This window comes from Acidovorax sp. (genome assembly GCF_046291265.1).
Classification (GTDB): Bacteria; Pseudomonadota; Gammaproteobacteria; order Burkholderiales; family Burkholderiaceae_C; genus Acidovorax.
Window position 1 is genome coordinate 1 of sequence record NZ_JBKBTV010000046.1, and the last position, 40,533, is coordinate 40,533.

Here is a 40,533-nt window from a genome sequence, read left to right on the forward strand (position 1 = left end):
GTTCGCCAAGATGAGCGACGACGACCTGACCGCGCTGTATGCCTACCTCATGGCGCAGCCTGCGGTGCGGGCCGAGGTGCCCAAGACCGAGTTGGCCTTCCCGTTCAGCGTGCGCCCGCTGATGGCGGGCTGGAACGCGCTGTTCCACGACGCCACCCCTTTCAAGCCTGACCCGACCCGTCCGCCCGAATGGAACCGTGGCGCCTACCTGGTGCAGGGCGTCGGCCACTGCGGCGCCTGCCACACGCCACGCAACGCGCTGGGCGCCGAGTTGGGTGGCGCTGCGTTTCTGTCGGGTGCCATGGTCGATGGCTGGGAGGCCCCCGCGCTCACCGGCTTGTCCAAAACTCCTGTGCCCTGGACGGCCGATGCACTCTACGGCTACCTGCGCCATGGCCACAGCCCGCAGCATGGCAGCACCTCCGGCCCCATGGCGCCCGTGGTGCGCGAACTGGCGCATTTGCCCGACGACGACATCCGCGCCATGGCGGGCTACCTGGCCTCGTTTACGGCTACGGAAGCGGTTACCCAGCCAGCCACCCAGCCTGTGTCTGACCCGCAGCAGCGCGCCCAAACCGCCGTGGCCCAGGCCGCAGCGCTGGCCCCCCAACCCGGCCAGGCCCAGCGCCTGTTCGACGGTGCCTGCGCCGCGTGCCACCACGACGGCGACGGCCCGCGCCTGCTGGGCGTGAACGTGCCCCTGGCGCTCAACAGCAACCTGCACAGCGACCGGCCCGACAACCTGTTGCAGGTCATCGTGCACGGTATCCGCGAGCCCGCCACGCGCGACATCGGCTTTATGCCCGGATTTGGCCACGCGCTCAGCAATGCGCAGATCACCGAGCTTGCGGGCTACATGCGCCAGCGCTATGCGCCCGGCCGCCCGGCGTGGAGCGACGTGCCCGAAGCGCTGGCCCGTGTGCGGGCAGGGCCTGCACATCCTTGATCGTCAAGTTTTGAAGTGTTTTAGGCCGCCAGCGCATATCGAATAAGCGCGGGTAGCTATCAAAATAGGATCATCTGCAGACGCCGTGTTCAGTCCGACAATCGGGCCTGCAACGACTCCATACGCCATGACACAAGCCCTCGCATCGCCATCACACAGCGGCATACGTACCTCGCACCGGCGCGTGCAGCGCACGTGCTGGACGGCAGTGTCAGCCATGTGTTGTCTGGCCCTTGCCGCATGCGGGCCTGAAGTGAAGGGCTCACCCAAGCCGCCCCCGGCGTTTGGCGCTGTGCAGAGCAGCTGGTTTGGCTGCCCCTCGCTGCAAGGGGTGTATGTCTGGCCGCCGCTCGAAGCCAGTGGCGTGCATGGCCCCAGGCCGGTCAACCACCGGTGGGAGCAGGGCAGCCTGCCGTTTTATGTCAACGCGCCCGAGATGCAAGTTTGGGTGCAGCAGCTGCGCGGAGAAATCACCCTGCGCACGCGCACCATCAACCGCGCACGCAATGTGCGCTCGTCGTTGACCCGCCAATGGAGCCTCGTCACCTACAGCGGCGCGCAGGCCCGTTGCAGCTCCGGCATGCTCGACGTGGCGCCGCAGGAGGCGCCGGGCGGCAAGCACGCTGGCGGCACAGGCGTTCTCCAGGGTTTTCGCTTGGCGTTGTTGAAGGATGGCGCGCTGGCCGTGGGCACACGCACCCTCTCCACCGGCAACAAGGGCTCGTACTTCTCGTGGGGCGGCCAGTCCTACGGCAGCTACCACGCGCCCGACGTCGAGACCTGGACATGGCTCAAGCTGGCCCGCACCGCAGCGGGGGACAGCGAACCCGCCGTCATGGACGCCTACGTGCCCGGGGCCACCGCGCCGTAGACCCGCCATTTGCGCCCTTCCGTTGGTCGCCTTCATTGCAGTTTGCGCGGAGCACGGCATCGGCTTCATGCCCGGCGTCGGCTGCACGCTCAGCGAAGCGCTGATTCCCGAGCTGGCGGGCTACATGCACCAGCGCTACGCCCAAGGCCGCCCGGCGTGGCGCGATTTGCCGGGGGGCGGGCCCTGCATGTCCTTGATTTGCAGTGTTTTTGGCAGATAGCGCTTGATGGATAAGCGCTGACAGCTATCAAAACAGGAATTGCCAAGTTCAAAGGCAGCGCTGTGGCACCAAGCCCGCTCACTGTTGCCAGCCGCGGGCGCTGCCCGAATAGCGCTGCCATTTCCCCTCACATCGCCGCATTGCCCCTGCGCCGCGTTGGCACAGTGGCAGCGGGCCTGGTCCATGGGGAACAGGCCCGGGCGTTGCGGGGCCATCGGTTTTGTCCGCACGCCTTGGCCCGCCACCACCGCGTGGCTGCTTATGTTCTGTCATCCTGCAAGGAGAACACCATGACCCAGAGTGAAACGGAAATCCATCGGATCGTGCTGCGCATGCTGCGCGAGGGCTACTCCGCGCTGAACGCCGCCCAGCGCAAGGTGGTGGACTCGCTGATGGCGGTGTGTTGAGTGGAGGGTACCGGGCACGGGTGAGGCGTGTTGTTTCGGTATTGTTTGTGTGTTTTTGGCCTCTGGCGCTTGATGGATAAGCGCTGATAGCTATTACAAACATAGCATCAGGGCATTGTGCCTGAGCGCGCGGACTTTGCCAGGGCGGTGTTCAATACACGCGCCAATACGCGCGCCTGGCAACCGCCCTTGCCGCGCACCCACCATGCACAACACCGCACACGCCCCACATCCCGCCCCTGCCCAGCCCACCGCGCTCACGGACGAAGACATCTCCCGCATCATCGAAATGGCGTGGGAAGACCGCACACCGTTTGAGTCCATCGCGCTGCAGTTCGGGCTGAACGAAGGTGCCGTCATCACGCTCATGCGCCGCCAGCTCAAGCCTGGGTCGTTTCGCCTGTGGCGCCAGCGCGTCACGGGGCGCGCCACCAAACATGCGGCCTTGCGCTCGCCCGCGGTCGACCGGGCCTATAGCCCCACGCAGTACAAACACCGCTGAGCCAGCCACGTGCTGATAGCAGCGCAGCAGCAGCCCGGCTACACCCAACCCTGGTGCCAGCGAGCGGCATCTTGCAAGTCGGCCCAGGGCAGCACCATGCTGCGGCCAGAGATCACCGCCTCCAGCTCCACCGCGTCAATGGGCAGGTCGGGGCTGGCGGGTGGCACCACGCGGGTGACCAGAAAGTGTTTTTCCTTGTTCAACGCCACCACGGCGGTCCACTTGCTCAGTGCCAACTTGTGGGGGTTGAGCGGCCGGGTGCGGCGGGACGTGGGGTAGTGCGGCATGGGGTGATTGTGTCGATTGCGTTGCAACCCTGGGGTGACCGGGGATGCGCGGCATGGCGAGCCTCACCAGCCGCGCAGTTCCCCAGAGGCCCCCCGCGCTATCAACCGGACATCAGAAGGTGACCTTGACCGAAGGCGCGCTGCGCTTCGCCTCGCCGTGGAACACGGCCTCGATGTTGTTGCCGTCCGGGTCCAGCACAAACGCGGCGTAGTAGCCAGGGTGGTAGGGGCGTTCGCCCGGCGCGCCGTTGTCGGTGCCGCCGTGGGCCAGCGCGGCTTGGTAGAACGCGTCCACCATGGCCCGGTCCTGCGCCTGAAAGGCTAGGTGCGTGCGCCCCGTCAGGTGGCCTTGCGCGGCCAGGCTGTCGGCGGACGAAACAAACAGCTCGTCCGCCCAGAAGTAGCCCTCGTCCGCACCACCCATCGGCACCTGCAAGGCGCCGAGTGCAGCTGTGTAGAAGGCCTGGCTGGCCGCCAGATCGCGCACGACAAGCTGGATGTGGTCAATCAATCGGCCTCGGTGCAGTTCCTGTGTTTCCATGGTGATGTTCCTTTCAAGATCAAGAGATGCGTGCAAACCCACGCGGTTGCCATTCAGGGCAATGAATGTGCGCCAAAACCCCTTGATGGTGTGTCGGTGCTGCTGACAGCGGAGTGTCAGTAGGGGGCCACCGGGCGTAAGTGGCCGAATGCCTCGTCACCGGGGCCTCCATCGAAAAGTCCATCGCCCCGCTGCGGTCCTTTGTGACCGAGCCCATGCGCTACGGCAACCTGTTCCTGGCGGGTGACGCCGCGCACATCGTGCCTGGCAAGGCTTTTTCATGCGCCGGATCGGCGTTGCCTGCAGTCCCTGAGCAATTCTTGAACTTGGTGAGCCATGAGACTCCTCGAACAGGGTTGCACGAGTCCATGGTGTCGGTTGTGTATCGCAATTGATGCAACCCGGGTGGCAGCCTGAGGCTGGAGGCCGCCCTTGCGCCAGAACCTGTGAGCGGATCGCTGCGATCAACAGCAGTCGATCAACTCATGAACTGGACGCCACTTAATAGTGTCTTAACCAGAGAACGCGTCTTACTGCAGACCAATCCACCAGCTGAGCCCGGATTCAACGAAGGCCTCTTATCAGCTTCTGGATCGTCGGGTTCTCCCGCTCCACACCATCGCCATTGCAATCAACAGCGTTGCAAGGGCCACGCCCGCGGGGGACAGTCCTGGAACACCAGTCACACCCACTCCGGGAGGGGCCAAGGCAGCGCCTAGTGGGTCCAGCACGACACCGTTTGTGCTGTCACTGTCGCCCACGCCGTTGTCGGTGATTGAATACGTCACGGTTCTGCGGTCTGGACTCAGTGTGGTGCCCGGATACGCAAACCATGTGGGTGCTGACGCAGGAACTGCCGGTCCGTATTTCCAGAACTGGACGTTCGCGGGAAGCGGATTCGGGTAGGTGATGTCGATTTGCAAGGTGCTGCCGGGCACGCATCCGGTAGCACGGAATTGGAACACTCCGTAAGGAAACACCAGCTGTGCAGGGGCCCCTGCTGGTGGCGTGGTGGCAGAGGTATCGGCGCCAACCAATGTGCAAGTGGGACCTCCGCCCGTGACTACGACGCTGATGGTGCCAGCGCCGCCTGGGGAGGGGCCAGTGTATTGGTTAGCGACCGGTGTGATGGCTGTAGAGGCGAGTGACAACGGCCCCGGACCGTTGGGGTGCTGAGCCCGCACGGTGAAGGTGTAGGCCGTTCCGTTAGCCAGCCCAGCCACTGTGCAACTGGTCGCGGGTGGGGTGGCCGTGCACCCCGCACTCGCTGGGCTGGAAGTGACCGTGTATCCCACTGGCGGGTTTCCCCCGTCGTTGGCAGGCGGCGCCCAACTCACAGCGACCTGCGCGTTACCCGCGGTTCCGCTGGGTGTACCGGCTGAGTCGGTAAAACGGACCAAGCGCGCAACCGACGGCACGCCATCCACCACCACACGTGCCATGTAAAGACCTGCGGGCAAAGTACCTGGCGCCCCCGAGGCAAAGAGGGTGTCCGTATGGCTGGCTGGGGCGAAGGTGGTGATTGCTCCGTTTTCCGCACGCTGTAACTGCAACTGGGGTGTACTTGTGCCCGTTGCTCCGGTGAAACCTGTTCCTGTAAAAGTCAGTGCTGTACCGGCGCGTTGCAGCAGGGGCAGCGCGTCCACCACAGGCACAGGTCCTGCTGGAACGGCGAGGGTGTAAAACTCCACCGAAGCGTAAAAGGTGAGGCTGGGATTGCTGGTGTACCCGCCCGCCATCAGCACATCGCCATTGGGCAACAAGTTTGCTGTGCCGTTTTCCCGTCCCACGGCCATCGATCCAGCTGGCGACCAAGTGCCCAAGGCAGCGTCATAGAGTTCTGCCAATGGTTGCGCATTCCGTGCGCTATCTGAGCCACCACCTATCAACACCTGACCAGACGCCAGCACGGTGGCATGGGCAAGCGGTGAGCCCATTGCGCCATTGCGAGGAAACTGCATAGCACCTGTAGCAGTCCAAGTATTGGCTACAGGATCATAGATTTCTGCGTGCGTCGTTACACCGCCTGCCGTGAATCCTCCAGCAAGGAGCGCCCTGCCATCAGGCAGCAAGGTCAAGCTGGCGTAATGCCGCGGTACCAGCGGCGAGGCCGCCAAGGTCCATGTGCCAATGACAGGATCGTAGATTTCTGCTTCTGGCACCTCTCCCGAGCTGTTGAAGCCGGAGGCCACCAGCACACGTCCGTCACGCAAAAGCACCGCCCCGTGCGCTCGACGAACTACTGACATGCTGCCTGTAGCGGTCCAAGTCCGAGTAAGGGGGTCGTAGAGTTCTGCTGAGTTGTGGCTGCTACCACCCGCTACCAAGACTTTGCCGCTGTCCAAAAGTGTCACTGATGGCAAACTGCGCGTCACCGCCTGCGCCCCCCCGGTCGACCAAGTGTTCGCGACGGGGTCATACAGTCGAGCGTTCAGACTTCCATCAGATCGCACCAGCACATGACCGGTGCCCAGCGTCACAGCCTCAAATACGTTGCCCTGAATGCCGGAGTTCCCTAGCGAGTTCCAAGCACCGCCGAAATAGCGCTCGCTACCGACGACAAAACCATCCCTGTTAACGCCCCCGAAAACGCCCACTGAGCCATCGTCCATCAGAGCACCTGCATGCTGTGCTCTCGGAGTAGCCATCGGTGCAGTGACATTCCAGCCCACGGCTGCGGCGGCATGCATTTGCCAAAGCGCGGCAACAAGGGCGACGCTGGCTGGAAGGAAATACTGGGGGATTTGGGTTTGCAAGCGCTTGATGGCTGGCATGCGGGTTCGGGCGGCTCGTTCGATCAACTTCATAGTCCTGTCGCTGCGGTTTGTGCAATAGGGCCAGTCAATCGGCCAGATTGTTGCGAAAGGATTCTATGCACCTTGCCGGATTTACACCAACAGTCAATTGCCAGATGCGGTGAAACTGCTGGATTCCTGTACTTACGCAGTGATTCCCGGCGGGAGAAGCGATGCCCCATTTTTCGGACAACTTCCTCGTGCCAAATTTTGATTTGGCAGTCCAGGGCTGGGGGCCTGCCGCAGCTTCCCCTGCGAGCATTCCGACGGTTTCTGAGTGGGGGCTTTCTTGCGCTGTCGGCCATTCTGGGAATGTTGGGGCTGGCGGCGATGCTGCGGCGGACATGATGTGGCAGGGCAACAGCCTGTGGACTGGCGAGTTCGGATAACTCAGCCGAGTTTTTGAGCGGCTGCTTCTGGCCCCATAGCCGCGGTCTGCGACTTACCTTTGAGCGACAGCAACCGCTGCAAAGCTATCAGTGAATCAACCGGGTCAGCGTTTCACTGGTGAGCAACAGTGGCTGAAAAACGATGAACGCCTGCGGTCTCAACAAGCAGGCTTTCTAGCCAACCTACTCAAGCAAAGAAAAAGCCCTGCGCACGCCTGGCTTTGAGATTTCAATCCCCCATCACTTGCAGCTAAAACTGCTAGCGCTCTCCACATCCCCCGTCCCGTTGTACCGCGCCACCTTCGGGTACACACACAGCGGCCGGGTGCGATTGGCAGACCAGCTGGCGGGCAGCTCGGCATTCACCACCTTGGCCCCCGCACCGCGTGCGTTCGCCGTCACGCTGTCCGGCGCCTTGCCTTGTTCCACCCAGGCCACCAGCGGCGCCAGCATGTCGAACTGGTCGGCGGCGGGGCCGCCTGAGCAGTGGTTCATGCCGGGCACCAGGAACAGGCGGGCAAAGTCGTCGGCCTTGCCGCCGTGGTTGGCCTGCACGCGGTCCATCCAGTTGGCGGTGTCGATGGGTGAAAACACGCCGTCCGCCACGCCGTGGTAGACCATCATCTTGGCGCCGCGGTTCTTCAGCGTGCCCAGGTCCGCGGCGTTCGGGGGCGTCATGTATGACCACGACGGCTCGGCATATGGCCCGCTGGTGGCAAACATCTTGGGGTAGTCGGTCTCCATGCTGAAGTTCATCGCAAACTGCAGGCCGGTGGTGGCCTTGAACGCCTCCATCGTGGAGGGCGGAGTGGTGAACAAAAAGGCCACAGCCCCCGCGTCGCGCGTGGCTGGGGCGTTGAAGTGCCAGAACGCAAAGTTGCGGCCTGCCACGCCGGGGTCAAACCAGGTGCCGGGGTACAGCGCCTCGCCTTTGCTGTTCTTGGGCCCCGCAAAGATGCTGGCAAGCACCGTTTTCTGCGCGGGCGTCAGGCAGCTGCCGTCGCGGGCGCCGGTGCAGCTGGGCACATCGGTCTGCAGATTGAAGGTGGTCTGGCAGGCTTTCACATCGTTCACCTGGCCGTCGGTCGCGCCATCCAGCGCATCGCAGCGGGCGACGATTTGGTTGCCGATGAGCTTGAACTCGGCGGGCGTCACGGCGGTGGACAGATCGGGCTGGCTGTTGGCGCCGGGCGTGGAGACTTTGGCGTACTGCTGGGCCTTCCACAGTTGGGCGGTGGCGGCCTTGGGCAGGCTGAAGCCGGGGTTGCCCGCTAGCACGCCGTCGTATTGCTCCGCATAGCGCGATGCGGCCACCATGGCGTGGCGGCCGCCGTTGGAGCAGCCTGCGATGTACGAGCGGTCGGGCGCCTTGCCGTAGGCGCTCTTGATCAGGTTCTTGGCCATGGGCGTGAGCGTGCCCACGGCCTGGTAGCCGTAGTCCAGCCGGGCCTGCGGGTCGAGGCCAAAAAACGGCGTGGGCGCGGCATGGCCTGCGTCAGAGCTGAGCACCGCAAAGCCTTGCACCAGGCCCGGCGCCACTGGCGCAGCGCCGCTCACCGCACCCAGTGCGGTCACCACGCTCCCATCGAGTCCGCCGTTGGCCTGGTGCAGAAACCGGCCGTTCCAGTTCTGCGGCAGGCGCATCTCAAAACCAATGGCGTAGCTGGCGCCGTCCACGGGGCCGGTGCGCTCTTTCATCTTGCCTTTGACGAGGCAGTGCGCGGGCGCCTGGGTGGTGTTGCCCTGCACCGTGATCGGCCCTGCGGCCACCAGCTCTGAGGAGGTGATGCGTGTATCGGGCAGGGCCAGGCTGCTGGCCAGGTTGGAACACGCCTGCAGGGTGGCGGGCGTGGCGGCGGCCAGTTGCGGCAACAACAACGCGCGGGGCGCCGTGCCGCAGCCTGCCAGTAAGGCCGCCATGGCAGCTGCAAGGGTCAGGGGGCGTGTGGGCGTAGTGGTGAAGGTTTTCATGCGGAGTCTCCGGGGCGCCATGAGGGCGGTCTGGGCGCGGGTTGGGGGAGGAGTGCCGGTGGGCACCCAGCAAAAAGAAGACGACAAGAAAAGAAGGACAGAAAAAGAGCAGAAGAGTAGAAGAAGGGCCATGGCCAGCCACTGCCGCCATGGCCCCTTCGGGTGCTGCCTTACTTATTTGCAGCTGAAGCTGCTGGCGCTTTCGATGTCACCGCTGCCGTTGTAGCGCGCGACCTTGGGGTACGCGCACAGGGGGCGGCTGCGGTTGGCAGACCAGCTGGCGGGCACGTCGGCGTTCACACCGCCCGCATTGCCTGCGCCGCGCACGGTGGCAACCACGCTGTCTGGCGCCTCGCCTTTTTCGACCCAGTTCACCAGTGGGGTCAGCATGTCGAACTGGTCGGTGGCGGGGCCGCCAGAGCAGTGGTTCATGCCGGGCACGCGGTAGTAGCGGGCGAAGTTGCTGGCGTCGCCGTTGTTGGCGTTGCGCACGCCGTCATACCAGGCCGTGGTGTCGTCGCTGGAGAAGATCGGGTCGCTGGTGCCGTGGTACAGCATCATCTTGGCGCCCCGGTTCTTGATGGCCGACAGGTTGCTGGGGTTCGGGGGCGTCATCAGCGACATGCCGCTTTCGGTGTAGACCGCGTTGGTCGCGTTCACGCGGGCCACCATGGTGTCCACGTTGCCGGTCAGTGCAAACACGGGGCCGTTGAACGTGGCGGCGTCTTCTGGTGGCGCAGACCAGATCAGGGCCACACCGCCGGAGTCGAGCACCAGCGGCGCAGTGAACTCCCAAAAACCATACCCACCGCCTGCCAGCCCGGCGTCATACGGGAAGCTTGTGTAGATCTTGCTGCCCGTGGTGGTGGTGGGGCCGCTGAAGATCTTGGCGATGCCGATCTTCTGGTCCGCAGACAGGCAGCTGCCGTCGCGTGCGCCGCTGCAGGTGGGCACATCGCGGTCCAGGTTGAAGGCGGCCTGGCAGGCGCCGGTGTCTTGCACCAGTCCGTCCGTGCTGCCATCGAGCGCGTCGCACTTGGCCAGCACGGTTTTGGACACCAGCGCACGCTCGGCCGTGGTAAAGCCGGTAGACAGGTCACCCGGCGTGCTGGCGAGCGACGCGTAGATCTTGCCGCTGGCAATGCTGGCGATGGCCGCCTTGGGCAGGTTGAAGCCAGGGTTGCCCACCAGATAGCCGTCGTACTGGTCGGCAAAACGGGACGCCGCCACCATGGTGTGCCGCCCGCCGTTGGAGCAGCCGCCAAAGTACGAGCGGTCGGGCGCCTTGCCGTAGGCGGTCTGGATGGCGTTTTTGGCCATGGGCGTGAGCTTGGCCACGGCCTGGTAGCCGTAGTCCAGCCGCGCCTGCGGGTCGATACCAAAGTTGGGGCCCATGGAGCCTTCATGGCCCGCGTCCGAGCTGATGACTGCAAAACCCATGTTCAGCGCGTTGTTCAGCCCTGCGCCGCCGTTGACGCCACCCGTGGCGGGCAGCACGTTGCCGTCGATGCCGCCGTTGCCCTGGTAGAAGAACCGGCCATTCCACGCCATGGGCAGGCGCATCTCAAAGCCGATGGCGTAGCTCTTGCCGTCGACCGTGCTCACGCGCTGGAACATCTTGCCGGTGACCTGGCAGTGTTCACGCACGGGCGCGCCCGCCACGGTCAATGTGCCCGCAGCGATGGTGTTGGCTGCGGTGATGGTGGTGTTGGCAAAGTTGATGCGGCTTGCCAGCGCGCTGCACGACTGCAGCGTGCCGGGCGCGGCCGCTGCCAGCTGGGGCAGCCCGGGTTCAGACGACCCGCCGCAGCCGACCAGCAGCGCTATCGGCAGGGCCGACAGCGCGGTCAGGGCATAGGGGTTGGTGCGCGTTCTCGCTTTTCTTTTGAAGTTCACGGTGTTGTCTCCTGTTTTTTCTGAGGCGCAAGGAATCCCGCAGCATGGCCTCAACACGCTGTAGGAGGGAGATCGGCAAAAAGGTTAAGTTGCTATTGAATGCGTAGCTGCTGGCGCTTATCCATCAAGCGCTAGAGGCCAATTTGGCTTTGATTTCGAGAGCCTGTGCAATGCGCTGGCGCAGGATGGCCGCGCGCATGTCGAACTCGGGCAGCACCCACTGGGTAAGGGCGTGGGCGGGGGCGGCCCACCGGTCGCTCTTGCTCGCTGTGCTGATGAGGCCCCAGGCCCACTCCAGCAGCACCAGCGCCACGGCGCGCAGATAGTCGTCGGCCACCCAGTAGGGCAACTCGGGGTCGGTCTGCGCAGCAATCGCCAGGGTCTGCGTGATCTCGACCAGCGTGTGGCGGCGCGCGCGGGCCGCAGCGCCGGGCGCCTTGCCGGGCAGCGATGCCAGCAACGCCGACAGGCCCTGGCCGCCATCGGCCAGCACCTTGCGCACCAAGAGGTCAATCGCCTGGATCTCGTTCGTGCCCTCGTAAATCATCGCCACGCGCGCATCGCGCACGATCTGCTCAATGCCCCATTCGCGCACATAGCCGTGGCCGCCAAACACCTGCAGGCAGGCGCTGGCGCCGTGGAAACCCTGGTCCGTGAGCGCGGCCTTGAGCACGGGGGTGACCAGCGCGCACCAGCGCTGCGCTGCGGCGCGCTCGCCCGCGTCGGTGCTGTGTTTGGCGATGTCGAGTTGCAGCGCCGTGTGGTACGCCAGCACTCGCCCGCCGTCGATCCAGGCGCGCTGCGTGTGCAGGATGCGGCGGATGGCGGGGTGGTCCTGGATGAGGCTGGTGTCGGTGGCGCCCGGCGCGCGCATCTGGCGGCGCTCGGAGGCATAGGCGCTGGCCTTTTGCCACGCGGCTTCCAACAGGCCAATGCCTTGCAGTCCCACGTGCAGGCGCGCCGCGTTCATCATCACGAACATGGCGTTCAGGCCCTTGTTCGGCTCGCCCACCAGCCAGCCGGTGGCGTCGTCAAACCGCATCACACAGGTGGGGCTACCGTGCAGGCCCATCTTTTCTTCGATGCGTTCGCAGACCACCGCATTGCGCTTTCCGTTTGGCAGCACCTTCGGCACCAAAAACAGCGACAGCCCCTTGGGCCCCGCAGGTGCATCCGGCAAGCGCGCAAGCACCAGATGCACGATGTTGTCGGTCAGGTCGTGCTCGCCGCCGGAGATAAAAATCTTGCTGCCGTTCACGCGCACGCTGCCGTCGGGCTGCGGCACACCGCGTGTGCGCACTTGCCCCAGGTCGCTGCCCGCGTGGGCTTCGGTGAGGCACATGGTGGCCAGCCATTCGCCGGTGGCGATCTTGGGCAGGTACTGCGCGCTCAACGCGTCGCTGGCGTGGTGCTTGATGCACTCATACGCACCATGCAGCAGGCCCGGCGCCATCGTCCAGCCGTGGTTGGCCCCGGCCAGCCATTCAAACAGCACACATTCGAGCACCGCGGGCAGGCCTTGGCCGCCGTCTTCGGGCGCACACGACAGCGACGGCCAGCCCGCCTGCCAGAAGGCTTGGTACGCATCGCGAAACCCTGCGGGTGTGTACACCTGGCCCGCGTCAAAGCGGCAGCCCTCTTCGTCGCCGCTGCGCTGCAGCGGGGCGATGGCGCTGTCGACAAACTTGGCGGCTTCGTCGAGCACCTGCGCGGCCAGTTCGCCATCGGTATCGGCAAATGGCGCCAGCGCCTGCCAGCGGCTGGGCGCCTGCAGCACGTGCGTCAGCAAGTGCTGGATGTCGGCGAGGGACTGGCGTGCTGGCATCGTTTGCTCACTATTTCATAGCTATAAGCGCTTTATGGATAAGCGCTAGAGCCTGTTTTTTGCTCGAACTTTCGGAAAACCACCGGCAGACCGTTCGCCCTGAGCCTGTCGAAGGGCTGCACCAGCAGCGTGCCCTGGCTTCGACAAGCTCAGCCCGAACGGGTGGTGCAGCAAGTCACGGCTTCGACAGGCTCAGCCCGAACGGTTGGGGGCCCGGCCGCTGCAAGGAGGGCGCTGCGCCCTGTGTTGTGCCACCCGCCCGCAAACACTGGCGCGGCCCAGGCGAGCGCCACCGTGGATCTGGCTTTGCCAGTCCACCGGAGGCGTCCCCCCCAGGGGGAAGGCGCGCAGCGACGCAGGGGGGAGTCAAGACTCTGAGGTGAACCCAATCTGCTTGACCAGCGGCCCCCAGCGCTCGAACTCGGCCTTCTGGTCGGCCAGCATTTCCTGCGGGGTGCTGCCGTGCGCCACCAGGCCGACGATGCCCAGTGCGTCAATCACGGTCTTGTCCTTCAGTGCGCCGGTGATGGCCGCATTGGCGCTGGCCAGCGTGGCGGGCGCGATCTTGGCCGGGGCATAGAAGCCGAACCATTCTTCGGACGTCACGTCGGGGTAGCCCAGTTCGGTGAAGGTCGGCACATCTGGCAGGTAGGGCGAGCGCTTCTTGCCCGAGGTGGCCAGCACGCGCACGCGGCCGGTCTTCATGTACTGCAGGTAGTCGCCGCTGGGGTTCACGGCGGCAGAGATCTGGCCGCCCACCAGGTCGGTGATGCTGGGCACGGTGCCGCGGTAGGGCACGTGTTTCAGGTCCACCCCAGCACGAATGCCCAGCAGGGCGCCCAGCAGGTGCGGCATCGAACCCGCGCCGGGCGAGCCGTACATGGCCTTGTCCGGGTTGGCCTTGGCCCAGGCGAGGAAGTCTTTGAGCGTCTTCACTTCGGCAGGCACAGCAGGCCCCACAGCCAGACCGTGGTGCATGATCGCGCCGATCGAAACGGGCGTCACATCCTCGGGCTTGTAGCTGAGCTTGGGATAAATGTGCGGGTACACCGACAGGGCCGACACGGGTGCCAGCGTCAGCACCGAGCCATCGGCGGGCGAGTTCTTCAGCGTCTCCACGGCAATGCGGCCGCCCGCGCCGGGTTTGTTCTCCACAAAGCCCGGGTTCTTGCTGAAGGCCGTGCCACCCAGCTTCTCGGCCACGCGGCGGGCCACGCTGTCGCCCGCGCTACCGGCGGGAAAGCCGTACATGATCTTGACCTGTTCCAGCGCCTGCGCGAAACCGGTCAAGGGATAAAGCGCACCGAGCGCGGCGGCAGAGCCGAGGGCTTGTACAAAGTGGCGTCGAGTGGTCGTCATGGTTGTCTCCTGGTGGTTTTGTGGTGTCAATGACGGGGAAGGTGAAAGGAAAGGCGATCAGCGTGGCGCCATGCGCAGGGCGCCATCGAGGCGAATGACTTCGCCGTTCAGGTGCCCGTTGGTCACGATGTGGCAGGCCAGCTCGGCAAACTCTTCGGGCTTGCCCAGGCGCGGTGGAAAAGGGATGCTGGCCGCCAGCGACTGCTGCACGGCTTCGGGCAGCTCTTTCATCAGCGGCGTGGCAAACAGGCCGGGCGCCACGGTGCACACGCGGATGGCGTGCTGCGCCAGGTCGCGTGCCATGGGCAGCGTCATGCCCGCCAGGCCCGCTTTGGACGCGCTGTAGGCCTGCTGGCCCACCTGGCCGTCAAAGGCAGCGACCGAGGCGGTGAACATCATCACGCCACGCTCGCCGTTGTCCAGCACGGGCAGCTTGGCGCACGCAGCGGCAAACAAACGGCTGACGTTGTAGCTGCCGATCAGGTTGATGTTGATCACGCGCACGAAGTCTTCCAGCGGCGCAGCGCTGCCGTCGCGCTGCACCACGCGCTTGGCGCTGCCAATGCCGGCCACGTTCATCAGGATGCGCGCCGGGCCGTGCGCGGCGGCGGCCTGGTCGATGGCGGCGGTCACGCTGGCGGCGTCGGTGATGTCGCAGGCGCAGGCCACGGCACTGCCCGCGCCGAATTCGGTGTTGATGGCTGCCGCCACTTTTTCAGCCAGTTCGGCATTGCGGTCGAGCACGGCCACCTTGGCGCCCAGGCGGGCCAGTTCGCGCGCGGTGGCCTCGCCGAGGCCGGATGCGCCGCCGGTGATGAGGGCGGCTTGTCCTTGAATCTGCATGGTGGTGTGTCCTGTAGGAGGTAGGTTCAAGCGCCTGGCTGGAGGATGTCGGGCGCCGTGTTGTCGTGCAGGGCGGTGACCAGCGCATCGCGGTGCTTGAGCACGGCGCGCTGGTTGACGGAGCCCTTGTCGGTGATCTCACCCTTGTCGATGGAGGGCGGCTCGGCCATCAGCAGCGCACGGGCCACGCGGCTGGCGCTGCCGGTCGATTCGCGCGCCAGTTGGTCCAGCACGGCTTCGATGCGCTGGCGCACCGCCGGGTGGGCCACCACATCGGCCAACGGTGCGTCAGGGCCCAGGCCCGATACTTCGCGGCACGCGGGCGAGGGGAACAACAGCGCGCCCACTTCCTTCATGTTCAAGCCCGTCAGCACCACGTCCTGGATGTAGGGCGCGCCCGCCACGATGATCTTGGCGCGCATCGGGCCCACGCTGACAAAGGTGCCGGTGGACAGCTTGAAGTCTTCGGCAATGCGGCCGTCAAACGCCAGGCCGCGGTGGATGTCGTTCTCGTCGATCCACTTCACCGCATCGCCGGTGCACAGGTAGCCTTCGTCGTCAAACGCGTCGCGCGTGGCCGCGTCGGAGCGCCAGTAGCCGGGCGTCACGTTCGGGCCGCGGTAGCGCACCTCGGTCTTACCGTCCACGTCCACCAGTTTCAGCACCATGCCGGGCACGGGTGCGCCGATGTGGCCGGAGCGCACGTCGGGGCTGTTGACGAACATGGCCGACGGCGCCGATTCGGTCATGCCGAGGCCCGTGGCCATCACGATGCGCTCGCCAATGGCGGCTTCTTGCGTGGCGTGCAGGCTGTCCCAGATCGGTTGGGCCAGGCCCGCGCCGGAGTAGAAGAACATGCGCACGCGTGACAGCAGCTTGTCGCGCAGCACAGCGTCGGTCTTCATCGCTTCGGCAATCATTTCAAAGCCGGTGGGCACGTTGAAATACACCGTGGGCGCAATCTCGCGCAGGTTGCGCAGCGTCTCACCAATCAATGCTGCTGTGGGTTTGCCGTCGTCGATGTACAGCGTGCCGCCATGCTGCAAGGTCAGGCCGACGTTGTGGTTGCTGCCGAAGGTGTGGTTCCACGGCAGCCAGTCCACCAGCACCGGCGCGGCTTCGGCCAGCACCGGCAGCGACAGCGTGATCTGCTGCAGGTTGGCGCACCACATGCGCTGGGTGTTGATGACCGGCTTGGGCATCTTGGTCGAGCCGCTGGTGAACAGGAACTTCACGATGGTGCCCGGGCCGGTGGCGTGCATGGCGGCGTCCACGGCAGCAGTTGCCGTGGTGGCTTTCAGGCTGTCGAAAGTGCCGGTGGTGCGGCCTTCGATGGTGCCCCCCGCCAGCACCACTTCGACATCGGCCGCCACGGTCGCGTTGATGGCGCGGCCGTAGCGCGCGCCGTCGGCTGCAAACACCAGGCCGGGCGTCAGGGTGTCGATGACGTGGCGCAGCTTGTCGTAGTCCTGGCTCACGGTGGCGTAGGCAGGCGACACGGGGCAGTACGGCACCCCGGCGTACATGCAGCCCAGCGCCAGCAGCGCGTGCTCGATGGTGTTTTCGCACAGCACCACCACGGGGCGCTCAGCACTCAGGCCCCGGTCCAGCAAGGCTTGGCCGATGCTGCGGGCGGCATCCAGCGCCTGCGCGTAGGTCACATGCTGCCAGTCCCCTGTCTTGCCGCCACCCAACTGCTCGCGCCGCGCCACAAAGCTGTGGTCGGGCGTGGCCTCGGCCCAGTGCACCAGGTAGTCGGTCACGCGCCGGGCATACGCGCCCAGCGGCAGGTCGGCCTGCAGGTAACGCACGCCCGGTGCGCCGTCACGCAGGCTGACGCGGGTGACGCCAAAGGTCACGGGGCGGTAGCGGGGCAGGTTGGACGGCGATGGCATATGGGGCTGTGCGCTCATGGGGAATCCGGGGTGGTTGGGGCGGTGGGGTGCAGGCGGTTCAAGCGGATTTGCGTCCAACCACCCAAAGCCGTTCGGGCCGAGCTTGTCGAAGCCTGGTCCCGCGCTTCGACAAGCTCAGCGTGAACGGATTGGGGTTGCAAACGCACGGCGTCAGTCCTGCTTGCGAACCTTGGCTGCGCGGCCTTCCAGAAAGTCGGCCAGGCGGGACTTGGCTTCCGGCGCGCTCTGGGCAATGGCGGCCATCATGGCTTCGGTGAAGAAGCCCTGGTCGGCGGGCTGCTCGGCAATGCGGGGCAGCGCGTGCATCAGCGCGTAGTTGGTCAACGGCGCGTTTTCTGCCACACGCTTGGCCAGTTCGACGGCCTTCTCGAACGCCTTGCCTTCGGGCACCAGGTACTGCGCAAAGCCGACTTTTTCGCCGTCCTGCGCGTTGTAGACGCGGCCGGTCAGCATCATGTCCGTCATGCGCGCTGCGCCAATCAGCTTGGGGATGCGCACCGCACCGCCGCCGCCCACAAAAATGCCGCGCGAGCCCTCGGGCAGCGCGTAGAAGGTGGACTCGTCGGCCACGCGGATGTGGCAGGCGCTGGCCAGCTCCAGCCCGCCGCCCACCACGGCGCCATGCAGCGCGGCAATCACGGGCACGGGGCCGAACTGCACGCGCTCCAGCGCAGCGTGCCACATGCGCGAGTGGTGCAGGCCCTGGCCCGCGTCGCGTTCTTTCAGCTCCGACAGGTCCAGCCCCGCGCAGAAGTGCGGGCCTTCTCCGTCGATCACGGCGGCGCGCACGGTGCTGGGCATTTTTTCGAACAGGTCGCGCAGGGCCAGGATGAGGCCGTCGTTCAAGGCATTGCGCTTGGCGCCGCGGGTCAGGCGGATCACGGCCACTTCCTGCTGGTCGCCGGTGAGTTCGAAATGGATGTCTGGATGGGTCATAGAGGCTTTCGTATTGGTTGAATTGTGGTTATAGTTCATAACCAATTCAAGCAAGCAAAGCCCGTTTTTTATTGGTGTTTACCCTTGATCTGCGTCACGTCCCGTGGCGCATGCTGGCGGCATGGACCAACAAAACAGGGTGCCAACCCAGGAGACACGCATGGACCACGAGAACCTGATTGCGATCGACATCCACACCCACGCCGAAGTGAGCTGCTGGAACCCGTTCGACAACTACGGCGACGAATACGACCGCGCCGCCGACAAATACTTCAAGAACGGCCGCCGCCCCACCATTGCCGAGACGGTGGCGTATTACCGCGAGCAGAAGATTGGCCTGGTGATGTTCACGGTGGACGCCGAGTCCAAGATGGGCCGCCGCCGCATCCCCAACGAAGAGATCGCCGAGGCCGCCAAGGCCAACAGCGACATGATGTTTGCATTCGCCAGCATCGACCCGCACAAGGGCAAGATGGGTGCGCGCGAGGCGCGCCGGCTGATTGAAGAACACGGCATCAAGGGCTTCAAGTTCCATCCCACGGTGCAGGCCTACCACCCCTACGACAAGATGGCCTGGCCCATCTACGAGGTGATTGCCGAATACGGCATGCCCGCCATCTTCCACACAGGCCACAGCGGCATTGGCAGCGGCATGCGCTGCGGCGGCGGGCTGCGGCTGGAATACTCCAACCCCATGCACCTGGACGACGTGGCGATTGACTTCCCCGACATGCAGATCGTGATGGCGCACCCGAGCTTTCCGTGGCAGGACGAGGCGCTCAGCGTGGCCACGCACAAGCCCAACGTGTGGATCGACCTGTCGGGCTGGAGCCCCAAATACTTTCCCAAGCAGCTGGTGCAGTACGCCAACACGCTGCTGAAAGACCGCATCTTGTTCGGCAGCGACTACCCGCTCATCACGCCCGAGCGCTGGATGAAAGACTTTCAGGAAGCGGGCTTCAAGCCTGAGGTGATGCCCGGCATCCTGAAGGGCAACGCCGTACGGTTGCTGGGGCTGGACAAGCCGCAGGGCGCGGCCGCTACGGCTACTACGCCTGCGCCCATGCCGCAAACCCCCGCCTGATCAGTCGTAGACTTTTTGCAGCAGGCGAATCAGCGTCTTGCGCTCGGTGGGCGTCAGGCGTGCGGTTGCGTCTTCTTCCAGCTGCGCCGCCGTCTTCTCGGCCTGCACCGTCAGGTCGGCACCTTCAGGCGTCAGGTGCACGCCCATCGCGCGCCCGTCGCTGGGGTGCGGGCGGCGTTCGATCAGCCCACGCCGCTCCAGCGCGGCAATCAGCCCCACCATGTTGGGCGGCAGCACGTTGAGCGTGGCGCATAGCTGGCGCGAGGTAACGCCCGGGTTGTGCGCCACCAGCGACAGCACCGAAAAGTCCACCACCTTCAGGTCATACACCGCCATGCGCTCCATGAACACTTCGATGATGGACAGCGCCGCGCGGCGCGTGTTGTAGCCCACCAGCGTGCGCAAAAAGCAGGTGTCCACCGGCTCAGCGGTCACCGGCGGTGGGGTTTCAACAAGGGCCGTGGACGGCGCGGTTTTTCTGCGGGGACGTACGCTGGACATGGGGGCGATTGTGCCGGGGCCGGGTGCGGGCGCCCGGGTTTGCGGGGCGCCACGCGGCATGGCAGAGGCGGTTTTGATTAGAAATTTGAGCCAAATTGGCCTCTAGCGCTTATCCCATAAGCGCTAGTAGCTATCAATTTGATACTTCACGTCTTGCGTGTTCGATCACATCGGGCTGCGCAGCACCCGGCGGTACTGCACGGCCTCGGCCACATGGCTGACCTGTGTGGTGGGCGCGCCCGCCAGGTCGGCAATGGTGCGGGCCACCTTCAGCGCGCGGTGCGTGCTGCGCGCCGACCAGCCCAGGCGCGCGGCGGCGGTGTTGAGGAACTTGGCGGCCGTGTCGTCCAGCAGCAGGTGCGTGTCGATCTCCTGCCCCTGCAGCGCCTGGTTGGTTTTGCCTTGCCGCGCCAATGCCACGGCCCGCGCACGCACCACGCGCTCGCGGATGGCTTCGGTCGCTTCGCCAGGGGGCGCCTGCACCAGTTGGTCAGCGGGCAGGGCTGGCACCTCCACGTGCAGGTCGATGCGGTCCAGCAGCGGGCCGCTCAGTTTGGACTGGTAGCGATTGACCTGGTCGGGTGTACAGCGGCAGGCGCGTTGGGTGGAGCCCAGGTAGCCACACGGGCACGGGTTCATCGCTGCAATCATCTGGAACCGGGCGGGGAAATCCGCACGCTGCGCCGCTCTGGAGATGGTGATGTGGCCGGTCTCCAGCGGCTCGCGCAGCGCCTCCAGCGCGGCGCGCGGGAACTCGGGCATTTCGTCCAAAAACAAAATGCCGTTGTGGGCCAGCGATATTTCGCCGGGCCGTGGGGGCGATCCCCCGCCGACCAGTGCCACCGCGCTGGCGGTGTGGTGCGGCGCTGCCGTCGGCCTCTGCCCCCACCGATCGGTGCGAAACCGCCCGGCCAGACTGGCGATGGCAGCGCTCTCCAGCGCCTCGTCCACCGTCATGGCGGGCAGCAGCCCCGCAAAACGCAGCGCCAGCATCGACTTGCCCGAGCCCGGTGGCCCGGCCATCAACACGCTGTGCCCGCCCGCCGCCGCAATCTCCAGCGCGCGTTTGGCTGTGGCTTGCCCTTTCACGTCGGCCATGTCCGGCCCTGCGGTGCTGGTGGCCATGGGCGTGGCTTGCAGGCGCGTCCAGCCGTCGTTGGCCACATCGGCATCGCCTGCGGCCACGCTGCCCGGGGGCAAGAAGGCGCGCACCACATCCAGCAGGTGCCGGGCACGCACCACCTGGGCAGCGGGTACCAGGGCGGCTTCCTCCGCGCTGCCGGGGGGCAGCACCAGTTGTGCGGTGATCTGCTGTGTCTGCAGCGCCAGGCTGGTGGCCAGTGCGCCACGCACCGGGCGCAACTCGCCCGACAGCGACAGCTCGCCCGCAAACTCGTAGCCCGCCAGGCGGCTGGCATCGACCTGGCCGCTGGCGGCGAGGATGCCCAGCGCTATGGGCAGATCGAACCTGCCGGAATCCTTGGGTAAATCGGCCGGGGCCAAGTTGACGGTGATTCTTTTGTTGTGCGGAAACTCCAGCCCCGCGTTCTGCAGTGCCGAGCGCACCCGTTCACGCGCTTCTTTCACCTCCACCTCGGCCAGTCCGACCAGTGTGAAGCTGGGCAATCCGTTGGCCAGATGCACTTCGACGGTGACGGAGGGCGCCTGCAGCCCCAGAAGGGCGCGACTTTGCACCAAAGCAAGACTCATGAAGCGGTTTCTCCCCAGATGGGTGCGTTTTATGGTTTTTTAGTGCCAGGCACTGGTGTTGTGCACCAACAAGGTGCGCGGCTGCCAGCGCACACAACGCCAATGTACCGGGGATCGGTGTAACGCAACGCAACCGTCATGCAACGGTAATGCAGCGGATGCACCGACGTGTGGCACGGTCCGTGCTTAAAGCGCTCGTCCCTACTTTGTCCAACCGGAGGAAACATGACCCGCGCCATCATCAAGACCCTGGGCGTTGCCCTTGTCGCAGCCCTTCCCATGCTGGCCAGCGCCCAGCTCACCGGCAACGTCAGCCTGACTACGAACTACAAGTTCCGCGGCCAGGACCAGGACGCCTCCAAGGCCAAGGCCGTCAAGCCCGCTCTGCAAGGCGGCTTTGACTACACCTTTGGCGAATCCGGCTTCTATGTCGGCAACTGGAACTCCAGCGTGGACTGGCTGGCCAGCAACTCGCTCGAATCCGATCTGTACGGCGGCTACAAATTCAAGGCCGGTGGCCTGGATCTGGACGTTGGTGCGCTGACCTACCTCTACCCTGGCAACGCCAACGGCAACACCACCGAAGCCTACATTGGCACCAGCTTTGGCCCGATCTCTGCCAAGTACTCGCACACCATCTCCAAGGACTACTTCGGTTGGGCAGGCGCCAAGGCCGGTTCCGGCCTGAAGGGCCGCAACACCGGTTACCTGGGCTTTGCGTTTGCACAAGAAGTGGCGCCCAGCATCACCGTCAAGGCTTCGGTGGGCTTTACCCGCTTTGCCAGCGACATCAAGGACCTGGGCGTGCCTAACTACATGGACTACAGCCTGGGTGGTGCCTACGACTTCGGCGGTGGGCTGTCGCTGGGTGCCGCTGTGGTGGGCGCCAACAAGAAGGCCTTCTTCGGCCACGTCAACAAGTCGCGCGTGATCGTCACGCTCACCAAAACCCTGTAAGTCTCAATGGGCGCCGGTGGCGCCCATCCTGGAGGATCTAAAAATGAAAATGGTGACAGCCATCATCAAGCCCTTCAAGCTGGACGAGGTGCGTGAAGCACTCTCCGACATCGGCGTGCAAGGCATCACAGTGACCGAAGTCAAAGGCTTCGGACGTCAAAAGGGCCACACCGAGTTGTACCGCGGCGCTGAGTACGTGGTCGACTTTCTGCCCAAGGTGAAGATCGAAGCCGCAGTGTCCGACGACCTCGTCGACCGCGTGATCGAATCCATCGAAACCGCAGCCCGTACCGGCAAGATCGGCGACGGCAAGATTTTCGTGACCCACCTGGAGCAGGTGGTGCGCATCCGCACCGGCGAAACCGGCAAGGAAGCCCTCTAAGGGCTGGCCGCATCAGACACAAGAGAAACGCCATGAAAAAATTGCTTGCTTCCTTCATTCTCGGGCTGAGCCTGTTGTCCGTCGGCTCTGCCGCACTGGCACAGGCCCCCGCTACCCCTGAGGCCGCCGTAGCGGCCCCGGCCCCGGCTGCCGCCGAAGCGCCTGCAGCGGCACCCGTTGCTGCTGCGCCAGCCGCCGCCGAAGCCGCACCCGCTGAAGCCCCTGCTGCCGCGGCACCCAAGATCGACTCCGGCGACACCGCCTGGATGCTGACCTCCACCATGCTCGTGATCCTGATGACCATCCCCGGTCTGGCACTGTTCTACGGCGGCCTGGGCCGCAGCAAGAACATGCTGTCGGTGCTGATGCAGGTCTTCGTGGTCTTCTCGCTGGTCTCGCTGCTGTGGGCCGTGTACGGCTACAGCCTGGCGTTCTCGGGCACCGGCAAGTTCTTTGGCGGGTTCGAAAAGATCTTCCTCAAGGGCGTGAACCAGGAAACCTTTGGCGCACTGGCCACCATTCCTGAATACGTGTTCATCGCGTTCCAGGGCACGTTTGCCGCCATCACCGTGGCGCTGATCGTCGGCTCGTTTGCCGAGCGCATCAAGTTCGCGGCTGTGCTGGTGTTCTCGGTGCTGTGGTTCACCTTCAGCTACGTGCCCATGGCCCACATCGTGTGGGGTGGTGGTCTGCTGGCTGCTGATGGCGCGCTGGACTTTGCGGGCGGCACCGTGGTGCACATCAACGCCGGTATCGCCGGTCTGGTGGGTGCCTACATGGTGGGCAAGCGCATCGGCTTCGGCAAAGAAGCCCTCACGCCCCACAGCCTGACGCTGACCATGGTCGGTGCCTCGCTGCTGTGGGTGGGCTGGTTTGGTTTCAACGCGGGTTCTGCCGGTGCGGCCAACGCCAACGCTGGCCTGGCGTTCATCAACACCATCCTGGCGACGGCTGCTGCCACGCTGGCCTGGATTGCCGGTGAAGCGCTGCACAAGGGCAAGGGCTCCATGCTGGGTGCTGCCTCCGGTGCGGTGGCTGGCCTGGTCGCCGTGACGCCTGCTGCTGGCTTTGTGGGCCCCATGGGTTCCATCGTGATCGGCCTGATCTCTGGCTTCGTCTGCCTGTGGGGTGTGAGTGGCCTCAAGCGCATGCTGAACGTGGACGACGCGTTTGACGTGTTCGGCGTGCACGGCATGGGCGGTATCGTCGGTGCCATCCTGACCGGTGTGTTTGCTGCACAAAGCCTGGGCGGTACGGGTGGCCTGGCCCCCGACACCTTCGCCATGGGTGCGCAAGTGTGGATCCAGGTCAAGAGCGTGCTGTTCACCATCGTGTGGTCCGGTGTGGTGGCATTCATCGCATTCAAGATCGCTGATCTGCTGGTGGGCCTGCGTGTCTCGGAAGAAGCCGAACGCGAAGGTCTGGACATCACATCGCACGGCGAGACAGCGTACAACCGCTGATCCTCGGCCCTGCGCCCAACGCGCTGCGGTGTCTGGTGGCACCGCAGCGTTGCAAAAAGAACAAGCGAGTTACTCCTCCTGGTTATTGAGCCCGCCGTCAAAAACGGCGGGCTTTTTTTGGTTGGTGCATGCTCGTTTTCTGCTTTGGCGGATCGCTCAAGCACCTCCACCAGCCATCCACCCGCCATTCTTCGGTCATTGCCCAGTCCTGCGCCAGCCCTCCAATAGGTCATTTGCACGCGCGCTATTCAAAAAATTCACGCGCTTTGCCCGCCTGGCCGCGCACCGCTGCCGCTAGGATGCGTGGATGGATTCCTCCCTTGCCCCCATCGCGGACCGCGTGCGCGCTGCCGCCGCTGACCAGACCCCCTTGCGCATTCGGGGCGGTGGCACCAAGGATTTTTTGGGCCTGGCGCTGCACGGCGAAGTGCTGGACACCCGGGTGCTGCGCGGCATCGTGAGCTACGAGCCCAGCGAACTGGTGGTGACGGTCAAAGCGGGCACCCCGCTGGCCGAACTGGAAGCCGCCCTGGCCGAGCGGGGCCAATGCCTGCCTTTTGAGCCGCCCCATTTCGCCCAAACCCCTGCAGACGGCGCCACCGTGGGTGGCATGGTGGCGGCGGGCTTGTCGGGCCCGGCGCGTGCCAGTGTGGGCGCGGTGCGCGACTACATGCTGGGGGTGACGCTGCTGAATGGCCGGGCCGAACTGCTGACTTTTGGTGGCCAGGTCATGAAGAACGTGGCGGGGTACGACGTGTCGCGCCTGATGGCAGGCGCCTGGGGCACGCTGGGGCTGATCACCGAGGTCAGCCTCAAGGTCTTGCCCGTGGCGCCCGGCGAGGCCACGCTGCGCTTTGAATGCAACCAGGCCGACGCGCTGCGCAAGCTGCACGCCTGGGGCGGCCAGCCCCTGCCGCTCAACGCCAGCTGCTGGGTGCAAGACGGCGAGGCGGGATCTGGCACGCTGTATGTGCGCCTGCGCGGCGCCGTGGCCGCGGTGGAGGCCGCCTGCCGCAGCATGGGGGGCACCTGCCTGGACAACGCCACGGTTGCGCCGGACTGGGTGGCCTGCCGTGATCAAACCTTGCCGTGGTTTGCGGCCCGTGCCCAGCGCCCCGACCACGCCCTGTGGCGCCTGTCGGTGCCCGCCACCGCACCGGTGCTGACGCTGCCCGCCGGTGCGCAGCCCCTGGTGGAATGGCACGGCGCCCTGCGCTGGGTGCAAGCGCCCGAGTCCGCGGGCGACGCACTGCGCGCCGCCGCCGATGCGGCGGGTGGAAGTGCTTCTGTTTTTATAGCTGCTAGCGCAGGTGGAGTAAGCGCTAGAGGCCAATTTGACTTGAAATCTCGCGCGCTGGAACAGATCCACGCCCGCCTCAAGCACAGCTTCGACCCCGCAGGCATCTTCAACCCCGGCCGCATGGCCCCGGGCTGGTGACGGCTGCCGCGCTCCGCCGGGCTCTTTCCATGCTTCGCGTGCGACGCCTGCGCCACCTCACCGGACACCACCGCACCGTGGCCAGCAACCGCGTGCTGGGCCTGCTGCTGGCGTTCAACGCAGGGGCAGTCAACGCGGGCGGTTTTCTGGTGGTGCACCTGTACACGTCGCACATGACCGGGTTTGTCTCCATGCTGGCCGACAACCTGGTGCTGGGCAACATGGCCCTGGTGCTGGGCGCGGTGGGCGCGCTGCTGGCCTTCCTCAGCGGCGCGGCCACCACCGCGGTCATGGTGAACAGGGCGCGCCAGCGCAAGCTGCACAGCAGCTATGCACAGCCCCTGCTGGTGGTGGCCGCGCTCAAGCTGGTGTTTGGCCGGGTGGGGGCCAACACGCTCAACTGGCGCACGCCGTTTGCCGTGCCCACCACCGTGTTGTTGCTGTCTTTCATCATGGGTTTGCAAAACGCCACGGTGACCAAGATGTCCTCGTCCCAGATCCGCACCACCCACATGACCGGCGTGGTGACCGACCTGGGGATTGAACTGGGCAAGCTGCTGTACTGGAACCGCACCGGCACCGCACCCGAATCGCAGGTGCGCGCCAACCACACCCGGCTGCGGCTGTTTGCCGGGCTGCTGGCGATGTTTCTGGTGGGCGGCATTGCGGGCGCGGCGGGCTTCAAGCACGTGGGTTTTGTGTTTGTGGTGCCGCTGGCGCTGGTGCTGCTGGCCCTGTCGCTGCCGCCGCTGTGGGCAGACCGTGCGCGGCTGCGGCACCCGTGGCGCAAGGCGCCTGCGCTGGCCAAACCCGTCGACCCTCCGGCAGCGCGCTGACACCGTTCGTTCAAAAATTTTGGCTCCCCGTCCAGGCTGCACCCCATGCAAACCCAACTCTCCCCCGAATACGCTGCCCGCGCAGATGGTCTGGCCGCCGAAGCCATCCTGCGCAAATGTGTGCACTGCGGCTTTTGCACCGCCACCTGCCCCACGTATCAACTGCTGGGCGACGAGCTGGACGGTCCGCGGGGCCGCATCTACCTCATCAAGCAGGTGCTGGAAGGCGAGACGCCCACGCGCAAAACGCAGATGCACCTGGACCGGTGCCTCACCTGCCGCAACTGCGAAACCACCTGCCCCAGCGGTGTGCAATACGGCCATCTGGTCGACATTGGCCGCAAGCTGGTGGATGAAAAAGTGCCCCGCCCCCTGGGCGAAAAAGCCCTGCGCTGGGCGCTGAAAGAAGGCTTGCCGTCGCCGTTGTTTGCGCCCGCCATGAAGGCTGGGCAAATGGTGCGTGGCCTGCTGCCTGCCGCCCTCCAAGCCAAGGTGCCCGCCGCCCAACCTGCAGGCGCCTGGCCCACCCGCAGCCATGCGCGCAAGGTGCTCATGTTGGCCGGGTGTGTGCAACCAGCCATGATGCCCAACATCAACACCGCCACCGCCCGCGTACTCGACGCCGTGGGGATCGAGACGGTGGTCGCGTCCAAAGCCGGGTGCTGCGGCGCCGTCAAGTTCCACCTCAACGACCAGGACGGTGGCAAGGCCGAGATGCGCGCCAACATCGACGCCTGGTGGCCGCTGGTGGAGCAAGGGGGCGTCGAGGCCATCGTGATGAACGCCTCGGGGTGTGGCGTCACCGTCAAAGAGTACGGCCACATCCTGCAGGACGACGCGCAGTACGCGGCCAAAGCAGAACGCATCAGCGCCCTCACGCGCGACCTGTCAGAGCTGCTGCCCGCCCTGCTGCCCGAACTGGCGCAAAAACTGCGCGGCCGCGTGCAGCCCGCCGACGTGCTGTATGCCTATCACCCGCCCTGTACCCTGCAGCACGGCCAAAAACTGCGCGGCGGGGTGGAGGCACACCTCGCGCAACTCGGCTTCAAACTGCGCGTGGCGCGCAATGAACCCCACCTGTGCTGCGGCTCTGCCGGTACGTATTCGGTGCTGAACCCGGACCTGTCGTACCAACTGCGCGATCGCAAGCTCGGTGCGTTGGGCGAGGCCTTTGGCGAGCAGTCGCCCGACGCCATCCTGTCGGCCAACATCGGCTGCATTACCCACCTGCAAAGCGGCACGGCCACGCCGGTGCGGCACTGGGTGGAGGTGCTGGACGAGGCGTTGCGGGTGCCTGCGTAGCGCTTTCGGCCCTCACTGCAAGGCTTCCGCACCTGGGCAAACTCAGCGGTACCAAGGGCTGTTTACCGCCTTTGGCACCAACACTGGCATGATCGAGGGTTTTGTTGCCCTCCATTCGCACAGACATGACCGATTCCGCGTCCGCACCTGAACAACCGAACGCAGCCCCCGCCCCACAGGCCGAAGGGGTTGCCGCAGTGCCCGCCGCATCTGCACGCGCCGGAGCCCCTCGGCAGCGCGAAGACAGTCCACGGCGCAGCGGTGGCGACCGTCGCCGCACGCCGCGGCGCACCCCCGGAGCCCCTGGCGCCGCGCCATCGGCAGCACAGGGCGCCAGCGCCGGGCCCGATGCAGGCCCCCGCGCCCCGCAGCGCAGTACCCATCCCATGCTGGAGCAACTGGCGGCGCTGTACCCAGTGCTGTTTGGCGCAGTGTTCCGCCCGCTCAAGCGGGGCATCTTTCAAGACCTGCTGGCAGCCCACCCGGACGTTTTCGAGCGCGACGCGCTCAAGGTAGCGCTGGGCATTCACACCCGTTCCACCCGCTATCTGCAAAGCGTGGCCGCCGGTGACAAGCGCCACGACCTGCAAGGCCAGCCCGTGGAAGACATGGCGCCCGAGCATGTGCACCATGCGCTGCTGGAGGTGTACCGCCGCCGCAAGGCCCGCGGCACCGACGACCTGCTGCCCAAGCTGCGCAACCGCATGATCGCCGCGTTCGAAGCCTCGGGCCTGACTCGCGAGGCCTACACCGAACTGGTGCAGGGCCGCGACGAGTCGGCCAACGCCATCCTCGAAGAAGCCTTTGCCGAATGGTCGGCCCGCAACGCCAAGGACGAAGCCCTGCTGCGCGCCTTCGAGGCCAGTGGCCACACGCTGGAGGCCTTTGCCGACATGTACGGCATGGTGGCGCGCACCGTGGGCCAGCAGCTCGAACGTGCTCGCCGTCGGCAGGCCGATGAGGCCTTGGCGCAGGCCAAAGCGTCTGCTGCCCCCACGCCAGAGGATGCTGCAACGGATGCGGCGAGCGAAGCCGTGGCCGAGGCAGTCGCCGACGTGCCAACCCCGGCAGAAGCCCCGGCGCCGCAGGCGCAGTAACTCGGCGGTGCGAACAAGGCGGGGGCCTGTTCGCCTGTTCGCACCCAGCGTGGCGGGTGTTGTGAGCCTGGAGCGCGTTGTCGCTTCACCACGTCAACGCCTTAACGCCTCCACGGCTTGCCACCAACGCAGACTACTGACACCAGGTTGTCAGTAGCCCGGCAGCAGCATCCTTCTCTCACCGAATCCCCGTGTTTCACCGATTGAGAGAACCATGCCAACGCCCCCTCTAGCCCTCCACATCCCTGCTTTCCACATTTCTGGTGTCTCCGTGCGCACCCGCAATCGCGACGAGATGGACCCTGCCACCGCGCGCCTTGGCGGGCTGTGGGACGCCTTTTTCAGCCAGAGCTGGGAGCGCAAACTGCCCAGCGCAGGCCATGAGCGCCGCATCTTCGGTGTCTACAGTGCCTATGAATCGAACGAGCAGGGTGCGTTTGATGTGACCGCTGGCGTGACCGTGCAGGCGGGCAGCGATGACGGGGCAGCCCGCGCGCCAGACGCCCCGCGCGTCGTGTCCGTGCTGGCGGGCGACTACCTCGTCTTCAACGGCCAGGGCGCCATGCCGCAGATGGTGATCGACACCTGGGGCGAGATCTGGCGCTACTTTGCCGCCAACCCTCAGGTCCAGCGCCGTTTTGCGACCGACTTTGAAGCCTACGATGGCCCCGACCAGGTCGCCATCCACATTGGTATCGTTGCCTGACGTGTTGTGTGTTGCCTGCGTGACGTGCGCGGTGAATGTAGTGAACATCGTCCGACGCATCTGCGCTGCCCACCCCGCACCACCAAGATCGCCATAGTATTAATTTGATAGCTGCTGGCGCTTATGGAATAAGCGCTAGAGGCCAAAAACACTTAAAAAACTGAATTGCCCATGCGCCGCGCTGACCGCCTGTTCCAGATCGTGCAGCTCATCCGTGGGCGGCGTCTGTCTACCGCCGCCTTTCTGGCCGAGCGGCTGGAGGTGTCCGCCCGCACCATCTACCGCGACGTGGCCGACCTGCAGCACCAGGGCGTGCCCATTGAAGGCGAAGCGGGTGTGGGCTACCGCCTGGGCGCAGGCTTTGAGCTGCCGCCGCTGATGTTGACCCAGGGAGAAGCGAATGCGCTGGTGGCCGCCGCCCGGCTGGCGCAGGCTTGGCTGGACGCTGGCTTGGCGCGCGAAGTCGAGGGCGCGCTGGGCAAGATCCTCTCCGTGTTGCCCCCCGCCGCGCGTGCCGCCGCAGAGGCGCAAGCGCTTTACGCGCCTTCGGTGGGCCTGGACGCCCGCGCCCAAGCCACACTGCAAACCCTGCGCGAGGCCGTCCACACCCGCCACGTGGTGCACATCGACTACGCCGACGTCCACGGCCGCCCCACCGTGCGCCGCCTGCGTCCCCTGGGCTGCTTTTACTGGGGCAAAGTCTGGACACTTTCTGCCTGGTGCGAACTGCGCGGCGACTTTCGGGGCTTTCGCATCGACCGCATCGTCAGCGTGGCCGTGCTGGACGAACGGTTCCAGCACGAAGAAGGCAAGACGCTGGCGGATTTGCTGCGCAAGGTGGAGGCGGAGATGGCGGAGTGTGAGCTGGTGCCTGACGCCGGTGTGAAGGCCCCAATGGCCGCGCTCTGACGCTGCCATCGAGATCGACGCCCTGGCACGGCGCAGCCCCTGGGCGCACAGAGGCTTGAAACTACGGACCGCCGCTGTGCCGGTCCGTTTTTCCTCATTACCTGAATATCCAAAACTATTCTGGCAATGTTGCAATTTCTATCGAAATATCGATATTGGTAACTCAAGTTACTTTTTGCGGTAATTTCGTTGGGTTAATGGGGCTGATTGTCAACAGAAAATGCCGGGCTGCCCGCTATCATCCGCAGCAATTTGCACAAACCGGCCAGACAGTCAGCAGCACATGAAACGTCGCGTCACCATTCAAACGCCCCTGGGCGAACAGCTTCAATTCAGGCAGCTTCAAGGCACTGAAGAAATCAGCCAGTTATTTACCCTGGATGTGGACCTGCTCAGCGAGAGCAAAAGCGTGGACCCCAAGGCGCTGCTGGGCAAAAACGCCACGGTCATCGTCGAGACGGAAGGGGGCGGCACGCGCTACATCGACGGCATCGTCACCCGGTTTGGCATGCAGGGGCAGGACCACCGCATGTATTCGTACCGTGCGCGGCTGAGCCCCTGGTTGTGGCTGGCCACCCGCAAAAGCGATTTCAAGATATTCCAGAACAAAACCGTTCCGGAAATTATTGAAGAGGTTCTGGGTAAATATGGTTACCCGCTGGATAAAAAACTCAGCCGCAGCTATCGCACCTGGGATTATTGCGTTCAATATAACGAAACAGACTGCCAGTTTGTATCCCGCCTCATGGAGCATGAGGGCATTTATTATTACCACCAGCACTCGGCGGGCCAACACATACTGACCCTGGCAGACGACATCGTCGGGTCACACAGCCCGTTGCCCGGGGCGGCATCCATCCCGTTCTACCCGCCAGAAAAGGCCGCCATCTCTGACCGCGAATGTGTCTCGGCCTGGGAGCTGGCCGAAGAAATCAAGCCGGGCCGCCATTTCAACGACGATTACGACTTCAAAAAGCCCAAGGCCGATTTGTCGAACATGCGCACCACGCCGCCCGGCCATGCGCACGACAGCCACGAGATATATGAATGGCCAGGGGGCTATACCGAATATGGCGACGGCGAGGCCTATGTTCGGGTGCGGCTGCAAGAGAACCTCACCAAACAAAGTGTCGTGCAGGGCAAATCCAACTGCCGCGCACTGACACCCGGCTACACCTTCAGCCTCGAAAACTACCCGCGCGGCGACCAGAACCAGCAGTACCTCATCACCTCGGTGCAGTACCACTTCCAGGAGAACCCCGAGGTCAGCAGCGTGGCCAAGCCCACGCCCAAGACCACCCAGGACGAGGTGGGCTCCATCCAGCGTTTTGTGCTCAAGGCCCAGCCCACCAGCCTGCCCTTTACCCCGGCGCGCATTACCCCCAAACCCCGCAGCCAGGGCCCACAGACAGCTGTGGTGGTGGGCCCGCCCGGCGAAGAAATCTGGACCGACAAATTCGGTCGCGTCAAAGTGCAGTTCCACTGGGACCGCATCGGCGCGATGGACGAAAACTCCAGCTGCTGGATCCGCGTATCACACCCTTGGGCCGGCGCCAAGTACGGCGGCATCTTCACGCCGCGCATCGGCCAGGAAGTCATCGTCGACTTTTTGAACGGCGACCCCGACTACCCCATCATCACCGGCCGTGTCTACAACGCAGACCAGATGCCGCCATGGGAGTTGCCCAAACACAAGACGCAGTCCGGCTTTCAGACCAACTGGAGCAAGGGCGGCGGCGGCAAACACATGCTGCGGTTTGAAGACCAAAAAGGTATCGAGCACATCGAGTTGTCCACCGACCACGGCAACACCCATCTGCACATGGGTTACCTGATGAACCAAAGCAGCGAGGCTAAGCGCAGCTATGGCTTTGAGCTGCGCACCAACGAGTGGGGGGCGATTCGGGCGGACAAGGGGTTGTTGATCACGACCTATACGCAGGACTTCAAGCAGAAGATTGCGCATGAGAACCCGGATGGGTTTGACGGCCTGGGCGAAGGCTTGGCGAACACCGCCGCATTGATGGAAGAAGCTGGAGAGGCGGTGTCCGCCATGAACAGCGCCATTGAAGCCATCAACGGCCTCAAAACTTCGCACATGATGGAACTGAGTTCCGGAATTGCCGCGATGACAGGAGGCAAGGCCGCGATGGCCACGTTGTCCAAAGCCGCAGCCGCCATTGCGGCGCTTGCGGGTGGTGGAGGTGGTGGCGGGGCGGAAACATCCATGCCCACCAACACCGACCCGGCCATGCCGCAGTCGCAGGCACTGCGCGAACTTTCCAAGGACATCAGCAAGCCCGTGGTGTCCATCGTCAGCCCCGAGGGGCATTCGATGATCAGCCCCAAGCCGATCGTGCTGAGTTCGGGGCAGAGCGCGTCGATGCACGCCAAGCAGCACATCACGCTTTCCAGCGGCGCGCAGCTCACGCAGCTTGTGAAAGGCGGCATGCTGACGCACGTGTCGGAAGGTGGTCAGCGCAACACCGTGGCCAGCGGTGACATTGCCTCAGAGGCACAGACCGGCAACATGAACCTCACCGCGCAGCAGAACATCACGCTGGCGTCCAAGCAAGACACTGCCACCGTCGTTGGGGACCAGAACGTCAACATCCAGGCCACCAAGGACTCGGTGCTGGTAAAGGCCGCCAAACATATTCGTTTGCAAGCGGGCGAAAGCATCACCTTGACGATTGGTGAAGGCGAGGGCGTCGCGTCACTCAAGCTCACCGACAAGGGGGAGGTGGTCATCAAGGGCAAGAACGGGCTGATCAAGCTGAGTGAGTTGCTGGATGTGCATGGGGCGCCGATACAGCTCAATTGTCCGTAGCGTGCTGCGCTTCGCAGCGGACGTTTCGCAATCTGAACTCAATTGAAACTTAATCGGAAATTCGATGCACTACCAAATCAACGAGGGATCGTTCAACGTCCCCGATGGCATGCAAGACAACAGCATCAACATGCTGCTCGCGGACCAGAGCGGGCTGGGATTTAACGTGGTAGTGACCCGGTCGCGGCTTGAATCTGGGGAAACGTTCGAGCAATTGGTGGACCGGCAGTTGCAGATGCTTGGCCAGCAGTTCAGCAAGACGGAGATCAGTGACCGACGGGGGCAGAAGGACCCATCGTCTGGCGAATTGAGGGCCGTTGAATATGCAGTGCAGTTCAAACAGGATGGCGCCATGGTCTATCAGCGCCAGATCGGCTACCTACTGGGAGACACCGGCAAGGTCGTCGTGATGACTGCGGCCGCTCAGGCGCCTCTCTCGGATACCCAACTGGCCCAGTGGCGCGCCATCCATTCCAGTTTCAGACCCCAGTAGCAAGTAGCGGATTCGTGCTGCATTGAGCCATGTTCTACATGGCAAGGGTTCTTGCCTCGGCGGCCCACTCCAACTCCGATTCAACCGCTTTAGCGCACCACTCACTTCATGAGCTCTTATCCCGCCGCTGCACGCATTGACGATCCGATTGCGCACACGAGCGCCAATGCCCGCATGCTGCTGCAAATGGGGGGTGCGATCGGCGGCGGCATCGTGGGTGGTTTTGTCGGTGGCGCCATTGGGGGCGCAGTCGCTGCAGGGTTGACTGCCATCACGGGCGGCTTTGCTGCGCCTGCTGCGCCGGTCATCGTGGCTGCGGCAACGCTTGCGGGCACGCACTACGGCATGCAGGCAGGCGAAGCATTGGGCACGGCGCTAGCGGATTCGCTGTTTCCACCGGAGATTACCGGCAAGATCATCACAGGCTCCGAGAACGTCAAGATCAACGGCAAAAAGGCGGCGCGTGCCACCGACCAGATGCCGCTGGACAGCGTGCTGTGCAGCAAACATTCAAGCCGCCCGACCAACTTCATTGCTCAGGGTGCCGCAGAGCGCCCTGAGCAAACGCTGATTAACCACGCTCTCGCCGCCAGAAAAGATGACAAGGTTGAGTGCGGCGCGTATATCCACGAAGGCTCCCCCAACGTTTTTATCGGTGGGCCCCCAGCAACAGTTCGAAAGTTCGACCCTGAAGGCAGCGCGTTTCTGCGCGCAGCACTATGGGCATACGGGACCTACAAGAGCATCAAAAGTCTCAAGTGTTTGACGAGTCTGCTTAAGAACCCCCGGGCTGTGCTGCAGAACGTCAAGTGCCTGGTGCAAGTGGGCCAGGCTGGGATGACCCTCAATGCCATTGCCGACATAGTGGCGAACCCAGTGCATATCGCCACAGGGGCCAAGCTACTCGCCGGGGACGAAGATCTTGATTTCGTGCTTCCGGGTCGTTTACCCATTGTTTTTCAACGGGTCTACAACAGCCTTGATGTGCGTTCGCACACGCACCTAGGCGTCGGCTGGAGCAACCCTTTCACCGCCGAGTTGCACCTGGGGGTCGACGCGCAAGGACTGCCTTCTGCTACCTACTATGGGGATGATGGCCGCGACATTGAGTTTCCCGCGCCTCCACCGGGAGAGAGCCACTACAGCGTCGCTGAAGGCATCGCAGTTCTGTGCAGCGAAGGTGGCGACTACGTCGTTGTCTTGCCAGACGGGCTGTATCAGTGGTTCGGGAAGCCCGTCGACGCTGTCACTGTGGGGCATGGAGGATCAAATGCTCTGCGGTTGCGCCGTATCGAAGACCGCAACGGCAACTTCCAGGCTTTGCGCTACGACGGACTTCACCGACTGACTCATGTAGCTGATAGCACTGGCCGATTGATCGCTTTCGACTACGCAGCCGACGTGAACCGGGTATCTCAGATTCGCTTGGCCATCGGAGCTAATACCGCAACGCCGGAAGCACCAGAGGTACTGGCGCGATATCGCTATGACAGCGAAGGACAGTTGGTCGAAGTGATTGGGCGGGACGGACAGGTGCGGCGCCTGTTTGCGTATGCGCAAGGGCTCATGTCCCAGCACAGACTTCCATCGGGCTTGACGTGCCACTACCGGTGGCAAGCTTTTCCGCAAGGTGTAGGGAAGAGGCCGGGACCCCATGCGCGTGTAACAGAGCACTGGACAGACGATGGGGAGCACTACGACTTTCAATACGATGTAGCTGCAGGGACGACCACCGTGGTGGAACGCATGGGCTCCGGCGAAGGTGCCCCGAGTCGTACACGCATCTGGGCATGGAATAGTGATTACGAAATCACGACCTTCACAGATGCTTTGGGGAACAAGCAGACCCAGACCTGGAGCGATACAAGGCAGCTTCTGAGCCATACCGACCCTCTCGGCCAAACCACCACTTACGCGTATGACGAGGTAGGTAACCAGGTCCAGGCAACAGACGCGCTGGGCCGTACCGAAACCAGTCAATGGAGCCCCGCTCCCGCCAACCTGCTTCTTGCTACCAGCGACGCAGCGGGCGCCAGTTGGCGTTATCACTACGACAACGATGGCAACCTGACGACCGAAATCGACCCTCTGGGGAATACCACCCGGTACGCCAATGATGAGCATGGTTTGCCAGTTGTCATCACAGATGCCCATGGTGGACGCAAGCAGCTCGCCTGGGACGTACGGGGCTTGCTCACCAGCTACACAGACTGCAGTGGCAAAACCACTCGATACGTCTACGACAGTCGAGGCTACCTCTGCCAAGAGATTGACGCTGTGGGTCAAGCAACCGCCTTTGAACACGACGCCTACGGGCGTTTGCTTCAAATCACCTTGGCAGACGGCAGCAAGCACGGCTACCGGTACGACGGGGCAGGCCAATGCGTGCTGGCCGTTGACGCGCTGGGCCACAGCACCAGCTACAGCTACAACCTGCGCGGCCAACTCACCGGGCGCAGCAAAACAGTAGGCAGCCTGAGTAGCAACATCCAGCTGGGCTACGACGCTGCAAGGCGCCTCGCCGCGCTCGTCAACGAAAACCGCCAGGCCTACCAATTCGCCTACGACGCAGCCGACCGTCTGGTGATGGAGACCCGCATCGACGGCACCCGCCAGGTGCTGCACCACGACGCGGCAGGCCAGGTCATCGGCGTCACCGAACACCCCATGCCCATGGGCCAGGGCGATGCAGTGCCCGGGCATGCAGACGTGCAGCCCATCCACACCCAACTGGTGCGCGATGCGGCAGGCCAGCTCATCCAGAAGAGCATCTATATACCGGGCGCTGGAAGCGGCACGGCCGAGGCCCAGCCGCCGGTGCTTCAGACGCGGCTGGAATACCGCTATACCCCTGCAGGCGATCTGCAACAGGCCCAGCAGATCAGTCCTCAGGGCGAATTGCGGTCCCACCACACTTGGCAATACGACAAACTGGGCCAGGTGCTGCAAGAATCCGCGGAGCACGCCGTGCAGGGGCAGCTGCACAGCAGCACCCTTCACTACCAGTACGACGCCCTGGGCAACCGCATTGCCACCCAGTTACCGGATGGCCGCACCCTCAACCACCTGTACTACGGCAGCGGCCACCTGCACCAGATCAACCTGGACGGCGCAGTCCTAGCCGACATCGAGCGCGACGACCTGCACCGCGAAGTGCTGCGCACCCAGGGGCGTCTGGCAAGCCGCTTCGCCTACGACCCGGTAGGTCGCAAAGCCGCCACCTGGGTTCGCCCCGCCATGCTGCGCGTGGGCCACGGCATCGGCAACGACCAGCACGCCAGCGCCGGTTGGAGCCCCCACAGCGCAGACTGGAGCCAACGCCTACAGCGCCACAACCCCGAAGACACCCTGCTCAAACGCTACGGCTACGACAAGAACGGCGAGCTCACCAGCACCGAACACAGCCAGCAAGGCCAGACGAGCCACCGCTACGACCAAGCCGGGCGCGTCACGCACACCACCCAGACAGGGCAAGCTATCCAGGCAGGGCGCAACGAACAGTTCCACTACGACCTAGCAGGCAACCGCGTCAGCGCGCTGGAGGAAAGCAACCTCAGCACCCAGGGCAGAGGCTGGGTGCAGAACAACCGAGTCAAGGTCCTGCAGGACAAACGCTACGACTACGACGGCTTTGGCCGCCTGATCAGAAAACGCATCGGCAGCCACACGGAGCAGCACTACCGCTACGACCAACAGCACAGGCTGACGCAAGTGGCAGTGGTGCGAGCGGGCAAAGACGGCCAACCGCAGAGTCAGGTCTTCAGCTACCAATACGACGCCCTGGGACGGCGCATTGCCAAGACAGATAGCTTCGGCACGACAGTGTTCACGTGGGAGGGGATGCGACTGCTGCAGGAAAGCAGAGGCGCCCAGGCCAGCACCTACATCTATGAGCCGGGAAGCTATGTGCCGCTGGCGCGCGTCGAAGGAGGCGGCGCCGTGGAGCCGCACCCGGCGGCGGCGCATGCACTGGGAGGAGACGCGGAACAAGGCAAGCAGGGCAGCGTGTCCACCACCAATCCCGGATGGAGCGACCGGTTCAACATTGCAACTGCAGCCAATGATGGGCCAACCCCTACCCCTGCAAGAGCTGACGAAACGACCGCAGTAACAGGGGCGCAAACAGCGCAGGTGTATTACTTCCACACCCAGCCCAATGGGCTACCGGAAGAGCTGAGCGACAACTGCGGCCGCTTGGTGTGGCAAGCGCAGTACACCACGTGGGGCAGCACGGTCCGGGAGGAATGGCAGGGCTACGACGAAGCGGGTAGGCCTGTTCAGCAGCAGCAACAGCCAGCCAGCCAGACAGTGCAGCTTCAGCAAAACCTGCGGATGCAGGGGCAGTACCTGGACAGGGAGACGGGGCTGCACTACAACACGTTCCGGTACTACGACGCGGACCTGGGGGCGTTTACGACGCCGGATCCAATTGGTTTATTCGGTGGGTTCAATTTATATTCTTATGCTCCCAACCCACTTTCGTGGATTGATCCTTGGGGGTTGGCTTGCACGCATGATGCAAAAGTAAATCGCTGGAGAGATGCAACAACTGGCCGTTTCACAAAGGGGCCCAACGCAACAACACTTCCTCAGCTTAAAGGTCGAAGTGCTAGTGATATTGGAAAAATACTGTCAAGTAATGGGTATGCCCGCACGAATCCCGCCAACCCAAAGAATGAGCGCTGGACTCACGGCGATGGCTCTGAGGTGCAAATCCATAAATATGGCAATAATAACGCCTCTGGATATAAGAGTGGAAATAATGCGCACGTGCACAAGGATTATGGGCGACATGGAAGCGGCAACGAAACTCCGTTAAATGACAAAGGCCGCGTGGATTACAACAAGGATAATACTCACATCGGGATTAGAAATCCAAAGGACTACCCAGCCGTTTCAGGCAGGCCACATGGAGATGGGAGTTAAATAAATAATGGCATCAGAATTTTTCATTACATTTGAAGATGCGCCCGGCTATATAAAGCAAAAAAACAAATTAATTGAAAATGCAAAAAAACTCCCCACCTTCCGGAAAATAGTCGGAGTCCATCAATTACAATTTAAGGACTCTTCCAAGGAAGGGTGGGAATATGATGTTAGGTTATTTTTTGAACCAACGAACATAGTCATCGAAGTGAGCGAATCAAGTCAAAAAGTTTATGCCGACATGAAAATTTATATTGAAAATATTAGAAAGATTTTAAAATTAAGAATAATAGATGAAGATGGTGGCGATGTTAATTTTTTTTCTCAGTGATTTAATGGGTATAGCGTATATGAAATAAAATTAAAAAATCCTCTTAAGCATATCGAATCCACCCGCCATAATAAGCTCCAATCAAAGGGACAGGTTTATTCATGATTTGAGGCGGTCAAAACTTTCTTTGCTCGCGCCCTGCATTTGCGCGCTGTGCCGTCTTCGCCCACGCTGCTCCAGCGCCTAGAGACCCATGCCCCAGACTGGTTTGATCTGGCCGAGCGCATCAACGCTGCCGTGCTCGGCATGAGGATCGCAGGCAAGCCGGTGAACTTCGGTGCGCTGCCCTGTGCGTATGTCCCCCTGGACCTCGATACCTTCGCCATGGACAACAGCGGCACGGCCAAAGAACACGTGGGCCACAACTATGCCGGTGCTGCAAGAAAGTAGAGGCGCACAGGCCAGCACCTACACCTACGAACCAGTGAGCTATGTGCCGCTTGCGCGCGTAGAAGGATGCGGCGCCGTGGAGCCGCATGCCTTGGGCGGAGACGCGGAGCAAGGCAAACGGGGCAGCGTACCCACCACCAATCCCGGCTGGAGCGACCAATTCAACATTGCAACTGCAGCCAACGATGGGCCAACCTCTACCCCTGCAAAAGCTGACGCAACGGCCGCAGCAACAGGGGCGCAAACAACGCAGGTGTATTACTTCCACACCCAGCCTAATGGGTTACCGGAAGAGCTGAGCGACAACAGTGGCAACCTAGTGTGGCAAGCGCAGTACACCACGTGGGGCAGCACGGTGCGGGAGGAATGGCAGGGCTACGACGAAGCGGGTAGGCCTGTTCAGCAGCAGCAACAGCCAGCCAGACAGTGCAGCTTCAGCAGAACCTGCGGATGCAGGGGCAGTACCTGGACAGGGAGACGGGGCTGCACTACAACACGTTCCGGTACTACGACGCGGACTTGGGGTTGTTTACTATGCCGGATCCCATTGGGCTCTTGGGTGGGCTGAGCCTGCACCAATATGCTCCAAATCCCATCGTTTGGATTGATCCTTGGGGTGTGAGGAAGGACTGCACACAGACGCAGTTAAAAAATAAAACGAAACGAATAAATAATCAAAGTGCTGCTGGAGGTAATCGTGGCGTATCCGGCTCAGCTTCGGAAAAAGATGCTATGAAGCTTGGTGAAAAATGGGTAGGCCCTGATGCGCGTCCTATGTCAAACGGAAAAGGTTCAGTATCCGCAGATGGCAGTAGGACCTTTAGATTCCCCGCTGATAAAAAAGGGGTTAACAGCGCTACAGGCCAGCCATGGTCGAAAACAGGTCGTTAGGTTAATTTTGAATCAGCTCCTACGGTGAAAAACCCTAAAGGCAGCAATGTTCGTTTGGACGTGGATTAGATAATGAAAAATAAGTTGGTCGTGCGAGATATTTATTCGGACATTGTTGATCTGAGAGGTTGGTGGCCGGAGAGTGGTGAGGATATATCCCTTCGAATATGTGTCGAAGTTGGAGAGGAAAATGAGATTGGATCGAATAATTTTTATTTCACGTTGGCCTCGCCCGAGGCTTTAAAAAAAAGAGAGTCAAAAGAGTACTTTATTGTAAAAAATAGAACAATTATTGTCGAATATTTTGATTACAAATTGTTGTGTGAGGGGGTAGAGAAAATAGTTACCGAATGCAGTGGGGAATCGTTTGAAGATAGTTGCTTGCAGTTGACTCGATATTTCGATTGGGAGTACGAAGATTTTCGTTGAGCGCATTGATTGAACATGTGTGGTTGATTAAAAATTTATAAGAGGAAAACTCCATTACGACCTGGCAAGCAACCGCATCAGCGCGCTGGAGGAAAGCAACCTCAGCACCCAGGGCAGAGGCTGGGTGCAGAACAACCGAGTCAAGGTCCTGCAG

At 63.4% G+C, this 40,533-nt stretch carries 34 protein-coding genes and 1 pseudogene; 22 read left to right on the forward strand and 13 right to left on the reverse strand.

Annotation, left to right across the window (positions count from 1 at the left end):
- From ACK41V_RS16445 to ACK41V_RS16455, 3 genes are all read left to right on the forward strand, one after another.
- The coding region (locus ACK41V_RS16445; protein WP_409783779.1) for a c-type cytochrome at positions 1-946 on the forward strand (946 nt) is incomplete at its 5' end.
- 127 nt (positions 947-1,073) lie between these two features.
- Entirely contained in the window at positions 1,074-1,817 is a 744-nt protein-coding gene (locus tag ACK41V_RS16450) for a hypothetical protein (RefSeq protein WP_409783781.1), read from the forward strand.
- An 832-nt stretch (positions 1,818-2,649) separates the two neighbouring features.
- On the forward strand, positions 2,650-2,946 hold the full coding sequence (locus ACK41V_RS16455; RefSeq protein ID WP_409783783.1) for a TIGR03643 family protein: 297 nt from the start codon (positions 2,650-2,652) through the stop codon (positions 2,944-2,946).
- A gap of 38 nt (positions 2,947-2,984) precedes the next feature.
- Here ACK41V_RS16455 and ACK41V_RS16460 read toward each other — a convergent pair whose 3' ends face one another.
- Together ACK41V_RS16460 and ACK41V_RS16465 are read right to left on the reverse strand one after the other, a co-directional pair.
- Complete coding sequence (locus ACK41V_RS16460) at positions 2,985-3,233, reverse strand: TIGR02450 family Trp-rich protein (RefSeq protein ID WP_409783784.1); 249 nt, start codon at positions 3,231-3,233, stop codon at positions 2,985-2,987.
- Positions 3,234-3,345: 112 nt separating this feature from the next.
- Positions 3,346-3,774, reverse strand: coding sequence for a VOC family protein (locus tag ACK41V_RS16465; RefSeq protein WP_409783785.1), 429 nt, complete (start codon positions 3,772-3,774; stop codon positions 3,346-3,348).
- A gap of 146 nt (positions 3,775-3,920) precedes the next feature.
- Between ACK41V_RS16465 and ACK41V_RS16470 the strand changes: the two are divergent.
- Positions 3,921-4,040, forward strand: a pseudogene (locus ACK41V_RS16470) (FAD-dependent monooxygenase); the annotation flags it as partial.
- 315 nt (positions 4,041-4,355) lie between these two features.
- Here the strand turns inward: ACK41V_RS16470 and ACK41V_RS16475 are convergent.
- The 8 genes from ACK41V_RS16475 to ACK41V_RS16510 form a co-directional block, all read right to left on the reverse strand.
- Positions 4,356-6,548, reverse strand: coding sequence for a choice-of-anchor U domain-containing protein (locus tag ACK41V_RS16475; RefSeq protein WP_409783787.1), 2,193 nt, complete (start codon positions 6,546-6,548; stop codon positions 4,356-4,358).
- A gap of 650 nt (positions 6,549-7,198) precedes the next feature.
- Positions 7,199-8,929: a tannase/feruloyl esterase family alpha/beta hydrolase gene (locus ACK41V_RS16480; RefSeq protein ID WP_409783789.1), complete on the reverse strand. Its 1,731-nt coding sequence runs from the start codon at positions 8,927-8,929 to the stop codon at positions 7,199-7,201.
- 174 nt (positions 8,930-9,103) lie between these two features.
- Positions 9,104-10,825 carry a tannase/feruloyl esterase family alpha/beta hydrolase gene (locus tag ACK41V_RS16485; protein WP_409783790.1) on the reverse strand — a complete coding sequence of 574 codons (1,722 nt, stop codon included), beginning with the start codon at positions 10,823-10,825 and terminating at the stop codon, positions 9,104-9,106.
- Positions 10,826-10,949: 124 nt separating this feature from the next.
- Complete coding sequence (locus ACK41V_RS16490) at positions 10,950-12,650, reverse strand: acyl-CoA dehydrogenase family protein (RefSeq protein WP_409783792.1); 1,701 nt, start codon at positions 12,648-12,650, stop codon at positions 10,950-10,952.
- A 366-nt stretch (positions 12,651-13,016) separates the two neighbouring features.
- Positions 13,017-14,009, reverse strand: coding sequence for a Bug family tripartite tricarboxylate transporter substrate binding protein (locus ACK41V_RS16495; protein ID WP_409783794.1), 993 nt, complete (start codon positions 14,007-14,009; stop codon positions 13,017-13,019).
- Between the two features lie 57 nt (positions 14,010-14,066).
- Positions 14,067-14,852 carry an SDR family NAD(P)-dependent oxidoreductase gene (locus tag ACK41V_RS16500; protein ID WP_409783796.1) on the reverse strand — a complete coding sequence of 262 codons (786 nt, stop codon included), beginning with the start codon at positions 14,850-14,852 and terminating at the stop codon, positions 14,067-14,069.
- 26 nt (positions 14,853-14,878) lie between these two features.
- A complete protein-coding gene (locus tag ACK41V_RS16505) occupies positions 14,879-16,765 on the reverse strand; it encodes a feruloyl-CoA synthase (RefSeq protein ID WP_409783798.1) in 1,887 nt (628 codons plus the stop codon).
- 153 nt (positions 16,766-16,918) lie between these two features.
- A complete protein-coding gene (locus ACK41V_RS16510) occupies positions 16,919-17,704 on the reverse strand; it encodes a crotonase/enoyl-CoA hydratase family protein (protein ID WP_409783799.1) in 786 nt (261 codons plus the stop codon).
- 160 nt (positions 17,705-17,864) lie between these two features.
- On the opposite strand from ACK41V_RS16510, the gene ACK41V_RS16515 reads away from it, so the two are divergent.
- Entirely contained in the window at positions 17,865-18,788 is a 924-nt protein-coding gene (locus tag ACK41V_RS16515) for an amidohydrolase family protein (RefSeq protein WP_409783801.1), read from the forward strand.
- On the opposite strand, the gene ACK41V_RS16520 is transcribed toward ACK41V_RS16515, so the two are convergent.
- Positions 18,789-19,289 carry a MarR family winged helix-turn-helix transcriptional regulator gene (locus tag ACK41V_RS16520; RefSeq protein WP_409783803.1) on the reverse strand — a complete coding sequence of 167 codons (501 nt, stop codon included), beginning with the start codon at positions 19,287-19,289 and terminating at the stop codon, positions 18,789-18,791. It lies immediately after the preceding gene.
- A gap of 165 nt (positions 19,290-19,454) precedes the next feature.
- The gene (locus ACK41V_RS16525; RefSeq protein WP_409783805.1) at positions 19,455-20,999 is read right to left on the reverse strand and encodes a YifB family Mg chelatase-like AAA ATPase; all 1,545 of its coding nucleotides are present in this window, start codon (positions 20,997-20,999) and stop codon (positions 19,455-19,457) included.
- 225 nt (positions 21,000-21,224) lie between these two features.
- Here ACK41V_RS16525 and ACK41V_RS16530 point away from each other — a divergent pair, with 225 nt between their 5' ends.
- The 17 genes from ACK41V_RS16530 to ACK41V_RS16610 all read left to right on the forward strand — a co-directional run bounded on the left by ACK41V_RS16530 (position 21,225) and on the right by ACK41V_RS16610 (position 40,379).
- Positions 21,225-21,956 carry a TorF family putative porin gene (locus ACK41V_RS16530; RefSeq protein WP_409783807.1) on the forward strand — a complete coding sequence of 244 codons (732 nt, stop codon included), beginning with the start codon at positions 21,225-21,227 and terminating at the stop codon, positions 21,954-21,956.
- Positions 21,957-21,999: 43 nt separating this feature from the next.
- Positions 22,000-22,338, forward strand: a complete 339-nt coding sequence (glnK, locus tag ACK41V_RS16535) for a P-II family nitrogen regulator (protein ID WP_409783809.1) — start codon at positions 22,000-22,002, stop codon at positions 22,336-22,338.
- 32 nt (positions 22,339-22,370) lie between these two features.
- Positions 22,371-23,801, forward strand: coding sequence for an ammonium transporter (gene amt, locus ACK41V_RS16540; protein WP_409783811.1), 1,431 nt, complete (start codon positions 22,371-22,373; stop codon positions 23,799-23,801).
- A gap of 307 nt (positions 23,802-24,108) precedes the next feature.
- On the forward strand, positions 24,109-25,239 hold the full coding sequence (gene glcE, locus ACK41V_RS16545; RefSeq protein WP_409783813.1) for a glycolate oxidase subunit GlcE: 1,131 nt from the start codon (positions 24,109-24,111) through the stop codon (positions 25,237-25,239).
- 29 nt (positions 25,240-25,268) lie between these two features.
- Positions 25,269-26,075, forward strand: a complete 807-nt coding sequence (locus ACK41V_RS16550) for a YoaK family protein (protein WP_409783815.1) — start codon at positions 25,269-25,271, stop codon at positions 26,073-26,075.
- A gap of 45 nt (positions 26,076-26,120) precedes the next feature.
- Positions 26,121-27,377 carry a glycolate oxidase subunit GlcF gene (glcF, locus tag ACK41V_RS16555; RefSeq protein WP_409783817.1) on the forward strand — a complete coding sequence of 419 codons (1,257 nt, stop codon included), beginning with the start codon at positions 26,121-26,123 and terminating at the stop codon, positions 27,375-27,377.
- 125 nt (positions 27,378-27,502) lie between these two features.
- A complete protein-coding gene (locus tag ACK41V_RS16560; RefSeq protein ID WP_409783819.1) occupies positions 27,503-28,474 on the forward strand; it encodes a ProQ/FINO family protein in 972 nt (323 codons plus the stop codon).
- A gap of 214 nt (positions 28,475-28,688) precedes the next feature.
- Positions 28,689-29,180 (forward strand): GyrI-like domain-containing protein, encoded by a 492-nt coding sequence (locus ACK41V_RS16565; RefSeq protein ID WP_409783821.1) that lies wholly within the window; start codon positions 28,689-28,691, stop codon positions 29,178-29,180.
- A gap of 171 nt (positions 29,181-29,351) precedes the next feature.
- The gene (locus ACK41V_RS16570) at positions 29,352-30,089 is read left to right on the forward strand and encodes a helix-turn-helix transcriptional regulator (RefSeq protein ID WP_409783822.1); all 738 of its coding nucleotides are present in this window, start codon (positions 29,352-29,354) and stop codon (positions 30,087-30,089) included.
- A gap of 283 nt (positions 30,090-30,372) precedes the next feature.
- Positions 30,373-32,919, forward strand: coding sequence for a type VI secretion system tip protein TssI/VgrG (gene tssI / locus ACK41V_RS16575; protein WP_409783824.1), 2,547 nt, complete (start codon positions 30,373-30,375; stop codon positions 32,917-32,919).
- 64 nt (positions 32,920-32,983) lie between these two features.
- Positions 32,984-33,412 carry a DcrB-related protein gene (locus ACK41V_RS16580; protein WP_409783826.1) on the forward strand — a complete coding sequence of 143 codons (429 nt, stop codon included), beginning with the start codon at positions 32,984-32,986 and terminating at the stop codon, positions 33,410-33,412.
- A 108-nt stretch (positions 33,413-33,520) separates the two neighbouring features.
- Entirely contained in the window at positions 33,521-38,338 is a 4,818-nt protein-coding gene (locus ACK41V_RS16585) for an RHS repeat-associated core domain-containing protein (protein ID WP_409783828.1), read from the forward strand.
- 7 nt (positions 38,339-38,345) lie between these two features.
- Positions 38,346-38,669, forward strand: coding sequence for a hypothetical protein (locus ACK41V_RS16590; RefSeq protein WP_409783830.1), 324 nt, complete (start codon positions 38,346-38,348; stop codon positions 38,667-38,669).
- A 153-nt stretch (positions 38,670-38,822) separates the two neighbouring features.
- On the forward strand, positions 38,823-39,059 hold the full coding sequence (locus ACK41V_RS16595) for a hypothetical protein (RefSeq protein ID WP_409783832.1): 237 nt from the start codon (positions 38,823-38,825) through the stop codon (positions 39,057-39,059).
- On the forward strand, positions 39,037-39,627 hold the full coding sequence (locus ACK41V_RS16600; RefSeq protein ID WP_409783833.1) for an RHS domain-containing protein: 591 nt from the start codon (positions 39,037-39,039) through the stop codon (positions 39,625-39,627). Before ACK41V_RS16595 ends, ACK41V_RS16600 begins: the two co-directional genes overlap by 23 nt.
- Entirely contained in the window at positions 39,510-39,950 is a 441-nt protein-coding gene (locus ACK41V_RS16605; RefSeq protein ID WP_409783835.1) for an RHS repeat-associated core domain-containing protein, read from the forward strand. Before ACK41V_RS16600 ends, ACK41V_RS16605 begins: the two co-directional genes overlap by 118 nt.
- A gap of 72 nt (positions 39,951-40,022) precedes the next feature.
- On the forward strand, positions 40,023-40,379 hold the full coding sequence (locus ACK41V_RS16610) for an Imm8 family immunity protein (protein ID WP_409783836.1): 357 nt from the start codon (positions 40,023-40,025) through the stop codon (positions 40,377-40,379).
- Here the strand turns inward: ACK41V_RS16610 and ACK41V_RS16615 are convergent.
- The coding region (locus ACK41V_RS16615; RefSeq protein ID WP_409783838.1) for a hypothetical protein at positions 40,294-40,533 on the reverse strand (240 nt) is incomplete at its 5' end. The genes ACK41V_RS16610 and ACK41V_RS16615 overlap by 86 nt on opposite strands.

Excerpts from the sequence above, each read along its gene's own strand:
- ACK41V_RS16450 (WP_409783781.1), top strand. The coding sequence starts at position 1,074 with ATGACACAAGCCCTCGCATCGCCATCACACAGCGGCATACGTACCTCG.
- ACK41V_RS16570 (WP_409783822.1), top strand. The coding sequence starts at position 29,352 with ATGCGCCGCGCTGACCGCCTGTTCCAGATCGTGCAGCTCATCCGTGGG.
- ACK41V_RS16585 (WP_409783828.1), top strand. The coding sequence starts at position 33,521 with ATGAGCTCTTATCCCGCCGCTGCACGCATTGACGATCCGATTGCGCAC.
- ACK41V_RS16515 (WP_409783801.1), top strand. The coding sequence starts at position 17,865 with ATGGACCACGAGAACCTGATTGCGATCGACATCCACACCCACGCCGAA.
- ACK41V_RS16550 (WP_409783815.1), top strand. The coding sequence starts at position 25,269 with ATGCTTCGCGTGCGACGCCTGCGCCACCTCACCGGACACCACCGCACC.
- glcE (WP_409783813.1), top strand. The coding sequence starts at position 24,109 with ATGGATTCCTCCCTTGCCCCCATCGCGGACCGCGTGCGCGCTGCCGCC.
- glnK (WP_409783809.1), top strand. The coding sequence starts at position 22,000 with ATGAAAATGGTGACAGCCATCATCAAGCCCTTCAAGCTGGACGAGGTG.
- ACK41V_RS16465 (WP_409783785.1), bottom strand. The coding sequence starts at position 3,774 with ATGGAAACACAGGAACTGCACCGAGGCCGATTGATTGACCACATCCAG.
- ACK41V_RS16505 (WP_409783798.1), bottom strand. The coding sequence starts at position 16,765 with ATGAGCGCACAGCCCCATATGCCATCGCCGTCCAACCTGCCCCGCTAC.
- ACK41V_RS16600 (WP_409783833.1), top strand. The coding sequence starts at position 39,037 with ATGCCGGTGCTGCAAGAAAGTAGAGGCGCACAGGCCAGCACCTACACC.
- ACK41V_RS16560 (WP_409783819.1), top strand. The coding sequence starts at position 27,503 with ATGACCGATTCCGCGTCCGCACCTGAACAACCGAACGCAGCCCCCGCC.
- ACK41V_RS16605 (WP_409783835.1), top strand. The coding sequence starts at position 39,510 with ATGCAGGGGCAGTACCTGGACAGGGAGACGGGGCTGCACTACAACACG.
- ACK41V_RS16510 (WP_409783799.1), bottom strand. The coding sequence starts at position 17,704 with ATGACCCATCCAGACATCCATTTCGAACTCACCGGCGACCAGCAGGAA.
- ACK41V_RS16525 (WP_409783805.1), bottom strand. The coding sequence starts at position 20,999 with ATGAGTCTTGCTTTGGTGCAAAGTCGCGCCCTTCTGGGGCTGCAGGCG.
- tssI (WP_409783824.1), top strand. The coding sequence starts at position 30,373 with ATGAAACGTCGCGTCACCATTCAAACGCCCCTGGGCGAACAGCTTCAA.
- ACK41V_RS16580 (WP_409783826.1), top strand. The coding sequence starts at position 32,984 with ATGCACTACCAAATCAACGAGGGATCGTTCAACGTCCCCGATGGCATG.
- amt (WP_409783811.1), top strand. The coding sequence starts at position 22,371 with ATGAAAAAATTGCTTGCTTCCTTCATTCTCGGGCTGAGCCTGTTGTCC.
- ACK41V_RS16500 (WP_409783796.1), bottom strand. The coding sequence starts at position 14,852 with ATGCAGATTCAAGGACAAGCCGCCCTCATCACCGGCGGCGCATCCGGC.
- ACK41V_RS16495 (WP_409783794.1), bottom strand. The coding sequence starts at position 14,009 with ATGACGACCACTCGACGCCACTTTGTACAAGCCCTCGGCTCTGCCGCC.
- ACK41V_RS16480 (WP_409783789.1), bottom strand. The coding sequence starts at position 8,929 with ATGAAAACCTTCACCACTACGCCCACACGCCCCCTGACCCTTGCAGCT.
- ACK41V_RS16455 (WP_409783783.1), top strand. The coding sequence starts at position 2,650 with ATGCACAACACCGCACACGCCCCACATCCCGCCCCTGCCCAGCCCACC.
- ACK41V_RS16490 (WP_409783792.1), bottom strand. The coding sequence starts at position 12,650 with ATGCCAGCACGCCAGTCCCTCGCCGACATCCAGCACTTGCTGACGCAC.
- ACK41V_RS16590 (WP_409783830.1), top strand. The coding sequence starts at position 38,346 with ATGGCATCAGAATTTTTCATTACATTTGAAGATGCGCCCGGCTATATA.
- ACK41V_RS16565 (WP_409783821.1), top strand. The coding sequence starts at position 28,689 with ATGCCAACGCCCCCTCTAGCCCTCCACATCCCTGCTTTCCACATTTCT.
- ACK41V_RS16520 (WP_409783803.1), bottom strand. The coding sequence starts at position 19,289 with ATGTCCAGCGTACGTCCCCGCAGAAAAACCGCGCCGTCCACGGCCCTT.
- ACK41V_RS16530 (WP_409783807.1), top strand. The coding sequence starts at position 21,225 with ATGACCCGCGCCATCATCAAGACCCTGGGCGTTGCCCTTGTCGCAGCC.
- ACK41V_RS16460 (WP_409783784.1), bottom strand. The coding sequence starts at position 3,233 with ATGCCGCACTACCCCACGTCCCGCCGCACCCGGCCGCTCAACCCCCAC.
- ACK41V_RS16610 (WP_409783836.1), top strand. The coding sequence starts at position 40,023 with ATGAAAAATAAGTTGGTCGTGCGAGATATTTATTCGGACATTGTTGAT.
- glcF (WP_409783817.1), top strand. The coding sequence starts at position 26,121 with ATGCAAACCCAACTCTCCCCCGAATACGCTGCCCGCGCAGATGGTCTG.
- ACK41V_RS16475 (WP_409783787.1), bottom strand. The coding sequence starts at position 6,548 with ATGCCAGCCATCAAGCGCTTGCAAACCCAAATCCCCCAGTATTTCCTT.